The organism is Mesorhizobium sp. (genome assembly GCF_024509055.1).
Lineage (GTDB): Bacteria > Pseudomonadota > Alphaproteobacteria > Rhizobiales > Rhizobiaceae > Mesorhizobium.
In genome coordinates, this window is the sequence record NZ_JANINM010000536.1 from 1 (window position 1) to 57,067 (window position 57,067).

General features: G+C 64.4%; 52 protein-coding genes (1 of these 52 cut by a window edge). 30 read left to right on the forward strand and 22 right to left on the reverse strand.

Features of this window, described 5'->3' with window-relative positions; genetic code table 11:
- The first annotated feature begins 119 nt into the window (after positions 1–119).
- Positions 120–1,565 carry an aldehyde dehydrogenase gene (locus tag Q0L57_RS32005; RefSeq protein WP_296747093.1) on the forward strand — a complete coding sequence of 482 codons (1,446 nt, stop codon included), beginning with the start codon at positions 120–122 and terminating at the stop codon, positions 1,563–1,565.
- Positions 1,566–1,578: 13 nt separating this feature from the next.
- Here the strand turns inward: Q0L57_RS32005 and Q0L57_RS32010 are convergent, their stop codons facing one another.
- Positions 1,579–2,076: a MarR family winged helix-turn-helix transcriptional regulator gene (locus Q0L57_RS32010; RefSeq protein WP_296747094.1), complete on the reverse strand. Its 498-nt coding sequence runs from the start codon at positions 2,074–2,076 to the stop codon at positions 1,579–1,581.
- Between the two features lie 83 nt (positions 2,077–2,159).
- Here Q0L57_RS32010 and Q0L57_RS32015 point away from each other — a divergent pair, with 83 nt between their 5' ends.
- The 5 genes from Q0L57_RS32015 to Q0L57_RS32035 are packed head-to-tail and all read left to right on the forward strand — an operon-like array spanning position 2,160 to position 7,212.
- Positions 2,160–3,146 carry an ABC transporter substrate-binding protein gene (locus tag Q0L57_RS32015; RefSeq protein ID WP_296747095.1) on the forward strand — a complete coding sequence of 329 codons (987 nt, stop codon included), beginning with the start codon at positions 2,160–2,162 and terminating at the stop codon, positions 3,144–3,146.
- 40 nt (positions 3,147–3,186) lie between these two features.
- Positions 3,187–3,987 (forward strand): ABC transporter ATP-binding protein, encoded by an 801-nt coding sequence (locus Q0L57_RS32020; RefSeq protein ID WP_296747096.1) that lies wholly within the window; start codon positions 3,187–3,189, stop codon positions 3,985–3,987.
- Positions 3,984–4,778 (forward strand): ABC transporter permease, encoded by a 795-nt coding sequence (locus tag Q0L57_RS32025; protein WP_296747097.1) that lies wholly within the window; start codon positions 3,984–3,986, stop codon positions 4,776–4,778. Before Q0L57_RS32020 ends, Q0L57_RS32025 begins: the two co-directional genes overlap by 4 nt.
- On the forward strand, positions 4,775–5,548 hold the full coding sequence (locus tag Q0L57_RS32030) for an ABC transporter permease (RefSeq protein WP_296747098.1): 774 nt from the start codon (positions 4,775–4,777) through the stop codon (positions 5,546–5,548). The genes Q0L57_RS32025 and Q0L57_RS32030 overlap by 4 nt, the downstream gene beginning before the upstream one ends.
- Positions 5,549–5,550: 2 nt before the next feature.
- The gene (locus Q0L57_RS32035) at positions 5,551–7,212 is read left to right on the forward strand and encodes a sulfatase-like hydrolase/transferase (RefSeq protein ID WP_296747099.1); all 1,662 of its coding nucleotides are present in this window, start codon (positions 5,551–5,553) and stop codon (positions 7,210–7,212) included.
- An 8-nt stretch (positions 7,213–7,220) separates the two neighbouring features.
- On the opposite strand, the gene Q0L57_RS32040 is transcribed toward Q0L57_RS32035, so the two are convergent.
- The 5 genes from Q0L57_RS32040 to Q0L57_RS32060 all read right to left on the reverse strand — a co-directional run bounded on the left by Q0L57_RS32040 (position 7,221) and on the right by Q0L57_RS32060 (position 12,031).
- Positions 7,221–8,075, reverse strand: a complete 855-nt coding sequence (locus tag Q0L57_RS32040) for a sugar phosphate isomerase/epimerase (RefSeq protein ID WP_296747100.1) — start codon at positions 8,073–8,075, stop codon at positions 7,221–7,223.
- A 1-nt stretch (position 8,076) separates the two neighbouring features.
- Entirely contained in the window at positions 8,077–8,853 is a 777-nt protein-coding gene (locus tag Q0L57_RS32045; protein ID WP_296747101.1) for an ATP-binding cassette domain-containing protein, read from the reverse strand.
- Positions 8,850–9,842, reverse strand: a complete 993-nt coding sequence (locus tag Q0L57_RS32050) for an ABC transporter permease (RefSeq protein WP_296747102.1) — start codon at positions 9,840–9,842, stop codon at positions 8,850–8,852. The genes Q0L57_RS32045 and Q0L57_RS32050 overlap by 4 nt, the downstream gene beginning before the upstream one ends.
- Positions 9,843–9,907: 65 nt before the next feature.
- Complete coding sequence (locus Q0L57_RS32055) at positions 9,908–10,897, reverse strand: substrate-binding domain-containing protein (RefSeq protein WP_296747103.1); 990 nt, start codon at positions 10,895–10,897, stop codon at positions 9,908–9,910.
- 72 nt (positions 10,898–10,969) lie between these two features.
- Positions 10,970–12,031 (reverse strand): LacI family DNA-binding transcriptional regulator, encoded by a 1,062-nt coding sequence (locus Q0L57_RS32060; RefSeq protein ID WP_296747104.1) that lies wholly within the window; start codon positions 12,029–12,031, stop codon positions 10,970–10,972.
- Positions 12,032–12,173: 142 nt separating this feature from the next.
- Between Q0L57_RS32060 and Q0L57_RS32065 the strand changes: the two genes are divergently transcribed.
- The 8 genes from Q0L57_RS32065 (at position 12,174) to Q0L57_RS32100 (ending at position 21,057) form a co-directional block, all read left to right on the forward strand.
- Positions 12,174–13,205 (forward strand): hydroxyacid dehydrogenase, encoded by a 1,032-nt coding sequence (locus Q0L57_RS32065; protein ID WP_296747105.1) that lies wholly within the window; start codon positions 12,174–12,176, stop codon positions 13,203–13,205.
- A gap of 196 nt (positions 13,206–13,401) precedes the next feature.
- Positions 13,402–14,616, forward strand: coding sequence for an ROK family transcriptional regulator (locus tag Q0L57_RS32070; protein ID WP_296747106.1), 1,215 nt, complete (start codon positions 13,402–13,404; stop codon positions 14,614–14,616).
- A complete protein-coding gene (locus tag Q0L57_RS32075) occupies positions 14,613–15,866 on the forward strand; it encodes a M20/M25/M40 family metallo-hydrolase (protein ID WP_296747107.1) in 1,254 nt (417 codons plus the stop codon). Before Q0L57_RS32070 ends, Q0L57_RS32075 begins: the two co-directional genes overlap by 4 nt.
- A gap of 32 nt (positions 15,867–15,898) precedes the next feature.
- Complete coding sequence (locus Q0L57_RS32080; RefSeq protein ID WP_296747108.1) at positions 15,899–16,960, forward strand: substrate-binding domain-containing protein; 1,062 nt, start codon at positions 15,899–15,901, stop codon at positions 16,958–16,960.
- Positions 16,961–17,026: 66 nt separating this feature from the next.
- Entirely contained in the window at positions 17,027–18,088 is a 1,062-nt protein-coding gene (locus Q0L57_RS32085; protein WP_296747109.1) for a substrate-binding domain-containing protein, read from the forward strand.
- A gap of 39 nt (positions 18,089–18,127) precedes the next feature.
- Positions 18,128–19,099, forward strand: a complete 972-nt coding sequence (locus tag Q0L57_RS32090; RefSeq protein WP_296747110.1) for an ABC transporter permease — start codon at positions 18,128–18,130, stop codon at positions 19,097–19,099.
- An 11-nt stretch (positions 19,100–19,110) separates the two neighbouring features.
- Positions 19,111–20,310, forward strand: a complete 1,200-nt coding sequence (locus tag Q0L57_RS32095) for an alanine racemase (RefSeq protein WP_296747111.1) — start codon at positions 19,111–19,113, stop codon at positions 20,308–20,310.
- A 9-nt stretch (positions 20,311–20,319) separates the two neighbouring features.
- Positions 20,320–21,057, forward strand: coding sequence for an ATP-binding cassette domain-containing protein (locus Q0L57_RS32100; protein ID WP_296747112.1), 738 nt, complete (start codon positions 20,320–20,322; stop codon positions 21,055–21,057).
- A 24-nt stretch (positions 21,058–21,081) separates the two neighbouring features.
- On the opposite strand, the gene otsB is transcribed toward Q0L57_RS32100, so the two are convergent.
- The 4 genes from otsB to Q0L57_RS32120 all read right to left on the reverse strand — a co-directional run bounded on the left by otsB (position 21,082) and on the right by Q0L57_RS32120 (position 27,104).
- On the reverse strand, positions 21,082–21,858 hold the full coding sequence (gene otsB / locus Q0L57_RS32105; protein ID WP_296747113.1) for a trehalose-phosphatase: 777 nt from the start codon (positions 21,856–21,858) through the stop codon (positions 21,082–21,084).
- Positions 21,855–23,639, reverse strand: a complete 1,785-nt coding sequence (locus Q0L57_RS32110; RefSeq protein ID WP_296747114.1) for a trehalose-6-phosphate synthase — start codon at positions 23,637–23,639, stop codon at positions 21,855–21,857. Before Q0L57_RS32110 ends, otsB begins: the two co-directional genes overlap by 4 nt.
- A 207-nt stretch (positions 23,640–23,846) precedes the next feature.
- Positions 23,847–26,009: an amylo-alpha-1,6-glucosidase gene (locus Q0L57_RS32115; RefSeq protein WP_296747115.1), complete on the reverse strand. Its 2,163-nt coding sequence runs from the start codon at positions 26,007–26,009 to the stop codon at positions 23,847–23,849.
- Between the two features lie 36 nt (positions 26,010–26,045).
- Positions 26,046–27,104, reverse strand: a complete 1,059-nt coding sequence (locus Q0L57_RS32120) for a glycosyltransferase family 4 protein (RefSeq protein ID WP_296747116.1) — start codon at positions 27,102–27,104, stop codon at positions 26,046–26,048.
- A 179-nt stretch (positions 27,105–27,283) separates the two neighbouring features.
- On the opposite strand from Q0L57_RS32120, the gene Q0L57_RS32125 reads away from it, so the two are divergent.
- Positions 27,284–28,489 carry an ROK family transcriptional regulator gene (locus tag Q0L57_RS32125; protein WP_296747117.1) on the forward strand — a complete coding sequence of 402 codons (1,206 nt, stop codon included), beginning with the start codon at positions 27,284–27,286 and terminating at the stop codon, positions 28,487–28,489.
- Between the two features lie 97 nt (positions 28,490–28,586).
- Here the strand turns inward: Q0L57_RS32125 and Q0L57_RS32130 are convergent, their stop codons facing one another.
- The 10 genes from Q0L57_RS32130 to Q0L57_RS32175 form a co-directional block, all read right to left on the reverse strand.
- Entirely contained in the window at positions 28,587–29,384 is a 798-nt protein-coding gene (locus Q0L57_RS32130) for an ABC transporter permease subunit (RefSeq protein ID WP_296747118.1), read from the reverse strand.
- 2 nt (positions 29,385–29,386) lie between these two features.
- On the reverse strand, positions 29,387–30,244 hold the full coding sequence (locus Q0L57_RS32135) for a 2-aminoethylphosphonate ABC transporter permease subunit (protein WP_296747119.1): 858 nt from the start codon (positions 30,242–30,244) through the stop codon (positions 29,387–29,389).
- Positions 30,237–31,382 carry an ATP-binding cassette domain-containing protein gene (locus Q0L57_RS32140; RefSeq protein WP_296747120.1) on the reverse strand — a complete coding sequence of 382 codons (1,146 nt, stop codon included), beginning with the start codon at positions 31,380–31,382 and terminating at the stop codon, positions 30,237–30,239. The genes Q0L57_RS32135 and Q0L57_RS32140 overlap by 8 nt, the downstream gene beginning before the upstream one ends.
- A gap of 31 nt (positions 31,383–31,413) precedes the next feature.
- Positions 31,414–32,445, reverse strand: coding sequence for a 2-aminoethylphosphonate ABC transporter substrate-binding protein (locus Q0L57_RS32145; RefSeq protein WP_296747121.1), 1,032 nt, complete (start codon positions 32,443–32,445; stop codon positions 31,414–31,416).
- Between the two features lie 259 nt (positions 32,446–32,704).
- Positions 32,705–33,715: a 2-hydroxyacid dehydrogenase gene (locus Q0L57_RS32150; RefSeq protein WP_296747122.1), complete on the reverse strand. Its 1,011-nt coding sequence runs from the start codon at positions 33,713–33,715 to the stop codon at positions 32,705–32,707.
- A 1-nt stretch (position 33,716) separates the two neighbouring features.
- On the reverse strand, positions 33,717–35,063 hold the full coding sequence (locus Q0L57_RS32155; protein ID WP_296747123.1) for an aspartate aminotransferase family protein: 1,347 nt from the start codon (positions 35,061–35,063) through the stop codon (positions 33,717–33,719).
- Between the two features lie 7 nt (positions 35,064–35,070).
- Positions 35,071–36,189 (reverse strand): TIGR03364 family FAD-dependent oxidoreductase, encoded by a 1,119-nt coding sequence (locus Q0L57_RS32160; RefSeq protein ID WP_296747124.1) that lies wholly within the window; start codon positions 36,187–36,189, stop codon positions 35,071–35,073.
- A gap of 7 nt (positions 36,190–36,196) precedes the next feature.
- Positions 36,197–37,651 carry a phosphonoacetaldehyde dehydrogenase gene (gene phnY / locus Q0L57_RS32165; RefSeq protein ID WP_296747125.1) on the reverse strand — a complete coding sequence of 485 codons (1,455 nt, stop codon included), beginning with the start codon at positions 37,649–37,651 and terminating at the stop codon, positions 36,197–36,199.
- Positions 37,652–37,871: 220 nt separating this feature from the next.
- On the reverse strand, positions 37,872–39,134 hold the full coding sequence (phnA, locus tag Q0L57_RS32170) for a phosphonoacetate hydrolase (RefSeq protein ID WP_296747126.1): 1,263 nt from the start codon (positions 39,132–39,134) through the stop codon (positions 37,872–37,874).
- Positions 39,135–39,166: 32 nt separating this feature from the next.
- Positions 39,167–40,369, reverse strand: a complete 1,203-nt coding sequence (locus Q0L57_RS32175) for a 2-aminoethylphosphonate--pyruvate transaminase (RefSeq protein ID WP_296747127.1) — start codon at positions 40,367–40,369, stop codon at positions 39,167–39,169.
- Positions 40,370–40,798: 429 nt separating this feature from the next.
- On the opposite strand from Q0L57_RS32175, the gene Q0L57_RS32180 reads away from it, so the two are divergent.
- Positions 40,799–41,668 (forward strand): LysR substrate-binding domain-containing protein, encoded by an 870-nt coding sequence (locus tag Q0L57_RS32180; RefSeq protein ID WP_296747128.1) that lies wholly within the window; start codon positions 40,799–40,801, stop codon positions 41,666–41,668.
- Between the two features lie 21 nt (positions 41,669–41,689).
- Here the strand turns inward: Q0L57_RS32180 and Q0L57_RS32185 are convergent, their stop codons facing one another.
- Entirely contained in the window at positions 41,690–42,907 is a 1,218-nt protein-coding gene (locus Q0L57_RS32185) for an FAD-dependent oxidoreductase (RefSeq protein WP_296747129.1), read from the reverse strand.
- A gap of 15 nt (positions 42,908–42,922) precedes the next feature.
- The gene (locus Q0L57_RS32190) at positions 42,923–43,687 is read right to left on the reverse strand and encodes an aldolase/citrate lyase family protein (protein WP_296747130.1); all 765 of its coding nucleotides are present in this window, start codon (positions 43,685–43,687) and stop codon (positions 42,923–42,925) included.
- 108 nt (positions 43,688–43,795) lie between these two features.
- On the opposite strand from Q0L57_RS32190, the gene Q0L57_RS32195 reads away from it, so the two are divergent.
- The 14 genes from Q0L57_RS32195 to Q0L57_RS32260 form a co-directional block, all read left to right on the forward strand.
- Positions 43,796–44,686 carry a 2-hydroxy-3-oxopropionate reductase gene (locus Q0L57_RS32195; protein ID WP_296747131.1) on the forward strand — a complete coding sequence of 297 codons (891 nt, stop codon included), beginning with the start codon at positions 43,796–43,798 and terminating at the stop codon, positions 44,684–44,686.
- Positions 44,687–44,690: 4 nt separating this feature from the next.
- Entirely contained in the window at positions 44,691–45,503 is an 813-nt protein-coding gene (locus tag Q0L57_RS32200; RefSeq protein WP_296747132.1) for a shikimate dehydrogenase, read from the forward strand.
- On the forward strand, positions 45,496–46,302 hold the full coding sequence (locus Q0L57_RS32205; RefSeq protein WP_296747133.1) for an SDR family oxidoreductase: 807 nt from the start codon (positions 45,496–45,498) through the stop codon (positions 46,300–46,302). Before Q0L57_RS32200 ends, Q0L57_RS32205 begins: the two co-directional genes overlap by 8 nt.
- Positions 46,303–46,312: 10 nt before the next feature.
- Positions 46,313–46,660 carry a RidA family protein gene (locus tag Q0L57_RS32210; RefSeq protein WP_296747134.1) on the forward strand — a complete coding sequence of 116 codons (348 nt, stop codon included), beginning with the start codon at positions 46,313–46,315 and terminating at the stop codon, positions 46,658–46,660.
- A gap of 56 nt (positions 46,661–46,716) precedes the next feature.
- Entirely contained in the window at positions 46,717–47,502 is a 786-nt protein-coding gene (locus Q0L57_RS32215) for a FadR/GntR family transcriptional regulator (RefSeq protein WP_296747135.1), read from the forward strand.
- 282 nt (positions 47,503–47,784) lie between these two features.
- Positions 47,785–48,495 (forward strand): SDR family oxidoreductase, encoded by a 711-nt coding sequence (locus Q0L57_RS32220; protein WP_296747136.1) that lies wholly within the window; start codon positions 47,785–47,787, stop codon positions 48,493–48,495.
- An 11-nt stretch (positions 48,496–48,506) separates the two neighbouring features.
- The gene (locus tag Q0L57_RS32225; RefSeq protein ID WP_296747137.1) at positions 48,507–49,256 is read left to right on the forward strand and encodes an SDR family oxidoreductase; all 750 of its coding nucleotides are present in this window, start codon (positions 48,507–48,509) and stop codon (positions 49,254–49,256) included.
- 84 nt (positions 49,257–49,340) lie between these two features.
- Positions 49,341–50,288 carry a LysR substrate-binding domain-containing protein gene (locus Q0L57_RS32230; RefSeq protein ID WP_296747138.1) on the forward strand — a complete coding sequence of 316 codons (948 nt, stop codon included), beginning with the start codon at positions 49,341–49,343 and terminating at the stop codon, positions 50,286–50,288.
- Between the two features lie 88 nt (positions 50,289–50,376).
- Entirely contained in the window at positions 50,377–51,411 is a 1,035-nt protein-coding gene (locus Q0L57_RS32235) for an amino acid ABC transporter substrate-binding protein (protein WP_296747139.1), read from the forward strand.
- Between the two features lie 78 nt (positions 51,412–51,489).
- Positions 51,490–52,653 (forward strand): ABC transporter permease subunit, encoded by a 1,164-nt coding sequence (locus Q0L57_RS32240; protein ID WP_296747140.1) that lies wholly within the window; start codon positions 51,490–51,492, stop codon positions 52,651–52,653.
- A 4-nt stretch (positions 52,654–52,657) separates the two neighbouring features.
- A complete protein-coding gene (locus tag Q0L57_RS32245) occupies positions 52,658–53,737 on the forward strand; it encodes an amino acid ABC transporter permease (RefSeq protein ID WP_296747141.1) in 1,080 nt (359 codons plus the stop codon).
- Positions 53,738–53,748: 11 nt separating this feature from the next.
- Positions 53,749–54,504: an amino acid ABC transporter ATP-binding protein gene (locus Q0L57_RS32250; RefSeq protein WP_296747142.1), complete on the forward strand. Its 756-nt coding sequence runs from the start codon at positions 53,749–53,751 to the stop codon at positions 54,502–54,504.
- 36 nt (positions 54,505–54,540) lie between these two features.
- The gene (locus Q0L57_RS32255; protein ID WP_296747143.1) at positions 54,541–55,947 is read left to right on the forward strand and encodes an FAD-binding oxidoreductase; all 1,407 of its coding nucleotides are present in this window, start codon (positions 54,541–54,543) and stop codon (positions 55,945–55,947) included.
- A 117-nt stretch (positions 55,948–56,064) separates the two neighbouring features.
- Positions 56,065–57,067: the 5' portion of a thiamine pyrophosphate-binding protein gene (locus tag Q0L57_RS32260; protein ID WP_296747144.1), read on the forward strand. Its footprint extends 668 nt past the window's final position; the window shows 1,003 of its 1,671 coding nt (coding positions 1–1,003); it begins with the start codon at positions 56,065–56,067; its stop codon lies off the right edge, out of view.

Here is a 57,067-nt window from a genome sequence, read left to right on the forward strand (position 1 = left end):
CGCTGGATCAATGGCGCCAACGTGCCTGTCGACGGCGGCCTCGAAGCATCTATAAACGCCGAAGTGCTCGGCTTCTGAACTCAATCTGCGACGCTCCATCGGGAGCGAGGGAGAGACCAATGGACATCGGACTTCTGATCGACGGCGACGAACGTGCTGCCACCGGTTCCGCGTCTTTTGACCGGATCGACCCGTTCACCGGCAAACTGGCGACGCGCGCCGCGGCGGCCAGCATCGCCGATGCAAGCGCCGCCGCTGACGCCGCGGCTGCCGCTTTCCCCGCCTGGTCGAAGACCGGCCCCGGCGAGCGCCGCGCGCTGCTGTCCAAGGCAGCCGACGTGATGGCCTCCAAGGCCGGCGACTTCACCAGGTTGATGATGGAAGAGACCGGCGCCACCGGCCCCTGGGCCGGCTTCAACGTCATGCTGGCGGCCAACATGCTGCGTGAAGCGGCGGCGATGACCACCCACATCTCCGGCGAGGTCATCCCTTCCGACAAGCCGGGCACACTCGCCATGGCGATCCGCCAGCCGGCCGGCGTCTGCCTCGGCATCGCGCCGTGGAATGCGCCGGTTATCCTCGGCACACGCGCGCTGGCCATGCCGCTCGCCTGCGGCAACACGGTGGTGCTCAAGGCCTCCGAAATGTGCCCCGGAACGCATCGCCTGATCGGCCAGGTTCTGGTCGAGGCGGGCCTGCCCAAGGGCGTCGTCAATGTCGTCACCAACGATCCCAAGGACGCGGGGGCAATCGTCGAAGCGCTGATCGCGCATCCGGCGGTGAAGCGCGTCAATTTCACCGGCTCGACCAAGGTGGGTCGCATCATCGCCGAGCTCTCTGGACGGCACCTCAAGCCGGCCCTGCTCGAGCTCGGCGGCAAGGCGCCGCTCGTCGTGCTTGACGATGCCGATATCGACGCCGCGGTGAATGCCGCCATCTTCGGCGCCTTCATGCATCAGGGCCAGATCTGCATGTCGACCGAGCGCCTGATCGTCGATGAAAAGATCGCCGACGAGTTCGTCGCGAAGCTCTCGGCGCGCGCTTCTCAACTTCCGGCCGGCGACCCGCGCGGCCATGTCGTGCTCGGCTCGCTGATCAGCAGCCAGGCCGCCGACAAGATGGAGGAGTTGATCTCCGATGCGACCGCGAAGGGCGCGAAGCTGGCGGCTGGCGGCAAGCGGACGGGCACTGTGGTGCAAGCAACATTGCTCGATCACGTCACGCCGGCAATGCGCGTCTATGCGGAAGAATCCTTCGGGCCGGTCAAACCGGTGATCCGCGTCAAGGGCGAGGACGAGGCGGTGCGCGTCGCCAACGACACCGAATACGGCCTGTCCTCCGCCGTGTTCAGCCGCGACATCCGGCGTGCAATGGCGGTCGCCGCGCGCATCCAGTCCGGCATCTGCCACATCAACGGCCCGACCGTCGGCGACGAGGCGCAGATGCCGTTCGGCGGCGTCAAAGGCTCCGGCTATGGCCGCTTCGGCGGCAAGGCCGCGATCGCCGAATTCACCGACCTGCGCTGGCTGACGATCGAGGATCCGGGCCAGCACTACCCGTTCTGAGCGGTCTGCCGCGCTAGGCGGTCGTCAGCGCGCGGAACAGCTTGTCGAGCAGCGTCACCAGCTGCTGCTGCTCGTCACGCGACAGGTCGACGAACATTTCCTTGTTGAGGTTCCAGGCGAACTCCATGACCTCGGCGTAGAGCCTGTCGCCTTCCACCGTCAGCGCCAGATCGTTCACGCGACGATCCTCGCTGCTCACCGACTTCTCCAGCAACCCTCGCTCGATCAACCCGCTGACATAGCGGCTGAGCTGCCCCTCGTCCTGCTGCGTGGCGCGGGCCACGGCGCGCACCGATGGCCGGCCGAGATATTTCACCACGGCCAGCGTCCGCCACTCGCCGAGCGTGATCCCGTAGGTGCTTACCAGCACGTTCTGCGCCTGCCGGTCATTCACCCGCGTCAGCAGGGCCAGGCGGTAGGAGAACATGTCTCTGATATCGTTCGGCCTCTCCCACGGCGGCGGGGTCGGATTGAGGTCGTCATTGTAGGGCGTAGGTTTATTGATTGACATTGTCAGGCAATTCCATGATAGTGTCAGACAATTGGGTGCCACGAAACGAGCACCACGGCAAGCGCCCACATGGAGGAGAACAAATGTCGAAAGCCTTGAAATATCGGTTCGGTCGCGGTCTCGCCGCGGCCTTGGTCACGGGATTGGCCGCGTTCGCCTGCGCCACCGGCGCGATGGCTGACAACGCGAAACTGCGCTTTGCCTATCTGCTCGCCGACTCCGACCTGCCGATCTTCGTCGCCCAGAAGAAGGGCGCTTTCCAGGCCGCCGGCCTCGACGTCGAGCTCACCGAAGTGCAAGGCGGTCCGGCGGTCGTCGCCGCGATCGCTTCGGGTTCGGCCGATGTCGGCTACGCAGCGCCCGTGCCGCCGATCAATGCCCGCCTCAACGGCGTGATGGTCAAGATGGTCATGGCGCTGGGCCATGAGGTCGACCCCGACAAGAAGTTCCTCTGGCTGGTGGCCTCGAAGGCGTCGGGCGCCAAGGACCTTGCGGGTCTCAAAGGCAAGAAGATCGCCTTCAACGCCAACGGCTCGCTGTGCGAGCTGGCGTGGCGCGACCATCTCGCCAAGGCCGGCATGAGCATGGACGATGTCCAGGTCGTCATCCTCCCCTTCCCGCAGCAGGAGGCCGCGCTTGAGCAAGGCGCCATCGACGCCACCTGCACCGTCAATCCTTTCTATGCCTCGATGTCGAAGAATGCGGCCGTCGGCGCTGTGGTCGTGGCGGCAGGTGTGCTCGCCGATGAGAGCAAGCCCATCTTGAACGACGTGATATTCGCCAGCGACGATTACGTCGCCGCCAACGCTCAGAACCTGCAGACCTTCGCCAAGGTCATCTTCGCTTCCCGCAAGGAACTGCTCGCCAACCGCGCGGAGCTCGAGGCCGCCGCCGTCGAGTTCCTCGGACTGACGCCGGAAGCCGCCAAGGAGTTCAACCTTCCGATCGTGAGGCCCGAGGTGAACATCGGCGAAGCGGACGTCCAGCCCCTGCTCGACGCCATGAAGCGCGCCGGCATGCTGACGCAGGACATAACCGCCGCCGATATGGTCGCCAACATGGCGCCGTGACATCATCGGCGGGGCTTCATCAGCCTGTCGGGAGGAAGCGATGGACATCGTGTTGAGGGTCGACGGGCTGACCAAGTCCTACGGTCGCGGCGCCGACGCCGTGAAGGTCCTGGGTGGCATCTCCTTCGAGGTCGGCCAAGGCGAGTTCGTCTCGGTGGTCGGCCCGTCAGGCTGCGGCAAGACCACGCTTCTGTTTGCCATCGCCGGCCTGCATTCACTGACCTCCGGATCGGTGCGCCTGAAGGGACAACTCGTTACCGCTCCGCCGAAGGGCGTGGCGGTCGTCTTCCAGGATTATTCGCGCTCGCTGTTTCCCTGGAAGAACAACCGCGACAACGTCGCTTTCGGCATGGCCCGTATCGGCGGCCGCTCGACGAGCGAGAAGCGCGCCAGAGCCGAGGCGATGCTCGAGGCCGTTGGCCTCGGCGGCTTCGGCGACAAATATCCCTGGCAGCTCTCGGGCGGCATGCAGCAGCGCGTCGCCATTGCGCGGGCTCTCGCGTCGGAAAGCGAGTTGCTGCTGCTCGACGAGCCTCTGGCCGCGGTCGATGCGCAGACACGCTCCGACATGCAGGACCTCCTGCTCGACATCGCGATCCGCTTCCGCCAGACCTGCCTGCTCGTCACCCACGATGTCGACGAGGCCGTCTACATGGCCGACCGCGTCGTCGTGCTGACGAGGCGGCCGACGACGGTCGACCATGAGATCAAGATCGGCCTCGGCAAGAAGCGCGACCAGATCGCGACGCGTGAGAACCCTGTCTTCCTCAAGGCCCGCCACGACGTGATGACCAGCATCCGCAATTTCCGCGCGGCCGCGCCGGTGGACGCCCTGGCATGAGCGCTGGGTCGTTGACCTCTTTCTCGGCGTTGCATCGGCTGAACGCGGTCGTGTCCTTTCTGGTGATCGCAGCCGTCTGGCAACTCGTAGCGATCACGGGCTTGGTTCCCGCCAAGTACTTCCCGGACATTCCCGCGATCGCTTCCGCCTTCTGGTCGATGCTTGCCTCGGGCGAATTGCCTGGCGCGGAGTTGCGGACGCTGACACGTGCGCTGACTGGGTTGGCCGGTGCCTCGATCCTCGGAATCGGACTTGCAGTCCTGAGCGACCTGTCGCCGGTCTTCCGCCGCGGCTTCGCGCCCGTCGCCACGCTTGTCCAGCCGATCCCGCCGGCCGCCCTGGTGCCGATGGCCGTATTCATGCTCGGCCTCGGCCCCCGCCTCTATGCCTTCATCATCATCCTGGTCACGGTCTGGCCGCCCTATATCAACGGCGTCGCCGCGCTTGCCGGCGTGCCGGGCGAACAGATCCGCAGCGGCCAGATGATGGCGCTTGGACGATGGCAGATGCTTTGGCAGATCAAGCTGCCCGCGGCCTTGCCGGAGATCTTTGCCGGCATTCGCTACGCCTCGACCATCAGCCTGATTGCCGTCGTCGTCGCTGAAATGCTCGCCGGCCATGACGGACTCGGCTTCCTCCTGATCCGCAAGGCTTTCGCCATCCGCATTCCCGAAGTCTACGCGTTGATGTTCGTCTGCGCGCTGAACGGCATCCTGATGAACGGGATTATCGGCCTATTGCGCTGGCAGCTTACCGGCTGGCACATGCGCATGACGGAGCAGCCCGCATGAGGGCCGTGCTCGGCAAGGACCTGGCTTCAGGGCTGATCGTCCCGGTTGCGATCCTTCTCGCCTGGCAGGCGCTTGCCTGGCGCGCCGGAACGCCGCTCTTTCCAGGCCCGTGGCAGGTGTCGCTTTCCATCTGGAAGCTCTGGCCGGCGATCACCGGCCAGATCGGCTACACGTTGATGCGGGCATTCGCGGGCTTCGTGGTGGCGGCCGTTTTGATGATCCCGCTCGGCATCCTGCTCGGTCGGCTGAAGACCGTGGGCCGGATCGTCGAGCCGATGATGGACATGCTCGCCACCTTGCCGCCGCCCGCGGTGGTGCCGATCGTCATGCTCTTTGCCGGCACCGGCGACATCGCCAAGATCGTCATCATCGCTTACGCCGCGGCCGTACCGCTGATCATGAACACCTACGAGGCCTCGAAGAGCCTGCATCTGATGGCGAACCAGGTGGCGCGGTCGCTGCGCCTCACTCGCCTCGAAACCATGCTGCACATCGACCTGCCGGCCTCGCTGCCGATGATCGCCACCGGGCTGAGGCTGGCGATAGCCTCGGCGCTGCTGGTCAGCGTCACCTCCGAAATGCTGCTCGCCACCAACGGCATCGGCGTCTTCATCCAGCGCCAGCAGGAAAACTTCCAGATCGCCGGCGGCCTCGCCGCCATCGCCTTCATCTCGGTCATCGGGCTGATCATCAACAACCTCGTCTTCCAGTTGGAAAGGCGCTGGTTGTTCTGGCATTACCGCTCCTCCGAAAGCCACTCCGACGGATAGCAATGACTTCAAAGCGCAACGTCCTTTTCATCATGTGCGACCAGCTGCGGTTCGACTATCTGAGCTGCGCCGGCCACAAGAGCCTTGAGACGCCGAACATCGACCGGCTCGCCAGCCGCGGCGTGCGCTTCACCAACGCCTACGTGCAGTCGACGGTGTGCGGCCCCTCGCGCATGAGCGCCTATACCGGCCGCTACGTCCGCTCGCATGGATCGACGCATAACGGCGTGCCGCTGAGGGTCGGCGAGCCCACGCTGGGCGACCATTTGCGCGAAGTCGGCGTGCGCTCGGCGCTGATCGGCAAGACGCACATGACCGCCGATGAGGAAGGCTTGGAGCGTCTCGGCATCGCCAGGGATTCGATCATCGGCGTGCGCGTTGCCGAATGCGGTTTCGAGCCCTTCGAGCGCGACGACGGCCTGCACCCCTCGACCAGCTACGATCCGGACCCTGCCTATGACAGCTACCTGCGCGAGCAGGGTTTCGACGCCGAGAACCCATGGGAGCATTGGGCGAATTCCGGCGAAGGCGAGAATGGCGAGAACTTCAACGGCTGGCTGCTCGTCCACGCAGACAAGGCGGCACGCATTCCGGAGGAGCATTCCGAGACGCCCTATATGACACGCCGCGCCATGCGCTTCATCGAGGAGGCCGAAGCCAAGGGCGAGGCCTGGTGCGCGCATCTTTCCTACATCAAGCCGCACTGGCCCTACATCGTGCCGGCCCCTTACCACGACATGTATGGCAACGCGGATATCCAGCCGCCGGTCCGCAGCGAGGCCGAGCGCGTCTCTCCCAACCCGATTTTCGAGGCCTTCCAGCAGGAGCGCTATTCGAGGAACTTCTCGCGCGACGATGTCCGCGAGACGGTCATCCCCTGCTATATGGGCCTGATCAGGCAGATCGACGACCAGCTCGGCCATCTGTTCGACTTCATGGAAAAGCGTGGCCTGTTCGAGAACACGTTGATCGTATTCACCTCAGATCACGGCGACTATCTCGGCGACCATTGGCTGGGCGAAAAATACCTGTTCCACGATGTCGCAGTGAAGGTGCCGATGATCGTCTACGATCCACGTCCGGACGCGGATGGCACGCGCGGGACGACTTCGGACGCGCTGGTCGAGATAATCGATCTTGCGCCGACATTCCTCGACTATCTCGGCGGCAAGGCCAAGCCGCACATCCTCGAAGGCCGCTCGCTGCTGCCGCTCACTTCTGGACAACGGCAAAGCCTGCGCAATTATGCGATCAGCGAATACGACTATAGCGGCGACGCCGCGCGGCTGAAGCTCGCCATGCCGGTGTCGGACTGCAAGCTTTACATGATCACCGATGGACGCTTCAAACTCATCCATGGCGAGGGCGTGCCGCCGATGTTTTTCGATCTGGAGAACGATCCCGATGAATTGCGCGATCTCGGCCGCGAACCGTCAGCATCGGCCGACATCGAGCGCATGCGCAAAGTCCTGATGCATTGGATGGCGCTGCCCAACAACCGCATCACCGTGCCCGACGAATGGCTGACCGAGATCGACGACAAGGTCGACCATTTCGATCCGATCGTCGGCTCTGGCGTCTTGATCGGTTACTGGGACGAGGCCGAGCTTGCCGAACAGCAGGAAGCACGCCGCCATTGGCTGGCGCGCCAGGGTGGCAAGTAGGTCCTTCGCTATCCCAAAGTGATCCCCGCCTTCTTCGCTTCCTCGCGCAGGAACGGCAGGCCGACCTCGATGACGTCACGCGGGTCTTGCGCCACCGGGCGCCAGACCGCGAGCCCGCCCGCGATGTCGACGTCGACATGGTTCATGCTTTCGAGCGTGATTGGGCCCTGATAGCCGATGTCGGCGATCGCTTTCATGCAGGCCGCCCAGTTGAGCATGCCACGCCCCGGGACGCCGCGATTGGCCTCCGACACATGCACATAGCCGAGGAAAGGCGCCGCCGCCTCGAAGCCCGAGGCAAAGCTCTCTTCCTCGATATGCATATGATAGGTATCGAGATGGATGAAGATGTTGTCGGCGCCGATGCGCTCGATGATCCGCGCTGCGTCGATGCCGCGGTTGATGAGATGCGTCTCGTAGCGATTGCAGGGCTCGATGCCGAGTTTTAACCCGCGCGACTTCGCCGACTTCGCGGCACGTTCGAGGAAGCGGCACATGCCGTCGATCTCCTTGCGTGTGGGCGCGCGCCCAGTGGTCTTGCCGATCGTGCCATAGGTGACGCCGCCGAGCGCCTCGGCGCCCACCTCGTTGCAGACCTTGAAGGCCGGCTGCAGGAAGTCGAGCGCCTCTTCCGGCCGCTCGACCACGTCGAGCGCGCGCGGCAGGCCGAGCGACGGGATGAGCTCAACGCCATAGTGGCTGGCGAAGCCGCGCGTGCGCTTGGTGTCGATCTCCTCAGGCCTGAGCAGCGGGATTTCCATCAGGCCGATTCCGAGTTCCTTCAGCCGATCCATCTGCGGCTCGATGCGGGCGATATCCCAGACCGGGGCGATGGCGAAAGTGTGCAGTCCGAAGGTATTCATGTCAGCCTCGTTGTTCGTGCGCCGCCGCGGCGGCCGTGTCGCCGCCGCCGACGATGCGGCTGACGACTTCATTCATGTTGGTTTTTGCCGTGACGAGATCGGCGTCCGCCCTGCCGTGGCGCAGCACCACGATGCGGTCAGTGACCGAGAGCACGTCGTTCAGCCGATGCGAGATCAGGATGACGGCGATGCCTTCCGACCTCAACCGCCGGATCAGATCGAGCACGCTCTGCACCTCTCGCACCGCAAGGGCCGCCGTCGGCTCGTCCATGATGACAAGCTTCGGGTTGAAGGTGAGCGCACGCGCTATCGCCACCGTCTGCTGCTGGCCGCCGGAAAACGAGCCGACGGAGCGGTTGATCGACGGCAGATGCGCACCGAGCCGTTCGATCATCCTGGAGGCCTGGCGATCCATCTCGGCCTTGTCGACGAAGCCGGGGAAAAGACCGAACAGCCTTTTCGTCGGTTCGCGTCCGAGGAAGATGTTGGAGGCGACATCCTGCTGCTTGGCCAGGGACAGGTCCTGATAGATCATCTCGATGCCGAGACGGCGCCGCTGGCCGGGATCGAGCGCGAGGATGTCCCTGCCGTCGAACTCGATCGAGCCCGTGTCGGCGCGGTAGATGCCGGTGATGGTCTTCATCAGCGTCGACTTGCCGGCGCCGTTGTCGCCGACCAGTCCGACCACCTCGCCGGCCGCGATCGACAGGTCGACGCCATGCAGAACATCGACCGCGCCGAAGCTCTTGCGGATGCCACGAAGCGAAAGCAGGGTCATACGCGCGACTCCTTTCGCACCTGGTACTGGTCGATGAAGACGGCGAGGATCAGCACCGCCCCGATTGCCATCTGCTGGTAATAGGACTGCACCGCAAGCAGCGTCAGGCCGTTCTGCAGCACGCCCATGATCAGCGCGCCGATCATCGTGCCGAGGATCGAGGCGCGGCCGCCGAAGAGGTTGGTGCCGCCGATGATTGCGGCGGTGATCGCGGTAAGCTCGTAATTGATGCCGGCGGTCGGATCGCCGGCATTGACGCGGGCGGTGAAGAGCAGGCCCGCGAGCCCGGCCAGCGCGCCGGAGAGCGTGTAGATGATACGGCGGTGATGCTCTACGCGGATGCCGGCGGCGCGCGCAGCACCCTCGCTGTCGCCCAGCGCCAGCGTGTGGCGGCCGAAGCGCGTGTAGGCGAGCACCGCATGCGCGACGATCGCGGTCAGCACGAGGATGATCACCGGCATCGGGATGCCGAGCGGCCTCCCCTGCCCGATATAGACGATCTCGGGCGACAGCCCGTAGATCGCCCTGCCCTGCGAGATGACGAGCGCCAGCCCGCGCGCCAGGCCCAGCATGCCAAGCGTGACGATGAACGCCGGCACAAAGGCCCGGGTGACCAGTTGCCCATTGATGTAGCCTGCAATCGCGCCCGCAAGAATGCAGGCGATCACCGCGAGCACCGACGGCCAGCCGAGATTGACGGCCACGAAGGCGCCGGCCACGCCGGCCAGGCCCATGACCGAACCGAGCGACAGATCGAGCCCGCCCGAGCCGATCACGAAAGTCGCGGCGATCGCCAGCACGCCGATCGTCGAGGTCGCGAGCAGGATGTTGAGGAAATTGCTGAGCGACAGGAAGTAAGGCGACAGCAGCGCCATCGCCGCGCTCAACGCCAGAAGCACCACCAGCGACTCCAGCCTGATGTGGAGCCTTTCAACGGATGCGCGCTGCACCCGAGCCCAGAAGCCGGGCTGCGTCGTTTGGGAAGCCATCTTGCCTCGCTGTTGCAAAAAGTCGGCTGGCGCAGGCTAGACCCGCGCCAGCCAGTCCGGGAGGACTATTTCACATATTGCAGCATCGGCTCCTTGCCGGCGTCGATCACGTCCTTGGTCAGCACCAGCGTGGGCACGGCGATGCTCTCCTCGACCTTGTCGCCGGCCAGCGCCTTCTTGACGTTCTCGACCGCCTGCTTGCCGACGAGATAGGGCAGCTGCGCCACCGAGGCATTGAGGCGGCCTTCCTTGATCGACTTCACAGCGTCCGAATTGCCGTCGACGCCGATGATCGTCACTTGCGGACCCTTGCCGGCCGCGTAGACCGACTCCACCGCGCCGAGCGCCATGCCGTCATTGGCGCAGAAGATGGCGACGAGGTCCGGATGCGCGGTCAGCGTGTCGGTGGCGATCGAGGCGGCCTTGCCGCGGTCCCAGTCACCCGGCAGCGAAGCGACGATCTGCAGCCCCGGCGCCAGTTCCTTCAGCTTGTCTGCAAAGCCCTTGGCGCGTTTCTCACCTGTGATGTTGCCGGACAGGCCCTCGATCACCAGCACCGGTCCCTTGGCGTCCTTGCCCAGCTTGGAGACGAGATATTCGGCGCCCTGCGCGCCGGCCGCTATGTTGTCGGAGCCGATATGGAAGGTTACCTTGACGCCTTCCTTGTCCAACACCGCCTGGTCGAGATTGTTGTCGAGATCGACGATCTTTATGCCGGCATCCTGTGCCGATTTCAGGCAAGGCAGAAGGTTGGTCGAGTTGATGGCGGCGGTGATCATCGCCGCCGGCTTGCGCTCCAGCATGGTGTTGCACAGGTTTAGCTGCGGCTCGGCCGCCTGGTCGCTTTCGGCCGCCTGCTGGAAGTATTTCACGCCGGCTTCCTTGGCGCCGTCCGCAACGCCCTCGGCCATCGCGCCCCAGAACGGGTTGGCCAGCGTCTTCATCAGCACGCCGTATTCACCATCCTCAGCCTTCGCCACGCTGATGGCGGAGAACGCAATTGCCATGCCCAAAGCAACGGTAAATCGATTTATCTTCAGAACAGACGATGTCATTCCTTCCTCCGTTGATCGCGCCGGATGCCTAGGCCAGGGCCGGCGCCCTTCTTCCGTTTTCGACAATGGGGGCTATTGTCGGTCTCCTCCCCCGGAATGCGGGCCGCCGCCTGGCGAGCCGACGGACTCCCGCATCAACACCTGGCAGGGTTCGAGCCGCGCCGTGGGTGGCCCCTCGCCGCCTTCGACCCTGCGAAACAAGAGGTTCATCGCCTCGCTGGCGATCTGGCGCACCGGCTGCACCACCGCGGCGATCGCCGGCCATGTCACCTGCATCCATTCGGCATCGTCGAAGCCGACCAGTGAGATGTCGTTCGGACAATGCCAGCCGCGCCGGCGGAACTCCGACAGCGCCACCAGCGTGCCCTTCAATAGCAGCGAGTAAACGGCGGTCGGCCGTTCGCCTCGCCCGAAATAGTCGCGCAGCGACGACCTGAGCGGCTCGACGCTGACTTCCGACGTGATGACGTCGATGCGCAACGACGGGTCGAGCGCCAGCGCCTGGACACGAAAGCCCTCAAGACGGGCGCGCACCGTCGCCGCCTGCTCGGCAAGGCCGATGATCAGGATGTGTTTGTGGCCCTTGCCGACCAGCATGTTCGCCACCTCGGCGCTGGCGGCCGCGCTGTCGGCCGATACCGTGTCGAAGGCGTCGTCGGAGAGCACGCGGTCGATCAGCACCCCAGTCATGCCGTTGGCCTTCATGAAGTCGGCGGCCGGCCCGTGCTCGTTGCGCACCGGCGCAAGCACGACGCCGGCGACCCGCCAGTCATGCATGCGGGCCAGGATTTCCTTCTCGCGCGTTTCGGATTCGCGGCTCGACGCCGCCACCAGCGTGTAACCGCGCTGCTCGGCAAGACCTTCGAGTTCGGTGACCATCTGGCCGAAGAACTCGCTCTCGAACTCGGGCATGATGGCGCCGATGATACGGCGCTTGGCGCGTCGCATGTCGGAGGCGAGCGGATCGACGCGGTAGCCGAGAAGTTCGACGGCGTCGAGGACGCGCTGCGCATTTTCCGGCTTCACGGTGGTGACGCCGGCCAGCACCTTGGAGACGGTGGCCGCGGACACGCCGGCATGGCCCGCCACGTCGTGGATCGACGGACGCCGCTGCTGGGCTTCCTGTTGCGCCATTGACCTCCTCCCGAGGGCAGGCAACCGCGTGCTGCCTCGCTAATGCAATCGATAAATCGATTTTTCGCTGTTGTAAATCGTTTCATCGGGAGTAAGACTGAGATGTGATTGACGCGATCCAATCGCACCGGGAGGAAAAATCATGTCGGACAAGGCCTTGCCGCTGGTGATCAGCGCGCCCGAACCGCGCACGCTCGACCTGATCTTCACGCCACCGCAGTTGGCGCGACTGCGAAGGAACTACCGGATCGTCGAGACAGCACCGGAAGGCGTTGCCACCCTGCCCGCCGAAACGCTGGCCGAGGCACGCTACATCGTTGGCCAGCCGCCCATCGCGCCGGAAACTCTGGAGAAGTTGAAGGCGCTACGCTGCATCTTCAATGTCGAGACCAACCTGATCAACAACATGCCCTACGAGACGCTGTTCGCCCGCGGCATCCATGTCGTCACCACGGGCCTCGTCTTTGCCGAGCCGGTCGCGGAGCTTGGTCTCGCCATGGCGCTGAACCTCGCGCGCGACATCGTCGACGCCGACCTCTCCTTCCGGCAAGGCAAGGAATTATGGGGCGGCGATGGAAATGCGAAAGCCCGGCTGCTCTCCGGCGCCGACGTGGGCATCATCGGCTTCGGCGATCTCGGCCGCGCGCTCAACCGACTGCTGACTGGCTTCCTCACCCGCACCAAGGTCTTCGATCCCTGGCTGCCGCCGTCGATCCTCGTTGACAACGGTGTCGAACCGGCTTCGCTGGACGAGGTGCTGTCGCAAAGCGATTTCGTCTTCGTCGTCGCTTCGGTGACCAGCGAGAACCAAGGTTTCCTCGGAGCGGACTCGTTTGCCAGGATGCGCAAGGGCGCGGCTTTCATCCTGCTCAGCCGCGCCGGCGTTGTCGATTTTGCAGCACTTATGGCTGCCGTGAAGAGCGGCCACATCGTTGCCGCCAGCGACGTTTTTCCCGAGGAGCCGCTGGCGAAGGACCATGCGGTGCGCACCCTCCCCGGCTTCCTCCGCTCGGCCCACCGCGCCGGCGCGCTCGACATCGCCTTCAAGCGCATGGGCGACATGGTGTTGGAGGACATGAACCTGATCGACCGCGGCCTGCCGCCGCTGCGTTCCAAGCGCGCCGAACGCGAGACGGTGTCGCGCATGCGCTCGAAGCCGTCCGACAGGAACTAGGCGCACTTTCGGATATCCGCTCCAGACGTTCTGCTGCCGTCGTTGGTGGCGACAGCGCAGCCTACTCGGCATTTTCTCGACCTCGTCTGCACCCGCTGGCCCGGCGGCCGCGTCTTCACGTCATTGCTAAAAGCCGTTGACAGCTCTCATCTCGATCAATAAGTTCGGTGACAGAACGAATTAATAGAGGTTCGACGTGAGCGACCTGCCGCGCATCTCCCGTCAGTTCTCGCAACGCTCCGTCATGGAGGCGATCGTCCAGGGCGGACCGATCTCGCGGGCCTCGATTTCAAAACTCACCGGCCTTTCCAAGCAGACGATCTCTGAAATCGTTCGCGGCCTTGAGCAGGAAGGCTGGGTGCAGGAAACCGGCCGCACCAGCGGCCATGTCGGGCGCACCGCCGTCACCTATGAGCTGGTCCACGACGCCGCCTACATCATCGCCGTCGACCTTGGCGGCACCAAGGTGCGCGTGGCGCTGACCGACCTCGCCTGCCAGATTTTCGCCGAGGCCGCGACGCCGACGGATGCGCGCGGCGGCCAGTTCGTCGTCGACCAGATCGCGACGCTCGCCTTCCAGGCCGCGGCCCGGCAGCGCGTTCCGCGCAAGAAGATACGCCTCGCCGTCATCGGCGCGCCGGGCGCGCCCGATCCGGCGACCGGCCGCATCCTGCTCGCACCGAACATCGCCGGCTTCGACACCATGAACGTTCTGGAGGCCTTCGAGAAGGCTCTGGGCGTGGCCGTGATGATCGAGAACGACGTCAACCTGGCGGTGCTCGGCGAGAACTGGCTGGGCCAGGGCCAGGGCATCGACAACCTCGCCTATATAGCGCTCGGCACCGGCGTCGGCAGCGGCCTGATGCTGGGCGGGCATCTGGTGCGCGGCGCCACCCATGCCGCCGGCGAGATCGGCTTCATGCCGATCGGCGCCGATCCCTTCGCGGCGGAATCGCTGCGCACCGGCGCCTTCGAGCGGGTGGTGGCGACCCATGCCATGACCGAGCGTTACAAGTCCCTGACCGGCGACCACATCGCCGTGCCGGCGATCTTCGAGAATGCCGGTCGGGGCGACAAGAACGCGCTCGCCGTGCTCGACGAGACCGCGCGCCATCTGGCGCAGGGCATCGCCGCGATCGCCGCCGTCGCCAACCCTGAAAAGGTCATCCTGGGCGGCTCGATCGGCCTGCGGCCGGAAATCCTGTCGCGCGTAAAAACCTTGATACCGCTCTGCTTCCCCTACCCCGTCATGGTCGAGGCGAGCGAGTTGGGCGCGAGGGCTGCGCTCATCGGCGCCGCCGCGATCGGGCTCGGCCAGTTGCACAACACGCTTTTCGGCGTCGATGCGCCCGACGGCCGGATTTCGCTCCCGCCCGCGCAGGCTGCTGCGTTGAAGGAGGCCGTGCTGTGACCGGCGATATCACCGCCCGCCTGCGGGCAGCACTCGATGCCGACCAGGCTCTGGCGCTTTACCGCGGCGCCATCGGCCGCGAGAGCATCACCGGCAATGAGGCGAACTTCGTCGATTTCCTCGAAGGGAAGATGCGGGACCTGCAACTGAGCAGCCTGAGCCGCGCGGATTTTCTCCCCGGCCGCCCCAACATCTGGGGCGAGCGCAAGGGCGCCGGCGACGGCAAGCGCCTGCTCTTCATCGGCCATACCGACACCGTCCACGTGGACGGCTGGCGCGAGCACTGGGCCGGCACCGAGCGCGAGGATCCGTTCGCAGCTCCTATCGTTGACGGCGCGGTCTGGGGCCGCGGCTCCGGCGACCTCAAGGCCGGTATCGCCGCCTCGCTGGCGGCCCTCTCGCTGCTCGACAGGGCCGGCATCCGCCTCAAGGGCGACGTCGCCTTCGCCTTTGTCGGCGACGAGGAAAGCGGCCAACCCGGCACCGGAGTCTCGGCCGGCATCAAGCACTTCGTCGGCCGCATCGAGGCCGGCGAGGTCGCCCGCCCCGACTTCACCGTCTATGTCGAGCCGACGCGGCTTGCCGTCTATGCCGCTCAGATCGGCTTCTTCATCACCGACATAACGATCACCGGCAAATCCGCCTATTTCGGCGTGCCGGAGCTCGGCAAGGACGCACTTCGGGCGAGCCACGCCGCTATGACTGCGTTGTGGAAGCATTCGGACGAGGTGGCGGCGCGCGCCGAGCACAAGCTGGTCGGGCGCGGCTTCCTGCTGATCACCGGCCTTGCCGGTGGTGGTTACATCGCGGTACCCGAGCGCTGCACCCTGTCGCTGATCCGCAAACTGCTGCCTGGGGAATCCCTCGACACGGCCGCCGCCGAGATAGAGGCAGCGGTGCGCGGCGCGATCAGCGACCCGGAAATTAGCGTCGAGTTCGCCTATCCGGCCGGCCGCGACCACCGCCTCGGCGGCACCGCGGCCGAGATCGATGAGGCACGCACCGAAGTTGCGATGCTGTCCAAAGCCATGGCCGGCGCAATGAGCGGGCGCGGCGTGATCGAAGGCGCGCCCTTCTGGTCGGAGCAGCCGTTCTTCGTCAACGAACTCGGCATTCCAGCCGTCTATTGCGCACCGGGCGACATCCGCAACTGCCATACTTTCGAGGAGCATGTCGACGTCGAGGAATACCTCGCCGGCATCGTCGGATTCGCCACCTTCATGGCCAGCTATTGTGGCGTGGCCGACTGAACGACCAACGACGCAGAATGGGAGACTGCAAAATGCTGATGAAGAAAATGCTTGCCGCCGCATTCGCCGGCGGATTGATGCTCGCCGCTGGCATGGCCCACGCGCAGACGGTCGGCCCGCAAGGCGAAACCGCGACCCCGAGTTCGAGCGTGACGCTGAGCGATGCCGACATCGCGGCGCTGAAGGACAAGGGCTACAAGGCGGCGCTGCTCTGGCACACCTCGTCCGACTTCACCAATGCGGTGACGGCGGGCGCTACTGACGAATTCGCGCGCGCCGGCATCACCATCGCGGTCAAGACCGACGCGCAGTTCGACGCCGCCCGCCAGCGCAGCGACATCGAGACGGCGCTTGCCGCCAAGCCCAACGTCATCCTGTCGCTGCCACTCGACCCGGTCACCTCGGCCGAAGCCTTCCGCCAGGCGGTCAAGGACGGCGCCAAGCTAGTGTTCCTGTCGAACCTGCCCAAGGACTACAAGCAAGGCGCAGACTATGCCTCGATCGTCACCGACGATCTCTACCAGATGGGCAAGCAGGCGGCGGACGCCATGGCCAAGGCCATCGGCGGCAAGGGCAAGGTCGGTTACATCTTCCACGACGCCACCTACTACGTGACCAACCAGCGCGACCAGTCCTTCAAGAAGACCATCGAGAAGGACTATCCCGATATCAAGATCGTCGCCGAACAGGGCATTTCCGACCCGGCCCGTGCCGAGGAACTGGCCAACGCCATGCTGCTCCAGCATCCTGACCTCGACGGCATCTACGTGACCTGGGCCGAGCCGGCCGACGGCGTGCTCTCGGCGCTGCGCGGCGCCGGCAACAAGCACACCAAGATCGTCACGCTCGACCTCGCCGAGCCGGTCGCGCTCGACATGGTCAAGGGCGGCAATGTCGCCGCCTTGGTCGCCGACAAGGCCTACGAGCTCGGCCGCGCCATGGCCGCCGCCGGCATGAAGTCATTGCTCGGCCAGCAGACACCGGCCTTCGTCGTCGCGCCGGCACTGACCGTGACCAAGGAGAATGTCTCGCAGGGCTGGAAGGACTCGCTCAACCGCGATGCGCCGCAGTCGGTGCTCGACGCTGCGAAATGATCCAATCCTCCGGCACGGTCCGCCGCGCCGGAGCTTCTTTCGAACCACAACATCAGGGGAACTGACATGCGCAAGACTTTGGGCATCATGACTGCATTGGCGACGCTCGTGAGCGTCCACGCCTTCGCCGCCGAAGGCGTCACCACCGGACCGAACGGCGAAAAGCCGGTGCCTGCCTCCTCGCTGACACTGACAGCGGCGCAGGAGCAGCAGATCAAGGACGGCAAGTTCACCGCCGCGCTGGTCTGGCACGAGATGAGCGAATACACCAACGCCGTCAACGCCGGCGCACGCGACGAGTTCAAGCGCCTCGGCATCGAGGTGGTGGCGCAGACCGATGCCGGCTTCGATGCCGCGCGCCAGAAGGCCGACGTCGAGACAGTGATGGCCAAGAAGCCGTCGATTATCCTGTCGTTGCCAGTCGACCCGGCGACCGCCGCCTCTCTCTACGATCCGGCCCGCAAGGCCGGCGTGAAGCTCGGCTTCGTCGACAACTGCCCGGCCGGCTACAAGCAGGGCACGGACTATGTCACCATCGTTTCCGACGACCTCTTCCAGATGGGGAGCAAGGCCGGCATCGCCATGGCCGAGGCGCTCGGCAAGAAGGGCAAGGTCGGCTACATCTTCCACGATGCGGACTTCTACGTCACCAACCAGCGCGACGGCGCCTTCAAGAAGACCATCGAGCAGGACTACCCGGACATGAAGATCGCGGCCGAGTCGGGCATGGCCGACCCGGCGCGCAGCGAGGACATCGCGCAGGCGATGATCACGCAGCATCCCGACCTCGACGGCATCTACGTCACCTGGGCCGAGCCGGCGCTGAGCGTGCTTTCTGCACTTCGCGCGGCCGGCAACAAGCACACCAAGATCGTCACGCTGGACCTCAACGAACCGGCCGCGCTCGACATGGTCAAAGGTGGTAACATCGCGGCCCTCGTCGCCGACGAAGCCTACAGCATCGGTGTGACGCTTGCCCGCGCCTCCGCAGGCTCGCTGGTCGGCCTGAAGGCCGAGCCCTTCTATGCGGTCGATTCCATCGCCGTCACCAAGGAGACGGTGAAGGACGGCTGGAAGAAGTCGCTCAACAGAGACGTGCCCGCGACCATCGCGGACGCCATGAAGTAAATACCGAAGCAGGCGAAGCGCTCACATCGGAGGATGACCATGTCCAGTGCCAACACCAGTACCGAGGTGGGCAGCTTCGCCAGCCGCTTCAATCTGCAGCAATATGTCGTCTATCTCGGCTTCCTGGCGATCTTCCTGTTCTTCGCCATCATGCTGAAAGACAGCGGCTTCCTCACGGTCCGCAATCTCTCCAACATCGTGCTGCAGACCACGCCGGTCACGATCATGGCGATCGGTCTCGTCTTCGTCATGTCGGCCGGCGAGATCGACCTTTCCATCGGCTCGATCGTCGCGGTGGCCGCGCTTGCCGCCGCTGTCACCATCGCTTCCTACGGCATGGCGGCCGGCATCGTTGTCGGCCTCGGATCGGGCATCCTGATCGGTCTCATCAACGGCGCCCTGGTCGCCTATGTCCGGCTGCCGTCCTTCCTGGTCACATTGGCGACAATGGGCCTGTTCGCCGGCGTCTCACGCTCCATGACCGACCTGCGCTCTATCTCGGTCACCAACGAGGCCTTCACCGGCTTCTTCGGCTCCGGCTCGCTGCTCGGCGTGCCCTCGCTGATCTGGTGGACCCTGATCGCCATCGCCATCGGCCATCTTGTCTATCGCGAGACCCGTTTCGGCGCGCATGTGCTGGCAACCGGCGACAATGCCCGCGCGGCAAGCGTCTCCGGCATCAGCGTGCCGAGGATCAGGCTTGCCGTGCTCACCATCAGCGGCGGGCTCGCCGGGCTCGCCGGGCTGCTCTACGCCGGTCGCCTGCAGGCGGCGAAATACACGCTTGGCGAAACCGACCTGATGACGGTGATCGCCGCCGTCATCGTCGGCGGCACGCTGCTCAACGGTGGCAAGGGCTCGATCGTCGGCGCGCTGGTCGGCTCGCTGATGATGGGCATGCTGAACAACGGGCTTATCCTGATGGGCCTCTCGGTTTCCGACCAGATGATCGTACGCGGCCTGATCATCCTCACCGCCGTTGCCGTGTCGCTACGCGACAAATCCCGCTGAAGGAAATTTCCATGTTTCTCGACGTTCTGCGCCGCCGCAACCCCGCCTTCATCGAAGCGGCGATCAGCCTGCATCAGCAAGGCAAGCTTCCAGCCAATGCCTACGTGCTGGACCTCGACACGGTCGAGCACAATGCGAGGCTTCTCAAGGACGAGGCCAGCCGCCAAGGCTTGAAGATCCTCGCCATGACCAAGCAGGTCGGGCGCTCGAGTTCCTTCTGCAAGGCGGTGATGCGCGGCGGCATCGATCGCGCGGTTGCCGTCGACATGGCTTGCGCGCGCGCCACCCACAAGGCCGGCATGAAGCTCGGCCATCTCGGTCATTTGCAGCAGATCGCGAAGTTCGAGGCGGATGCGGCGGCCAGGACGTTCAAGCCAGACTACTGGACCGTCTTCAACGACACCAAGGCCGAGGAGGCAGGCAATGGCGCCAAGGCGGCCGGCTATACGCAGGACCTCCTCGCCCGCGTCGCGGCGGAAGGCGATATCTTCTACCGAGGCCATGAAGGCGGCTTCGACGCCGGCGAGATCGTTGCGGTCGCCGACCGGCTCGATGCCGTCCCGGGCGGCCGCTTCGCGGGCATCACCACCTTCCCTGCCCTGCTCTTCGACCATGCTTCGCGAAAAGTCCGGCCGACGCCCAATCTGGCCACCTTGACCAAGGCCGCCGAGGCGCTCGCCAAGGCAGGCCGCACGGGGATCGAGATCAATGCGCCGGGCACCACGTCGAGCGTCATGCTCGCAGCCTTGGCGGAGGCCGGTGCAACGCAGTGCGAACCGGGCAACGGCCTGCACGGCACCACGGCGCTGCATGTCATGGAAGACCTGCCGGAACAGCCCGCCGTGCTCTACCTCACGGAGGTCTCGCATCTTTCGGGTGGCAAAGCCTATTGCCTCGGCGGTGGCTTCTACATCGACCCCATCTTCCCGGACTATGACGTCAAGGCGATCGTCTCGGCCGACCCGACCACGGCCGCCGCGGCGCTGAGAAGCGTCGAGGTGCCGCCGCCTTCGGCGATCGACTACTACGCCATGATCGATGCGTCCGGCGCCGGCGCGCCGAAGCCCGGCGACAGCGCGGTCTTCGGCTTCCGCGGCCAGGCCTTCGTCACCCGCGCCTATGTCGTCGGGGTCTCTGGGATATCGACGGGCAATCCGAAGGTCGAAACGATCGAGAACGGGTTCGGCGAACCCTACGCCTGGCCGGTTTAGGAGTAAGAGATGAGCGCCCCCATCCTTCAGCTTCATGACATCCGCAAGAATTTCGGCGGCATCACTGCGATTGAGAACTTCTCGCTCGAGGTCTTTCCGGGCGAGATTGTGGCGCTCGTCGGCGACAACGGCGCCGGCAAGTCGACATTGGTCAAGATCGTTTCCGGCGTGCACACGCCCTCTTCCGGCACCATCTCCATCGAGGGTAAGCCGGTGACGATGTCGAACGCCACCATGGGACGCGCGCATGGCATCGAGGTCGTCTACCAGGACCTGGCTTTGGCCGACCAGCAGACGGTCTACATGAACATGTTCCTCGGCCGCGAGCCGCTGAACCGCTTAGGCCTGCTCGACCGCCGCCGCATGATCAACGAGACGGATAAGCTGGTGAAGGAACTGGACGTCCGCATCCCGTCCGCCCATGCCACCATACGCGACCTCTCCGGCGGCCAGCGTCAGGGCGTCGCCATTGCGCGCGCCACGCACTGGGCGAGCAAGCTTATCCTGCTCGACGAGCCGACAGCCGCCCTCGGCGTCGCCGAGACGGCCAAGGTCGAGGCGATCGTCCAGTCGCTGAAACAGCGCAATGTCGGCATCCTGATCATCAGCCACAGCCTCGATCAGGTCTTCAAGCTCTCCGACCGCATCTGCGTGCTGAGGCGCGGCAAACAGATCGGCGTCCGCGAGACGAAGAAGACCGACAAGAACGAGATCATCGCCATGATCACAGGCCTGCAGCAGCAATAGCCTCAAGCCGCTCGCCCGCAGGATCTATGCAACCAGATTGTTGCGGTGCCTGGCGGGATCGCCGAAATTGGTCCCAAGCCAGGCAATCGCGCCGGCTACGTCGGCAATTGCAAATCGCGCCGCGGTTTCGCCCCGCGGCTTCACGCGGATCGAGATCCCGCCCAGGGCATTGACGGTCTCGAAGCCATTCTCGTCAGACGTGTCGTCGCCAAGGAACACCGGCCGCCTGCCTCTGAAGGGATAGAGCTGCATGAAGCGCCGGATCGCGGCACCCTTGGCGGCTTCCAGCGGCATCAGCTCGACGCCGGCATTGCCTGCTATTACGCGGTAGCCTTTCGGCAGTCGGGTGAGCGCCGCCTCGACCAGTTCCGTCGCGCGGGCGAGCAGATGCGGCGCGGCCCGCGTGTGGATGGCGAGCACCGGCCCCTTGCGCTCGACATAGACGGCCTTGCTCGCCAGCTCGAGTTCTATCTCGTCGGCGAGCGCGGCCATATCAGCCGGCTCGTCCGCCGCCTCGATCCGGCCGTCCGGCGTCAGCCTGTGCTCCAGCCCATAGAGGCCGGCAATCCGCAATTTTAGGGGTTCGAACAGATTGTCGACGGCGGCGATCGAGCGGCCGGTGATGAAGGCGAGCGCGCCATCGAGCCTGCGTTCGATCGTTTCCAGCAACAGGCAAAGCTCCCTGCTCACCGACACGCTGTCGGGATGAGCAGCATGCTCCAGCAAAGTGCCGTCGATGTCGAGGAACAAGGCGCATCGGCCCGTGGCAAGAGGCGGCGTTGATTCTGTCTGGATATTCATCGGTGCCCGGCAACCTTTCTGCGTTCGAACATGGAGACGACATTGTCGCCATTTGCGCTCGACTGCCGGTCGGATAAGGCGGTCACCCGATCGAGTTCGTCGCGCTTCCTGAGCCGCGCCGCGTCGAGCAGCATGCTGCCGGCCCAGCGATAGACGTTGTTGTCGCGCACGATTTCGCGCATGCGCCGCATCCGTTCGCGCTGCTCGTCAGGGCCCATTGTCAGCGCCTGCAGCATGGCCTCGCTCATCATCGCCGCGTCATAGGGATTGACGATCAGCGCCTCCAGCAACTCGCGCGATGCGCCGGCGAAGGTGCTGAGCAAGAGCACGCCCTGCTCGTCGTCGCGTGAGGCCACGAATTCCTTGGCGACAAGGTTCATCCCGTCATGCAGGCTGGTGACGAGGCAGATATCGGCGGCACGATAAAGCTCGTACACCGCAGCCTGCGGGTGATGCTCGGCTACCAGCAAGACAGGGCGGTAGTCCTCCGTGCCGTAGCGCTGATTGAGTTCGTCGGCATAACGCAGGCATTCGTCATGCAACTGCTTGTATGCCGGCAATGTGCCCCGGCTAGGCGCGGCGATCTGCAGAAACACCACCTTGCCGACCATGTCCGGGTAGCGGATGAACAGCTCCTCCAGCGCATGGAAGCGATCGAGAATACCCTTGGTATAGTCGAGGCGCTCGACACCGACGCACAACCGGACATCCGCCGGAATGCCAAACCGCTCGCGCACATGCGCGCGGCAATCCTCGACGCTGGGCAAAGCATTCAGCAACTCGACCGGCCACTCGATCGAGATTGGATAGGCATGCACCAGGGTCACCTGCCCGCCATAGGACACGGCGGCATCCGCCCGTTCGATCCGGCTTTCCATGAAGCGGTCGACGCTTTCGGTGAAGTTGTTGGCGTGAAACTGCGTATGGAAGCCTATGATCGAGCTGCCGAGCAGGCCGTCGAGGATGCGCTCGCGCCAGGGACAGATGCTGAACACTTCCGAGTTCGGCCACGGTATGTGCCAGAAGGTTATGACGATCGCCTCGGGCAGGCGTTCGCGGATCATGCGCGGCAGGAGCGCGAAGTGATAGTCCTGGACCAGCACGATGGGCCGCTCGTTGCGCGCCTCGGCGACCACCGTGTCGGCAAACTTGCGGTTGACGGCTTCATAGGCTTCCCAGTCGGAAGCGCGAAAGATCGGTCGGGTGAAAGCGATGTGGCAAAGTGGCCAGAGGCCCTCATTGGCGAAGCCGAGGTAGTAGCCCTGATATTCCTCGTCCGTCAGCCACACCCTGCGCAGCGTGTAGGACGGATTGCCGGGCGGCACCTGCACGCGGTCGTTCCTGTCGACCACCACCTGGTCGGCACTGCCGCCGCCATAGGCGATCCATGTGCCGGCGCAGGCCCGCGTGATCGGCTCCAGCGCCGAAACCAAACCGCTTGCCGGCACGACGAGCTCGACACCGCCATCCTTGGTCTCGTTGTGAATGTAAGGCTCACGGTTCGAGACGACGATTACCTGCGCGTCAGGTAGGTCCTCGGCCAAGATCTTGCGCAGCGTCTCCGGCGACCATCTGACCAGGGCGGCATCCACCGACTGCCCGTTTTTCTCGAACTCCCGCAGCACCTTTCGCGCTGCTTCCGACGCGACATCGTCGCCCGGCTGGGCCGCAGCCCGCACGTGCTGACGACGGTGCCTGAATGCCGAGAAGATCGCGAGGACGGAAAGTCCGAGACTTGCGAGGATAAGGACCCATAGAAGGTCGACGCCGTATTCAGTCATGGAAAAGCCAGGTTGCCTCCGGCTGTCCGCCATTTTGTTTTCATTCTTGCCGGCTGCGGACCGGTAGACCGGTTCAAAGTGTGCAACGCACAAACCCGTCGTCGGTTCCGACATTTCCCAATTGTTGAACGCGGGGTTACACAGCTCTGCTCAAGCGCGGGTTGCAGCAAAATCCGGGATGGTTTTCCATCCGGAATTGCAAAAAACCTAGCTCCGCACGATCAGCGGCACCATGCCCTCGTGCCGGTCGGACAGGAAGGCGACGACGCGGTCGCCGACACGCTGGAACGAGAGGTCGACAGATTTGTCCCCGACGGAGAGATGCCGGAGCGTGAGGGTGTCGATGCCGATCGGCAATCGCGGACGCGTGACGCGCAATTCGCCTTGCCAGCCATCGATTTCCAGGCCGACACAGGCCTGCATCAGCATGAAGGCGGAGCCGGCCGACCAGGCCTGCGGCAGGCAGGCGACCGGATAGGCGATCGGCGCCTCGCCCGGCGCCCGGGTGAAGCCGCAGAACAGCTCCGGCAGCCGCATGTTGAAATGAACGGCCGATTCGAAAGTGCCGCTCATCAGCCGCACCACGCTCTCGCGCTCGCCATAGCGCGCAAGGCCGACGCCGCAGAGCGCGGTGTCATGCGGCCAGATCGAGCCGTTGTGGTACGACATCGGATTGAAGAATATCTCGTCGTCGGCAAGCGTCCTCAGCCCCCAGCCCGAATGGAAGGAGGCCGACAGCAACTGGTCTGCGACGATCTTGGCGCGCTCCGGATGCGGCAGCCCGACATAGAGGAGATGCCCGGCGTTCGACGCCCGCACCTTGCAGGGCTGGCCCTCACCGTCGATGGCCAGGGCATAGAAGTTGAGATCGTCCATCCAGAAGTCGCGCTCGACCGCGACCCGCATTTCCTCGGCGCGATTTTCCCAGCGCTCGGCCTCGGCGAATTCGCCGCGGCGGCGCGCCAGCGCGGCAAGGCCCCGATAGGCGGCGAAAACGTAGCCTTGCACCTCGACCAGAGCGATCGGCCCCTTCGGCATGCGTCCGTCGGCGTGGAAGACCGAGTCGATGCTGTCCTTCCAGCCCTGGTTGGAGAGACCGGACTCTGCAGCACGCTGATAGGTGACGAAACCCGTCGCCTGGCTTGCCTCCTCCATCCACGCGGCGGCCGCCTTGAGCGATGGCCAGAGCGTGTCCATGAAGGCCATATCGCCGGTGCGGTCGGCATAGGCGCAAGCAAGGTGAATGTAGAGTGGGGTCGTGTCGACACCGCCATAGTAGCGACCGAAGGGAAGCTCACGCAGCGCCGCCATCTCGCCCTTGCGCGTTTCGTGCATGATCTTTCCCGGCTGGGAATCGCTGAAGGGTGATGTCTCGGTCGCCTGGTGCTCGGCCAGAAACGCCAGCACGCCGCGCGCCAGGCCTGGATTGAGCCAGAGCATCTGCAAGGCAGAGATCACGCCGTCGCGGCCGAAGGCTGTCGAGAACCAAGGGATGCCGGCATAGGGATAAGGCCCGGTCGGGAGGTCGGTGGTGAGCAGCGCGACGTCGGCGCGTGCTCGCTCGACCCAGTCGTTGAAGACGCGGCCAGAACTGTGCAGCGTCGCGCCGTGCCGGCGCTTGGCCCGCATGCCGAAACGTGCGCGAGCGGCCGCCGCGCGGAAGCGGTCGCGTCCGGGCGTGTCGGCGACCTCGGGACCGACTTCGACGAAGAGCACCTTGCTGCTGCGCTTGGTGACCGCAATCAGGAAATCGGCCCGGCTGTCGCTCAACTTGTCTGGACCTTGCGAGAAAGAAATCGCGGACCGGCGCGGCAATCCGTCGAGACCGTCATAGCCGAGCAGCACCGAAGCCTTCTCGGTCTTGGCGACATGGACGGTTCCCCGCTTCGTCCGTGTCGAGCCGCGCACCTCGAACATGTCGCGGAAATCGGCGGCGAAATGCAGCGAGACCATGACGGTGGAATGCTCGCGGCTGTAATTGGAAAGCCTGATGCGCTCGAACAGCCTGTCCTGCCAGATCAGCCTGACACGCTCGATGTGGATCGCGCCCTGAGGGATGTCGCGGCCCGCGGCGCTCTGGATCGGCAGGTTGGTCAGGTTGGAGGTGAACAGCACATTGTCCTGGCTGAGCGATGCGCCGAGCAGCGACATCTGCCTGCCGCCGACGGTCATGCGGAATTCGGAAAGGACGCGCGTGTCATCCCGAAAGAAGCCGTCGCCGGCGCCCCTGATGTCGCCATATGCGTCGGCAACGGCAAAGCAGTCACCCTGCTTGAGAGCAAACAGCCGATGCGGTTCCCGCGGCCCCATTTCGTCGAGCGAAGCAAGGGCTACGGCGGGATCGAGCTTGCGCTCGTCGAGCTCCATCATTCGTCACCTCTTCGTTTGCCCGCCCGAAGATGAGCTTCAAGAGGCTTTCGCCTCCTGGGTGTCGATCAGGCCCATATAGGCGGCCAGGTAATCGCGTGCCATTCTCTGGACCGAAAAGCGCTTTTCGAAGACCGCTCTCACCTGGCGCCGGTCAAGCTCGAGAAGGGACGGTATCGCCGCAACCGCGCTGTCGATCGTATCCACGACGAAGCCTGTAATGCCTGGGTCTATGATCTCCGGCAGTGCGCCACAATTCCAGGCGATCACAGGCGTCCCGCAAGCCATGGCCTCGACCGGGGCAAGGCCGAAGGGTTCCGGCCAGTCGATGGGGAACAGCAGGCCCGCCGCGCTGCCGAGAAACTCGGCCTTCTCGTTTTCCTCGATCTCGCCGACATAGTCGATGCGGTCGCCATCGATCAGCGCTTCGATCTCGTCATGGAAATAGGCGCGGTCGTCATCGCCGATCTTGGCCGCCAATTTCAGCTTCAGCCCTGAGCGGCGGGCGATCTCGATGGCGCGGTCCGGCCGCTTGTCGCGCGACAGGCGTCCGAGGAAAGCCAAATACGGCTCTTCCGCCGACGCGTCATAGGTCGGCTCATAGGCATCAAGCGGGAGGCCGTGGTGGATCGTCGCGATCCAGTTGGCGTCCGCCAACCCCTGCCTCTGGCTGTGCGAGATCGAGATCATCGGAAAACGCGGAAAGCGCCTGTAGGCCGGCGCCAGGTCGACATAGTCGAGCCGGCCGTGCGGCGTCGTCACCGTTCGACCCGCCATGCGCTCGAAAAAAGGAAAATGCACGAAATGGCTGAGATGGAAGTGGATGACATCGAATTCACCGGCCCGCTCGCGCACATCGGCAAGCATCGCCAGATGTGCCGCGATCTCCGATTTCTTCGGCCGCGGGTCGAGACGCATCGCCTGATCGCGCCCCGGCACCAGCCGGGCCGATGTCTGGCTGTCGCCGCTCGCGAACAACGTCACATCATGCCCCAGTTCCACGAGCGCTTCGGTGAGATAGGACACGATGCGCTCGGTGCCGCCATAAAACTTCGGGGGGACGGATTCATAGAGCGGCGCGACATGGGCAATGCGCATTGTTTCCCTCAGACGTTGACGGGAAGCAAATGCGTCAGCCGCGAGATCGTTCCTGGCCGATTGCTCACGGGCGCCGACGATCATGGGTCGCGACGTCGCCACGACTCATGTCCATGTAATCAAATCAACTTGATTTTCTAAAGCGATATCATACGCTCGCCTCGGCTGGTAAGTACCTCATGACGCTCAAGAAAGCCATCTCCGGCACCAATCTCGAACAGGCGAAATCCCACAACAGACGCGTGGTGATCGAGGCGATCCGCACCAATGGCACGCTTTCGCGGGCGGCGATCGCAAGGTTGACGGCGCTGTCGTCACAGACCATCTCCAACATCGTCGAGGAGCTTGAGAAAGCGGAGCTGCTGCGGCCGGAAGCGACGTTGAAAGGCGCGCGCGGTCAGCCGGCTGTCCCCTATTCCATCAATCCCGATGGCGGCTATTCGATCGGCCTGCAACTCGACCACCAACTCGCCGTCGGCGTCGTCACGGATCTCTCGGGCACCATGCGGGCCCGGATCGAGCGACCGGTCGACCGGCCGACGCCGACCGAGGCGATGCCTTTGCTTGCCGAGATCTGCGGCGACCTGATCTCGACATCCAAACTCAGCCGGACCAGGCTGCTGGGCATCGGCATGGCGATGCCAGGGCCTTTCGGTGTCGAGGGCATGACCTCTGTCGGTCCGACAGCTCTGCCCGGCTGGCAGGACTTCCCGGTGGCGGAGGAACTGGAGCGGCTAACCGGCATCGCCGTTACCGTCGAAAACGATGCCACGGCCGCCGCCATCGGCGAGCGTCTCTATGGCGTTGCCCGTAATCTCGGCAGCTTCGTCTATCTGTTCATCGGCACCGGCCTTGGCGCCGGTCTCTTTCTCGACGGCCATCTCTACAAGGGCAGCCGCCACAATGCAGGCGAGGTCGGCCACATCATCGTCAGGCCGAATGGCCTGCCCTGCGGCTGTGGAAAGCGCGGCTGCCTGGAACGCTATGTCTCGCTGCGCGCCGCTTATGAGAAGCTCGATCTGCCGGACCCCGACCATGCCTCCCCGGATCTGCTGGAGCAGTTGCTGGCAAGTGGCGACGGCCGTCTGGAGGCCTGGCTGGCGGAAGCGGTCGAGCCGCTTCGCCAGGCGATCGACGTGCTGGAGCTGGCGCTCGATCCGGAAACCGTGGTGCTCGGCGGCTTCATGCCGCTGCCGGTTATCGAGGCATTGGCCAGCCGGCTCGAGCCGTTGCACCTCTCGGTCAGTTCGACCAGCGCCCGCGCCACGCCGCGCGTCATCGTTGGCGCCGCCGGCAAGGACACATCCGTCCTCGGCGCGGCAGCGCTACCGATCTTTTCGGAGACCAATCCGCAGTTCGACGTGCTGCAGAAGCCGCTCGGCTGATCCGCCATGGACGCCGGATTTCAGCCGGTCAGCTCATCCAGCCGGCTGGCACGGCCAACTCCATCTGTCGCTTCTTCTCGCGTACGAGGCGTCGACCCTACGAGCCGGTCGCGCGGGCAGTGATGCGCTCCAGCCCGAGCAGCAGCGCCAGCGTCGCGACGACGAGGATCATCGTCAGGGCCGCGCCCGCGAAGATGTCACCCCGGTCGGTCAGCGAGAAGATCGACACCGGCAGCGTCACCCAGCCCGGCGGATAGACCATCACGGTTGCGCCGAGCTCGCCCATGGAGAGCGCGAAACTCAGCCCGAAGGCGGCGACGAGATAGGGCGCGAGCAACGGCAGCGTGACATGCCACAGGCGGTAGCCGGGCCGCGCCCCAAGGCTGGACGCTACCTGCTCGAAGTCCGGCGACAGTCGCGCCAGGCCCGCCGAAACGTTGCCGAAGGTGAAGGCCGAGATCAGCACGAAATGCGCGATCATCACAATGGCTATCGTGCCGTTGAGCAGCAGCGGCGGCTGGCTGAACGCAACAAGCAGCCCGAGGCCCACAGACACGGAAGGCACCGCGCTCGGGATGAAGAACAGCAGGCCGAGCGGTCGTTGCAGCGCAGCGCCTTGAACACGAAGCGCAAGCGCTGCCCAGGCGCCGCTGACCAGCGCAAGGGCGCTGGCGGCAAAGCCGGTGATAAGGCTGGCCTTGACCGAGTCGCCGGCCGCGCCCTGCACGACGTCGCCATAATGCGCCAGCGTCAGGGTGCTGGGCAGCACACCGTTCCACTGACCGGCAAGGCTGGAGAGCAGGATGACGGCCAGCGGCGCCAGGAACAGCACGCCGAACAGCAGCGCGAAGACGGCCCAGATGACGATGCGACCGGATTTCGACCAGACCAGCATGGCTATGCTCCGAGCCGGCCGGCCGCGAGCCGGTAGAGGCCGAACAGCCCGAGCGACAGGGCAATGTTGACCAGCGCGATGATGCAGGCGACCTGATAGGCCGACTCCTGGATCGCCTTGCCATAGATCAGCAGCGGCAAGGTGATCACGCCCTTGGCCCCGATAAACAGCACGATGCCGAACTCGTTCACGGTCAAAAGCAGGCAGAGGCTGCCGCCGGCGATCAGCGCCGGAACGGCCGCCGGCAGGATCACCTGGCGCACGATGCGGAACGGACGCGCGCCGAGCACGCTGGCCGCTTCGATCTGGCCGCGATCTACCAGCGAGAAAGCAGCCAACAGCGGGCGCAGGATGAAGGGCGTGTAGACGGTGACCTCGGCCAGCACCACGCCCCAGGTCGAATAGAGGAAATCCACCGGCGGCGTCGGCAGCGAGAAGACTTCCATCAGCCCGCTGTTGAGCATGCCCGCGGAACCATAGAGGAACGTGAAGGCAAGCGTGACCAGGAATGTCGGCAAGGCGATGAAAGTGTCGATCAGGCGAGCGACGAAGCTGCTGCCCGGAAAGGGCACAAAGGCCAGTATAAGTCCAAGCACAAGGCCGACGATGAGGCACCCGGCGGTTGCCGCGACCGAGATCGTAACCGTATTCAGAAGCGCGTTGAGAAAGAAACGCGCATGCAGCACGCGAAAGAATTCGGCGGCATTGGCCATACCGCTGTCGTCGAGGAACGCTTGCCGGGCAATCAGCGCCAGTGGGTAGAAGAACAACAGCGCCAGCAGCGCCGTCGGCGGCACGATCCAGACCCCGCCGGGCAGTTTTCTGACCACCGGCCTCGGAAGAACGGCAGCCTCAGACACGGGCGTCTTCCGGAACGAGCGAGGTATCGCCAGGCGTGAAGAAGAGCGGCATTGCAGTGCCACGTTCGGGCAAGGATACCGGCAGCCTGGTCGCAGAGACGCGCACCGGGGTGCCGTCGACATCAAGCACGAGATGGGTCAGTTCGCCCTGCCAGTGAACTTCCTTCAGCGTGCCGACGATCTTGTTCGAATGCTCCTCGTCACCCGTGAGGCTGAGATGCTGCGGCCTGATGCAGAGCAGGGTCTTGTCACCAGGCTTCTCGCCGCGCGCCGCGCCGGCCAGAACGGCATCGCCGAGCCTTGCCGTGGCAAGACCCTTGGGCCCCGCGGCCTCCGCGACGGTCACCGGTAGAAGGTTGGCGCGGCCAAGGAACTCCGCCGTGAAGCGGTTCGGCGGCCTGCGGTAGAGCTCGCCAGTCGGCCCGTGCGAGGACACCCGACCGTCGCGCATGATCGCGATCTTGTCGGCGAGCGTCAGCGCTTCGGTCTGGTCGTGCGTGACGTAAAGGATCGTCAGCCCCGGCAGGTCGCGGTGCAGCTTGGCGATCTCCTCGACCATGTTGCGCCGGATCTGGGCGTCGAGCGCGGACAGGGGCTCGTCCAGGAGCAGCACGCGCGGTCTGACGGCAAGCGCCCGGGCGATGGCCACGCGCTGCTGCTGGCCGCCCGAAAGCTCGCGCGGATAGCGGCGGGAGAAGCCCGACATGCCGACGGTGGCGAGCGCATCCTTGACGCGCTCGGCGATCAGCGACTTGTCGGCGCCCTGTGCCTTCAGGCCGAAGGCGACGTTGTCCTCGACCCGCATGTGCGGAAACAGCGCGTAGTTCTGCACCACCATGCCGAGCCCGCGCTCATAGGGCGGAAGATCGGTGACATCGGTGGCACCGATACGGATGCGGCCGCTGGCCGGCCGCACGAAGCCGGCTACAGCTCGGAGCGCCGTGGTCTTGCCGGAACCGGAAGGACCGATCATCGCCAGGATCTCACCTGGAGCAATGTCGAGCGTCAGCGGATGCAGAACGACATGCGCGCCATAGGCGACGCTGACCTTGTCGAAGTGGACGTTGGAGCCGGCGCCGCGAATTTTCGCGGCGTCGACGTCCACAACATTGCTTCCCGTGAAAGCGGGCACCGACATGGCTGGTCCTCCGGATCTGGTCACCAGGAGATCAACTTCCGGTCGCTTCGTTCCACTTCTTGACATAGTCGGGCAACTTCTTCAGCGCCTCGTCCCAGTTCGGCGACCAGACCGTCACGCCCTTCATGGTCTCCTCCAGCTTGGAGAAGTTGGCGTCGGTCGGCTTCACGTCGCTACGCGCAGGCATGCCGAGCGCGACCGAGCTTACCGTCGACTGGGCCTCCTTGGACAGCAGGAAGTCAATCAACTTCTTGCCATTGTCGGCATTGGGCGCGCCCGTCACCAGGCCGATTTCATAGGGCAGCGCGAAGGTCGAGCGCGTGCCGTCCGGACCAGCCGGCCAGAACACCTTGATGTTGGGATTGTCGGCCATCTGCGACATGTTCATCTGCAGGTCGCCATTGGCAACATGCAGTTCGCCCTTGTTGACCAGCGCGGTCAGCTTGCCGGTGGAGGCAGAAGGACCGACATTGTTGTCCTGCAGCTTCTTCATGAAGCCGAAGCCTGCATCCTCGCCGCCAAAGGCGTGGATGATCTGCAGCATCACGGCCGTGCCGTCGCCGGCCTGGCCGGGGGTCGAATACTGGATCTTGTGCTTGAACTTGGGGTCGAGCAGATCGTCATAGGTCTTGGGCGCTTCGGACAGCGCGGCGCTGTTGTAGATGAAGTTCATGTAGTTGTTGACCAGCGGCCGGTACTTGTCGGTTCCGCCATCGATCTGGGCGGCTGCCTCGGGCTTGTAATCCTGCAGCAGGCCGTCGGCCGCGGCGCGCTGGATGAACGGAGGCAGCGTGACCAGCACGTCGGCCTGCGGATTCGACTTCTCCTTGGCGACGCGCTCGACGACACCGCCGGAGCCTGCCTCGATATACTGCACCTTGATACCAGTCGCCTTGGTGAAGGCCGCGAACTCGGTTTCGTACCAGCTGCCATTGCCGTCATGCAGGCCGTCGGCCGAGTAAATGGTGACGACACCGTCAGCCATCGCCGGCCCGACGAGCGCGGCCGAACCGGAAAGCAGCGCGGCAAAGGCCGCGATGAGGGTTAAGTTACGTGATTTCATGGTCAGTTTCCCCTTTGGTGGAAGGCACATTCTGCGATGCACTCAAACCAGCCGCCCTCGGTTGCAAACCTGGCGAAGCCGGCTGGGCATTTCCTCTTTCTCGGACTTTGGGGATTGGCTATCGATAAGTAAAATCTATTTATTTTATAAAGCTCAAGATTTTTCTGATATTTGTCATCAAGCTGTCGCAGCAGCATCGCGAACGCATTCCGTCGGCGACCGGAGCGTCGCGCGACAGGCCTGGATTGGATGGCAGGCGTCAGCCGAAAACGACGCCTGTCGTCTGGGCGCGCAGCCTGGAGTCCAGCGAGCGGATCGTCACCGGCTTTCCTTCCAGGATTTCGAAGCAGCGGGCGAGCGTGTCTTCCTCAAGCCGGCGCATTGCTTCGACTGTGAAGAAGGTAAGGTGCGGAAATAAAATGACATTATCGCGTCCGAACAGCGCGCTCATCGGATGGCCGAACGTCGACAGCGGCTCCCGCGAATAGACATCGAGGCCTACCCCGCCGATACGATTACCGACGACAGCCTCGACCAGCGCCGCTTCGTCGATCAGCGCCCCGCGCGAAACGTTGATCAGGATTGCGGATGACTTCAAACACGCAAGCTCGGCCCTGCCGATGAGGCCGCGCGTGTCGTCATTCAGCACGCAATGAATCGAGACGAAATCGCAGGCGCGAAGCATGCCGCGCAGATCGTCGATCTTCTCGATGCCGGCGGCATGCATCGTCGCGGCGTCGACATTGGGATCGAAGCCGAGAACGCGTGCGCGAAACCCCTGCCCGGCCATGCGCGCCATGCTGCGCCCGATCCTGCCGCAGCCGACGAGGCCGAGCGTGGCGCCGGAAATGTCGCGCCCGAGCCAGCCCTGCTCCGGCCAGATCCAGCCATCCCGCGAAACCGCGGCCGTGATCGCCGGCAGCCGCTTGGCCAGCGCGATCATCAGTGCGAAAGCGCCTTCGGCGACAGTCTCTTCGGCATATTCGGGCACGTTGACGACGGGAATGCCGCGCCGCATCGCGGCAGGGATGTCGATGGCATCGATGCCGACGCCGTATTTGACGATGCCCTTGAGCTTGGGCGCTGCCTCGATGACGCGCGCGGTGATTGGCGTGTAGCACATCAACACCAGATCGGCGTCGGCTACAGCCGCCATAAGATCGGTTTCCGGAATTCCGTCCGGCAGCGTCACGAGATCGACCCCGGCGGCGCGCAGGCCGGCGTCAATGCCTGGGCATTCAAGTTCCCTGTCGGTGCGGACGGCCTTCATGTTAGCCGGCAAGCACAGCGGCCTCGACAATGCCGAGCGCCTTGTCGAGCTCGGCTCGGCCGATGATCAGCGGCGGCGACAGGGTGAGCACATTGCCGGCGCTGATCTTGAAGCTCAGGCCTTCCTCAAGGCTGCGATAGTAGACGCGCTCGGCGAGTTCGCGGGCAGGCTTGTAGGCTCCACGTTCCTCGACCAGCTCGACGCCCATCATCAGGCCGCGCCCGCGCACCTCGCCGACATGCGGGCTTTGGTCCATCAGGCCGCGCAGGCGATCCATCGCGTAGGTGCCGAGCTCGGCGGCGCGCTCCGCCAGTCCTTCCTCGCGAATGATGGCTATGGTGGTCAGCGCGGCGCGCGTCGTCACCGGGTTCTTCTCATGCGTGTAATGGCCGATGGCGAAATCGCCGGCGACGTCGAGGTCGCGGCGCGCGATAACCGAGGCGATCGGCAGGATGCCGCCACCCAGCGCCTTGCCGAGCACCAGGATGTCCGGTGTGACGCCGTCATGCTCGTGCGAGAAAAACCTGCCCGTCTTGCCGAGGCCGGTCGGGATTTCGTCGAAGATCAGCAGCGTGCCATGGCGGTCGCAGGCTTCGCGCACCGCCTTCCAGAATCCGGGTGCGGGAACCAGGGGCGTCGCCCGCATCGGCTCCGCCACCACGGCGGCGAAATCGCCTTCGCGGCCAAGCACATAGGAGATCATGTTCGCGCAGGCGCGCGCCGAATCCTCGAGGCTGTCGTGGCCGTAGGCGCAGTTACGGCTTGCCCATGGCGCGACATGCTCGGCCCCGGTCATCAGCGGCCCGGCGATCTGCGAGCGGAACGTCGCTTCGCCTCCGACGCTCGCGGCCCCGAAGCCGGCGCCATGAAACGCATCCCAGAAGGACAGCGTCTTGAAGCGCCCGGTCGCCGCGCGCGCGACTTTCAGAGCCACCTCGATGGCGTCCGATCCGCCGGTGGTGAAGAGCACCTTCGACAGATCGCCGGGCGCAAGCGCGCCCAATGTCTCGGCCAGTTCCACCGCCGGCTCGCAGGCGAAGCGGCGCGGCGCGAAGGAGAGATCGTCGAGCTGTTTCTTGATCGCCGCGACGAGTCGCGGATGGGCGTAGCCGATATGGTGGACGCTGTTGCCGTGGAAATCCATGTAGCGGCGCCCGGCAAGGTCCTCGATCCAGATGCCTTCAGCCTTGGCTATGGTGGATACACAGGGGCTCGACAGGCTCTGATGCAGGAACGCGTCGGCGTCGCGTCGCAGCAGCTCACGCGAGGCCGGATCGTTCTGCCGTGCATTCCACTCCTGTCGGGCCTGCGCCGTGTTGGATTCGCCCTCGGTGTGGATGACGTTCATTTTTTCCTCAAGCGCCGAACAGGTCCGCGACCGTCTCCTCGCCGATGGCAAAGCCGGTGCTTGCGCCGGTGCCGCTGGTCACCATGACAAGCCTGACGTCCTCATGCGGCGCGTCGCGAAAACTCTCATGATTGGAAGCCGATGCATAGGTCCCGGTCCAACGCGCCTGGACGGCGGGCGTAGCGCCGCCGAAGAGCTTGGCGAATTCAGCGAGGATCATGGCATCGACCGCCTCGGAGGCGAACGGATCCGGCGTCGGTCCATAGTGATGGGAATCGCCGATGACCAGCGATCCGTCCGCGCTCTGGACGACAATCAGGTGGACGCCGTTCTCCAGCGCCGGCGCCACCTCGCCCTGCAGCCGGCGGCGCAACGAGGCGGCTTCCGGCATGGCCGCATAGCCGGCGTAGCGCAGCAGGCTGAGATCGGAGACCAGCGCTGAGGACAGCTTGAAGCCCGGGTTGGCCAACCTCAGCATCTGCAGCTTGCAGCGCCGCACGCCGTAACTGCTGACCTGCTCCGGATAGAGCGTCGCCAGGTCATCGCCCGGGCAGACGACGACCTTCTTTGCCCGCAGAGTTCCATGGCTGGTTTCGACCGAAGGGGGCGCTATCGCGGTGACGGCGACACCAAAACGGAATTCGACGCCATGGCGCTCGGCGAGGAATGAAGCCAGCTTCGGCAGCACTTCCCGCGACTCGACGCGCAGTTCGAACGGGCTGTAGAACCCACCGACGATCTTGGAGGCATCGAGGCCAGGCTGGTGCGCAACCACCTCGCTCGCGGTGAGCATCTTGCAATCGCCAGCGTCAGCCTCCGCGCTGAACGCTTCCAGGACCGCCAGGGCTTCAGGCCGTTGTGCCGCAACCAGCTTGCCGCGATGCAGGATTTCTATGCCGGCCTTTTCGGCAAGGTCGAGCCAAGCCGCGCGCGTGCGTTCGGCGCGCCGGCGCGATAGCCCAGGCTCCTGGCCGCTGACCACGACAAGGCCGAAATTCCGGATCGAGGCTCCGTTCGCCTGGGCGTCGCGGTCTATGACAACGACCCGCAAGCCGCGTTGCGCGGCGGCGAAAGCATGCGCCAGGCCGACGATGCCGGCGCCGACAACCACAAGATCATACTGCATGCTCAATTCACCACGGCAGCGAGAAGGTCTTGACGTTGGTGTAGCTCTTCATCGCCTCGATGACGCCTTCCTTGTAGCCGTTGCCCGAGTCCTTGATGCCGCCGAACGGGCTCATTTCGATGCGGTAGCCGGGCACTTCCCAGATGTTGACCGTGCCGACTTGCAGCCCGGCTATGTATTTCTGCATGCGCCGGAAATCGTTGGTGCAGACACCCGAGGAAAGCCCGAAGGCCGTGGAGTTGGAAAGTGCGATCATCGCATCGTCGTCATCCGGGGCACGGATGATCGGCACGATTGGGCCGAAAGTCTCCTCCATGACCAGCTCCGACGCATGCGGCACGCGATCGACGACGATCGGCGGCAGCAAGGCTCCCTTGCGGCCCGGATCGTAGAGCACCTCCGCCCCCTGTTCCGCCGCCATATAGACACGCTTTTCGAACAGCGCCGCCGCCTTCTCGTGCACGACCGTGCCGAGCTCGGTAGCGCGGTCCATCGGGTCGCCGAACTTCAGCTTCCTGGCCCGCTCCAGCACCAGGGGAACGAAGCGGTCGGCGATGCTTTCCTGGACAAGGATGCGCTTGACCGCCGTGCAGCGCTGGCCCGAATTCTTGGTCGCGCCGAGCACGGCGAGTTCCGCGGCCTTTTTCAGGTCGTCATCGGACAGGTCGTTGAGCACGATCAGCGGATCGTTGCCGCCGAGTTCCAGCACCTGCCGCTTATATCCGGCCTTCGAGGCAATCAGCTTGCCCACCGGCACGCCGCCGGTGAAGGTGATCAGGTCGATGTTCGGGTTAGTGATCATCTCGTCGCCGATGTCCTGCGGCCAGCCGGTCACCACAGACAGCATCTCGGGCGGCAGTCCGGCCTCGTAGAGGATGTCCGCCAGCACCAGGGCCGTCATCGGCGTCAACTCGGTCGGCTTCAACACCACGCAGTTGTTGGTGGCGATAGCCGGCGCGACCTTGTGCGAGACCATGTTGAGCGGATGATTGAAGGGCGTGATCGCGGAGATCGCCTTCAACGGTTCGCGCGTGGTGAAGATCTTGCGCTGTTTGCCGTGCGGGGTGAGGTCGCATGAAAAAATCTGGCCGTCGTCCTGGATGCACATCTGGCCGGAAAGCGTGAACACATCGAAGGCGCGGCCGACCTCGTAAAGCGAGTCCTGCTTGGAAATGCCGAGCTCAGAGGTGATGAGGTCGGAGAGCTCTTCCTTCCGACTATCGAGCAGTTCCGCAGTCTTCAGGAGGATTCTCTGGCGCTCATAGCGCGTCAGTTTCGGCTTGAACGCTGCCGCGATCTCGAACGCCTTTCGGGCATGCTCAGTACGGCCCGCCGGCACCGTGCCGACCACCGCGTCGTTCCACGGATAGCGCACTTCGACGACACCGTCAGCGTCGACCTTCTTGCCGGCGATGCGCATCGGCTCGTGGCGGACCTTGATGGAAGAATCGAGTTGGGTCATGGGGGTCGTTCCATTATTGATATGTCGCGGGGTCGACCCCCACTCCGGCCCTTCGGGCCACCTCTCCCCCGATCGACGGGGGAGAGGAAGTCAGGTCGGGGTAGGCGCTTGATCCCTCACAGTCCAAAAACGCCGCGAAAGTCGGCTTGGCGCCCTTCCTCTCTCCCGTCGATCGGGGGAGAGGTGGCCCTAAGGGCCGGAGTGGGGGTCGACATCGGGCTCAGCCCGCCGGCAGGGTCGCGGCCGTCGTCGCGTAGTGGAACGCATCGAAATTGCGCAGCACCGGCTCGTTGGGCAGGTCCGGCAGCACGCGGTTGACGATGAACGGCACAGCCTGTTCCGTCAGGCCGCCATGCGAACGAAGCGGTTCGTCGAGCGCCGCCAGGTTGTGGCGATGCGCGCTGGTGCCGATCGTCATGTTCTCGCCCGAGATCATGATGATGTCACCCATGCGGTCCTCGGGAAGCTCGAAGCGGGCGCAGCCCTCTTCCCGGCCGACGACCAGGATGATGTCCTTGACCTCACGGAGCTTCGCCATGATCGCCTCGCGGTCGGCTCCCTTTGGCAGATACGCCGTTGCGAAGGAGCCGAGCGCGCCGTGATGCACCACATAGGGGTCGGTGATCGGCAGGATGACGCGGGCCGTGTCCTTGCCCAGCCATTCGTCCAGCAGATCCTGCACATAGACGACAGCAGGCGAGCCGTCGGCGAGATGCTTCGGCTTCATGCCGTGGTCGGCGGTGACGACGATGGCAGCACCCAGGGCATCGAGTTCGGCAAGGTATTTGTCGAACATCTCGTAGAAGGCGTTCGCCTGCGGCACGCCCGGCGCGTATTTGTGCTGCACATAGTCGGTGGTCGTCAGATACATCACGTCGGGGCGGAATTCCTTCAGCAGCTTGACGCCTGCGGCAAAGACGAATTCCGACAGCTCTGCCGAATAGACTTCCGGCACCGGACGGCCGAGCCACTGCGAGGCGTTGTCGATGCCGTTGGCGGCCTTGGTCGTGGTGTCCGACTTTTCCGACGAGAAGCACACGGCGCGGCCTTCGTCGTGGCCCAGGCCGTGTCCAAGCAAAGCCCTGAGCTTGTCCTTGGCGGTGACGACCGCGACCTTCGCGCCGGCGTCGTAGAACGCCTTGAAGATGGTCGGCGCGCGCAGGAACTTCGGATCGTTCATCATCACCTCCTCCCCGGTTTCCGGGTTGTAGAGGTAGTTGCCGCAAATGCCGTGCACGGCGGGCGGACGCCCGGTGGCGATCGAGAGGTTGTTGGGGTTGGTGAAGCTCGGGATCACGCTGTGGGCGGTGCGCACGGTGCCCTTTTCCTTGATCCGGACCAACGCCGGCATCAGGCCGGCGCGGATGGCTTCGTCGAGATAGGCCGGCTCACAGCCGTCGAGGCAGATCGCGATCGCCGGCACGCGCGGCCAGGGATAGTTTCGTCCATTCGCGGACACGGAAACGGGGGACATCTGGTTCATCGGGGGCCTTCCAGGCGTTCGTAGTTGTTTCTTCAGGCGGCAAGCTTGGCGCGTTCCTCGAGCGCGGCACGCGGTGGCGCAGCGCTCGCCACGCCCATTTCGGCAAGCGACTGGCGAGCAGCCTCGACGACACGGCGCATGACGTGCTCGTCCATGCGGCCGATGCAGCCGACGCGGAACGATTCCACCACCGTCAGCTTACCGGGATAGATGATGAAGCTCTTGGACTTCATCAGTTCGTAGAAGCGGTCGAACACGAACTTCTCGTCCGCGGGGCAGAAGAAGGTGACGATGATCGGCGACAGCCAGCGATCGGAAAGCAGGGTTTCGAAGCCGAGCTCACGCATGCCCGCCACCATGACGTCGCGGTTTTTCGTGTAGCGGGCGCCACGACCGGCAACGCCGCCCTCGGCCTCATGCATCTTGAGCGCCTCGATGAAGGCGGCCACGACATGCGTCGGCGGTGTGAACCGCCACTGCCCAGTCTTTTCCATCGCCGCCCATTGCGCATGGACGTCGAGCGACAGCGAGTGGCTGCGGCCCTTCGCGGCTACAAGCTCGGTCTTCCTGGCGATGACGAAGCCGAAGCCGGGCACGCCCTCGATGCACTTGTTGGCCGAGGACACCATCGCCTCGTAACGGATCTCGTTGACGTCGAGCGCGATGGCGCCGAACGCGCTCATCGAATCGACCAGGAGCTTGCGGCCCCTAGCCTGCACAGCCTGCGCAATCTCGGCCAGCGGATTGAGGATGCCTGAGCTGGTCTCGCAATGGATGGCGATGACATGCGTGATCGACGGGTCGGCGTCGAGCGCCGCGGCAACCTCCTCGCCACGCGGCGGCAGGTAGTCGCCCTTGTCGATCAGCGTATGGGCACGGCCGAGATATTGCATGGTCTGGGCGGCGCGCAGGCCGTATGCGCCATTCGCCAGGACCAGCACCTTGCCATCCTTCGGCACGAAGGAACCGAGCATGGCCTCGACGCAGAAGGAACCGGAGCCCTGCATCGGCACGCAATCGAACTCGTTATTCCTGTCGCCGGTCAGCGCCAGCAGCCGGCGTCGGAGATCGGCGGTCATGGCGCGGAAATCGCCATCCCATGATCCCCAGTCGCGCAGCATAGCCTGCTTGACCGCGTAAGCAGTGGTCAGGGGTCCGGGCGTGAGCAGGTAGGGTTCTCCGAGCGCGGGGGCCTCGAAACCCTCGACCGGGGTCAATGTGGTTTCGGCTCGCATCGGTCGTTCCTCCAAATGGGCATTTGTCATGCGCGAATTATCGCCAGACTCGATCTATTTGAAAAATCGTTATTTTGTATTCGAATATAAATTCAACTGATACATCGCGAGGTGCGTGCCATATGGCCTGGCAACGCCCGACCGCGTGAGTGGCGGATAGTGGTTCTTGTCGTGGTTTTCGCACTCCATGTCCCGGACATGCCCCTTCTCCGCGACGAGTCTCCCTTGCCGCGCCGCGGTCGTCCGAGATCAGCACATTCTACACAGGCTGCACATTCTCCATGACGCGCGCATGAAGGCCCGTGAGTCCGTGCCGGACTCTGGCCGAAATCAGGGATCCCTCTCTGCCTGATCCGCCGCCAACTTTCGCTTTACATAAGCCAATTCGTTGGTTTCAATGGTTACATCGGTTTGGCTTATGGAATTCGCATGCGCTACGTTCAGCTGAGGGCTTTCCACCACGTCGCCATATGTGGCGGCTTCTCCCGCGCGGCGGAGGCGCTCTTCCTGACGCAGCCCGCCATCTCCGATCAGGTACGCAAGCTCGAGGAAGAGTATGACGTCCTGCTTTTCAACCGCCACAAGAAGCAGGTCACCCTGACCCGGCAGGGCGAACGGCTGCTCGAGATCACCAGGCGCATGTTCGACACCGAGCAGCAGGCGCTGGACCTTCTGTCGGAATCGCGCGCCCTTCGCTCGGGAACGCTGCGCATCGTGGCGGATGCCGCCCACCATCTGCTGCGCATACTGGCGACTTTCCGGGCAAAATATCCGGGCGTCCAGGTCAGCGTGCGCGCTGGCAATACCGAGACCGTGATCACCAGCCTGTTCGCCTACGAGGCCGATCTCGGCGTACTGGGCGAGATCCCGGAGGGGCGCGAGTTCGAAATCCTTCGGCTCAACTCTTCGCCGATCGTCGCCTTCGTCGCGCACGACCATCCTCTGGCCAGCGTACGAAAGCTCTCGCTGGCCGATCTCGTCCAGCAGCCGCTGGTCATGCGCGAGCGTGGCTCGAAGACGAGGCACAAGCTCGAAACGCTTGCCTCGTCGATGGGCATCGAGTTGAAGCCGACTATAGAAGCTGAGGGCCGCGAGGCGGTTCGCGAGATTGTCGCGTCCGGGGCCGGCGTCGGTTTCGTCACCCGGGCCGAATTCGGTCTCGACGGCAGGCTGAGGCCGATCCTGATCGACGCGCCGGAGATCCTGATGGACGAAGCGCTGATCTGCCTGCGCGAGCGATCCAGCGGCAAGCTGGTCAAGGCCTTCTGGGATATAGCCGGGCAGACCGTGGAGAACTGACCGCCCGGGCCGGAGCCACTCTCAGATCACCGCCTCCTCCAGGAAGGGCTCGTTGCGCGGTATGCGCTCGTAGCAGAACGGCGACAGGTCGAGCGTCTGGAAGGCGCCGTGGATGATCAGCTCCGACACCGCCCGGCCGACCGCCGGCGACTGCTGCAGGCCATGGCCCGAGAAGCCGTTGGCGAACATGAAGTTCTTCAACTCGGGATGGAAGCCGACGATGCCGTTGTGGTCGAGCATGTTGTACTCATAGTGGCCGGTCCAGCTGGTCTGGACTTTCAGGGCATCGAAAGCCGGGATGCGGTGCCAGAGCGCCGGCCAGATATAGTCGTCGAACTCCTCGAAATGCATTTCGAAGTCGTCATAGTCGGCCGGCCCGTCGCCCTGCGGCGTGTTGCCGGTGAGGAAAAGCTCACCCTCCGGGCGCACGAAGGTGCCGGAGAGGTCGATGACATTGGGCATCCGGCCGGGGATCGGATTGGCGCTGGCGAAGACGAAGCTGTAGCGCTTGTAGGGCGCCACCGGGATCGACAGTCCGGCCATGCCGGCGACCTGCTGCGCGCGCGGGCCCGCCGCATTGACCAATGTGCCGCAGGCGACGGTCTCGCCGGTCGCGAGGCGCGCCGAGACCACCCGCCCATCGACGATGTCCAATCCCGTCACGGCATTGTCGATATATTCGACGCCGCTGCCTTGGGCGGCGCGGCGAAAGCCGTTCAACAGGCCCATGGAATCGAACCAGCCTTCTTCGCGGGCGCCCCAGGAGCCGCCGCCGAGATCATCGACGTTCAGCCACGGGAAGCGTTCCTTCAGCAGGCCTGGCTCGAGGAAGACGGTGTGCGCGCCGAGGCTGCGCTGCAGGTCGACCCGCTCCCTGGCCGCCTCCACGCCGTCCGGTGAGCAGCAATAGAGATATCCATGTTCCTTGAAGCCGAGATCCGGCGCCGGCTCGTTCTTGTAGAACGGAGCCATCCGCTCCTGGAAGCCGCGGATGATCTCGATGCCGAACTGGCTGATCTTCACATTGATTGGATTGGAATATTGCTGGCGGATGGCGCTGGTTGAAAGTGCCGTCGAGGAAAACTCGTAGCTCGAGTCGCGCTCGACCACGAGGATCGATACGCGGTCGCCCAGCGCCTGGCTCAACCAGTAGGCCGTAGACGAACCGACGACCGCGCCGCCGACGATGACGATGTCATAGGCATTGCGCGAAGGCGCCTTGTAGGGGGGGATCGCCATGGATCGTCTCCAGGTCTACGGGTTGAACGAAGCTATCAGGGCGTCGGAGCCCCGCGCCAGCAGCCCGAGGTCGGACCCTACGGCCACCATGGTGAAGCCGTCGGCGATATAACGGTCCGCGTCTGCCTTCGCCGGAGCCAGAATGCCGCTCGCCTTGCCGGCCGCGGCCGCAGCCTTGCGCACGGACGCGATCGCCTCCTGCACATGCGCGGCACCCGGATTGCCCATCGCGCCCATGTTGGTTGAAAGATCGCCAGGCCCGACAAAGAGAACGTCGACACCGTCAACGGCTGCGATCGCGGCGGCATTGGCGACACCGGATTCGTCCTCGATCTGCACGGCCAGCAACTGCTGCTCGCGAGCCTTGCCGTGATAGCCGGCGATGCGGCCGAACGCATTGGCGCGGTGGCCGACCGAGAAGCCGCGGAACCCGCCTGGGGCATAAGTCATTGCGCCGACGATAGCGCGCGCCTGATCAGCCGTGCGCACGTTGGGGATCATCAGGCTGCGTGCGCCGATATCCAGGGCTTGCTTGATCAGGTTGGGATCGTCCGACGGCAGGCGCACCACAGCCTCGCAGGGAAATGCCGCCGCGACCTGCAACTGCGCCATGATGCTGCGCAGGTCGTTTGGACTATGCTCTCCGTCGATCAGCAGCCACCCTGCTCCCGAACCGGCGACGACCTCGGTGGTAAGCGCCGAGGCCAGTGAGCACCATATGCCGATATGGGCTCGGTCCGCCCTCACGGCGGCCTTTAGCGGATTCGCACGCTCCTGCATTTGCGATCGGTCTCCATCGAAAGAAGATGCATTGAAATTTGTATGATGTCCTATATCATACGCCTCCAGTGAGCTGCAAGGCGTTCTGACGCCGCATGGGAGTTGCGCATGAAAATCGGCTTCATAGGGCTTGGTGTCATGGGAGCGCCGATGGCGCGGCATCTTGCCGATGCAGGACACGAGATCGTCACGGTCCTGAACCGCTCCCCTTTACCACAAGATTTGAAGGCAATGATCGTCGCCTCCCCCGCCGACGTGGCGCGGTCGTGCGAAATCGTCATCACAATGCTAGCCGACACGCCCGACGTGGAGCGTGTCTTGCTCGGGCAGCAAGGCGTGATCGAAGGTATTTCCACTGGCAAGCTGATTATCGACATGAGCTCGATCAGCCCGATCGCCACGGCCGAATTCGCGACAAAGATCAGGAAAGCAGGCGCCGGCTATCTCGATGCGCCGGTCTCCGGCGGCGAGGTCGGCGCCAAGTCGGCGAGTCTCACCATCATGGTCGGCGGACCGGCGGCCGAGTTCGAACGCGCTCTGCCGATTTTCCAGAAGCTCGGCAAGAACATCACCTTGATCGGCGACCAGAACGGCGCCGGCCAGACCTGCAAGATCGCCAACCAGATCATCGTCGCGCTCAACATCGAGGCCGTGGCCGAGGCGCTGGTCTTCGCGAGCAAGGCGGGATGCGACCCGGCGAAAGTGCGGGCCGCGCTGATGGGCGGCTTCGCCTCGTCGCGCGTGCTCGAAGTGCATGGCGAGCGCATGATCAACCGCACTTTCGCGCCGGGCTTCCGCATCCGGCTGCACCAGAAGGATCTCAATCTTGCGCTCGAAAGCGCCCGTGCGCTCGGCATCGCCTTGCCGGGCACCGCAACGGCGCAGCAGTTGATGAATGCCTGTTCGGCCAGGGCGAGCGGCGCGGAAGCCGATCATTCGTCGCTCGTACGGGCCCTCGAAATCCTGAGTGACCACGAACTGTCAAACGGAAAGGAATAACCCGATGCGCGGAACCGGCAAGGCCGATGTTTTCGTCATGCTGGCCCATCCAGTGGGTCACGCGAAGAGCCCCGGCATGTTCAACGAGATCTTCGAACAGAAAGGTCTCGACAGCCTGATGGTGCCTTTGAGCTGCCGCCCGGAAGATTTCGACACCTTCTGGGCTGGGATCACGGCGGCCGAGAACATCCGGGGCGTGATCATCTCGGTGCCGTACAAGGTCCCCGTCTACCACAAATGCGCGGCCGCGCACGACCGCGCCGCGCGCGTGCAGAGCGCCAACTCGGTTCGCAGGCAGGCCGACGGCAGCTGGTATGCCGACAATTTCGACGGCGTAGGCTTCATCGACGGACTGAAGGCCGGCGGACACCAGATCGCGGGCAAGCGCATCCTCCAGGTCGGCGCCGGCGGCGCGGGCGCCTCGCTGACTTATTGCCTTGCTGAGCAAGGGGCGGCGGAAATCCATTTGGCCGATATCGACAAGGAACGGGCGGCAAAACTCGCCTCGCTGGTCAACAAGACCTTCCCCAACTGCCGCATCGAGGTTGGCGAGCCGGATCCGTCCGGCATGGACATGGCAATCAACGCTACGCCTTCCGGATTGAAGGCCACGGATCCGCTGCCGATGGACGTGAGCAAGCTGACCCCTGGCATGACCGTAGTCGACATCATCATGGAGCCGGCGGAGACGGCGCTGCTCAAGGCGGCGAAGCAGATCGGCTGCCGCATCCAGCCTGGGCGCCCGATGATGGATTTCCAGGTCGAAGCTATGGCCGAATTCTTCGACATCGAGCGCAAAGGCCGCCGCAATGGCTGACGCGTTCGCCGCCGTCGTCATCGGTGGCACGTCCGGCATCGGACGCGCCATCGCGCTGCGCTTCGCCGAGGACGGCTATCAGGTGGTGGTCGCCGGCCGCGATGCTGTAAGAGGCAAGGAAGCGGCCGGCACCTGCGAGAATGCAGGCGCGCCGCGCGCGCTCTTTGTCCAGACTGATGTCGCCGATCCTGCTTCGGTCGAGGCCTTGGCGAAAGTCGTCGCGGAAATGTTCGGTGCACCCCACGCCGTGGTCAACTGCGCCGGGATCCTGCAGAGCGGCAAGCATGTGCTCGATCAGGACCTCGACGAGGACGAGCGGATGTGGCGCATCAATTATCGCGGCACGCTACTCGGCTGCCAGGTGTTCGGCCGGCTGATGTCGGCGGCCGGACGGGGCGCGATCCTCAATGTCGGCTCGCTTGCCTCATTCGCGCCGCTCTCGCTGCCGGCCTACACGCCCGGAAAGCACGCGGTCCTGGCGCTGACACAGATGCTGGCCGCCGAGCTCGGCCCGCATGGCGTTCGCGTCAATGCCGTGGCGCCGGGCTACACGCTTTCCGACGGACTGAAGGCGAAGATCGCCAAGGGCGAGCGCAACCCGGAAGCCATCCAGGCAACCACGGCGCTGCGCCGCTTCGTCGAACCGCGCGACGTCGCCGAGGCGGCCCTGTTCCTCTGTTCCGGCCGCGCCGCGTCGATCACCGGCGTCACGCTTCCGGTCGACGCCGGCTGGCTCGTCCAGGCGCCCTACGCGCAATATTTGCAAGGCAATCCCATCCGGCAAACGCCGGCAATCTGAGAGGCATTCCGTGAGCGATATCCACCGCTTCGATTTCGACACCCGTATCCATCACGGCGTCATCCACAACGGCACGCTCTACCTCACCGGCCAGGTCGCCCGGCCGGGACAGTCCGCGGCCGACCAGATGCGCGAGGTGCTCGGCAAGATAGATGCGCTGCTCGCCAAGGCGGGCACCGACAAGACCCGCATCCTACACGTCCAGATGTGGCTGGACGACGTGCGCGATTTCGACGAGGTCAACACGGTGTGGGACGCCTGGATGCCAAAGGAACATGCACCGGCGCGCTCCTCCGGCGAAGGTCGGATGGCCAAGCCGGGCATGCTGGTCGAGTTGATCGTCACCGCGGCGGTTTGAATGGTCTTGCCGGTTCGGACATCATCCCGAATCTGAACTTGAACGGAAGGACCTAAATGACGAAGCGCAAGCCACTTTCCACCGTCGTGGCGGAGAGCCTGGCCGAAAAGATCCGCTCCGGACAGTTGCAGCCCGGCGAGCAATTGCCGACCGAAGCGGAGCTTTGCGCCGAGTATGATGTCAGCCGCACCGTCGTGCGAGAGGCGGTGGCGCGGCTGCGCTCGGACGGCATGGTGGTGCCGCAGCAAGGGCGCGGCATGTTCGTCAGCGAAACGCCGTCTCCGCGCAATTTCTCCATCCCGGACGAAGCGCTGCGGACCCTACCGGAGACCATCGCCTTGCTCGAACTCAGGTTGAGCGTCGAAGTGGAATCGGCCGGGCTTTGCGCCGAGCGTCGCACCGACAAGGAAGCGGGCGACATCAGGGCCATGATGGATGAGATCGACTCCCAGCAGGCGGATCCCGCAGCCATCCAGATCCACTATGACTATGATTTCCACCTGGCCATCGCCAAGGCCGCGCGCAACGAGTTCATCCACGGCTTCCTTGCCTATCTCAGGCCGATGATCGTGCCGCGTTTCCAGCTTGGCTACGTCGTCGAGCCCGCTCTCAAGGACAGCTACTACGCGCGCATCCACGGCGAGCACGAAGCCATTGTCGATGCCATCGAAAAAAAGGACGGGAGCAAGGCCCGACAGGCCATGCGCAAACACCTGCAGAACAGCCTCGGACGCGTGCGCGCGCTGGCGAAAGCCTCCGGCGTCGAGGCGACCGACGCCGAACAGAAGGCGGCTGCGGCCTCGCTGTTCACCGAGATGAAAAGGCCGGTTACGACCGGCTGACAAGGCCGGCGGCTTACAATTCCGCGCGCCTTAAGCGGAGAAGAGCGCCGGGTGTTTTGCGAAAGCCATGTTTTTGCCAAACCGGACGGCCGGAAGCGCACCCCTTGTGCCGAAGACCTTGTTTTCCTTTGGTTTGCAGCGTTTGCGATCAGACCGCAAGCGTAGAACATTTCGAGCGCGGCGAGGGTTTTCGAAAGTTTATCTTTCCTTTTTGCTGGTTTTCTTGGTTTCGCGGTGTCGGCAGAGGCCGCAAACTGACGCCAGGCAATCGGGAAAGCCCACGTGACAACAGCCTTCATCACCGGAGCGACAAGCGGCATAGGCCGCGCCATGGCGATAGCATTGAGCGATGCCGGCTACGACGTCTATGCGGTCGGCCGCAGCCAGGCCGCGCTCAAGGAACTGCAGGCCGAGCGGCCAGGCATCGTGCCGATCGCCGTGGACGTCACCGACCGCGAGGCGCTGGAATCGGTGCTGGCGGATCTCACCATCGACGTCCTGATCAACAACGCCGGCATCATGCCGCCGCTTGGCAATTTCGCCGACATGAAGATCGCCGACATCGACACCACGCTCGAGGTGAACCTCAGCGCGGCGATTCTGCTCACCCGCCTCGTCGTGCCGCAGATGCGCGAGCGGCAGTCGGGGCATATCCTGTTCACAGGCTCGGTCGCGGGCCATGCGGCGTTTTCCAATATCGCCGTCTATTCGGCCACCAAGGCGGCAATCTCCGGCTTTGCCGGCGCGTTGCGCGCCGACCTCTCGCAATACGGGATCCGAGTGACCGAAATCGTCGCCGGCCGTGTCGAGACACAGCTCTACAAGGACATCCTCGGCGTCGAGGCCCGCACGGCGATGTACGCCAGCAAAGTCGTGCAGCCGGATGACGTCGCCAGGATGGTGGTCGGCGTGCTTGCGCTCCCCGCATGGGCCGACGTCACCCGTTTCGACATCATGCCGACCTGGCCCACTTCGCCGAGCGGCACCAAGTAAGGAAAACAGGCATGAAAGACCTTTCGGTTCTGATCGTTGGTGGCGGCGCCGGCCTCGGCGCGCTTCTGGTACGCATGGCGGTCGAAGCCGGCGCCGCAAAAATCGGCATCATCGACATCAACCTGGAGGCAGCCGAGAGCGCGCTCGCTCCTGCAAAGGCCAAGGGCCTGCCGACCGCGGCCGCGACCTGCGACATCCAGGTCGGCCCGCAGAGCCACGCCGCCTTCGACGCGATCGCGGCGAAGCTCGGCCGGGTCGACACGCTGATCAATTGCGCCGCCATCTATCCTCGCCGGCCGATCCTCGAAATCAACGACGCCGAGTGGGATGCCTCCAACGGCATCAACATCAAGGGTACCTATCACATGATGGTGGCCGCCGTGCGCCACATGCAGGCGCAGGAGCCGAAGGCCAACGTGCGCGGGCGGATCGTCAACCTGACGTCGGTCGACGCGTTCAAGGCGCATCCGCAGAACGCGCACTATGCCGCGACGAAGGCGGCCGTGGTCAGCCTTACGCGCTCCTTTGCCCATCACGTCGCAAAGGACGGGATCCTGGTGAATTCCGTGGCGCCGGCCGGCATGGCCACCGAGAAGGCCAAGGCGCTCGGCTTCCTGGAGGAACTCGCCAAGGCAAGCCCGCTCGGCCGCGGCGCCGAACCCACCGAGATCGCCGAATGGGTGCTGATGACCGGCGGACCGAAGAACACCTACATGACCGGCGAAAATGTAATCGTCTCAGGCGGTTACATCTACGCATGAACCAGTCTTCAGAAGCCGGCGGCATCTGAAAATACGGCAGTGCATGACCAACGGAGTCGCGAACGAAAGGAGGCGGACTTCACGATGACCGGCAAGCTTCGCCTTCCTTCGCTCAACGCGCTCCGCGTCTTCCACGCCGTCGCCCAACACAAGAGCTTCCGGCAGGCAGCCGACGAACTCCTGGTGACGCCGCAGGCGGTCGGACAGCAGATCAAGCTGCTTGAAGACACGCTCCAGGTGACGCTCTTCGAACGCAAGGGCCGGTCGATCGAATTGACGGAGTCGGCGATCCTGCTTTCGCACTACGTCAAGGCCGGCTTCGACGAGTTTTCCGAAGGCGTTCGCCGCGTCACCAAGTCGAACTACCGCGACCGCATCAACCTCAATGCCAGCCCCTACTTCGCCACCCATTATCTGCTGCCGAGGCTCTCGCTGTTCCGCGAGATGTTGCCGGGTGCCGATCTGCGCCTGACCACCATGGTCGACCTGCCCGACTTCGGGCGCGACGACATCGATATGACGGTGCAATGGGGCTACGGCAATTGGCCGGATTACGAGACCACGCTCCTTGTGCCGGACCCGAAGATCATCTGCTGTACGCCCGCGATCGGCGAAAAGATCAAGTCGGCGCGTGACCTGACGAAGTTCACGCTGCTCGACACCGTCAAGTCGAAGCGGCTGTGGCCGGACATATTGCGGCACCTTGGCGTCGAGCTGACGGATGGCGACCGCAGCATCAGCTTCGACGACGCCGCGACCATGCGCAGGGCGACCCTGCAAGGCATCGGCGTCGGCCTGGTTTCCGTCATCGATGCCGAGGAGGACTTCCGCTCCGGCGCGCTGGTGGCGCCGATCGGCCGGGATGCCATCGCCGATATGCGGCCGGAGGAGGTCCCCGGCTTCTATCTGGTCGTCCCGCGCGGGCATCTGCGCGTGAAGGCGGTGGCCGCGCTGCATCGATGGCTGTCCCAAGAGGACTGGCGGAGCGACCTGAAGCTCTCCTTGCCGAAACCGACCCCGCTTTCCGACTGAGAAGCGGCTCAGAGACAGGGTCCCGAAGGCATCTTGCGGGGCTCCAACAACAAGAAACGGAACAACCTCAACAGTGGAGACAACAACCATGAACATGATCAAATGGGGGGCCGTAGCCATGGCCCTGGGCCTCGTTCACCTGGCGGCGCCCGCGCAAGCAGCCGGCGGCAAGACGCTGGACACCGTCAAGGCGCGCGGCATGCTCAACTGCACCGGCCATGACGGTTCCTATCTCGGCTTTGCCGAGGTGGACGACAAGGGCAACTGGAAGGGCATGGACATCGACCTCTGCCGGGCGGTGGCCACCGCCGTGTTCGGCGACCCGGCGAAGCTGAAGATCGTGCCGATCAGCTGGGCGCAGCGTTGGCCGTCGCTGCAGTCGGGCGATGTCGACATCATCATCAAGGCGTCCGGTGGCACACTCAGCCGAAACACGGAACTCGGCCTGCAATTCTCGTCGTCCTATTATCTCGGGACGACCAAGGTGATGGCGCACAAGGAGCTGAACCTGAAGTCGCTCAAGGACGCCAATGGCGGCACCATCTGCATTCCCGCCGGCACCTCGCAGGAGCAGCAGGTGGCGGCTTACGCGCAGAAGATCGGCATCAAGCTCGAGCCGGTGGTCATCGAAAAGACCGAAGAACTCGAACAGGCCTATTTCTCGGGACGCTGCGACCTCTATGCGCAGTGGGGACCGGTGCTCGCCATCGCGCGCGCCGCGAAAGGCAAGGTCGAAGATCATGTCATCCTGCCCGACGTGCTCGCCGTCGAGCCTGAAGTCATGATCGTGCGCCAGGGCGACGACAACTGGTTGAACATCGCCAACTGGACGCTCACCGCGCTGACCTTTGCCGAACAGGAAGGCATCAACTCCAAGAACGTCGACGAGATCAAGGCAAAGCCGACCTCGCCGCAGGTCGCCAAGTTCCTCGGCGTCACGCCCGGCATGGGCAAGGGCCTCGGCCTTCCCGACGACTGGGCCTACAATGTGATCAAGAAGGTCGGCAACTACGGCGAGATCTTCGATCGCGACCTTGGCAAGGAGTCGCCCTACAAGATGGACCGTGAGTTGACCAACCTCTGGAACAAGGGCGGCGTCCTGTTCCCGCTGGTGATCGACTGATCCCTCTCTGACGCACCTCGCTGCAAGCCCCGCCCGGTTCCCGCCGGGCGGGGCGGCGACAATTCGGGAAAGATCCTGATGATCCGCCTGCTGAGAAATCAGAAGGTCCGCAACGCGCTGTTGCAGGTCCTCTACGTCGGTACGCTTGCCGGGCTGGTCCTGGCTTGCGCCTTGATCGCGCGGCGGAACCTCGCCGAGCAAGGCATCACGTCCGGTTTCGACTTTCTGTTCAAGTCCACGGGTTGGGATGTCACCTTCTCGCTGCTGCCGGTCACCGCGAACGATCCCTACTGGTGGTACTTCCTCATCGGAATCATCAACACGCTTTTCCTGGGAAGTGTCGGGCTGATCCTGGCGACCATCGTCGGGACGATCGTCGGACTGGCGCGGACCTCGTCCAACGAACTCGCGCAATTGCTCGGCCGCACCTATGTCGACATTTTCCGCAACATCCCGCTGATCCTCCAGGTCTTTTTCTGGTACGCGGTCATCACACACCTGCCGACGCCGCGCGCCGCGCATGAAGCCTGGGGTTTTCTGCTCACCAGCCGCGGCCTCTACATGCCGGTTCCCAACGTCAGCGGCACTGCACTGTCGGGCGCCATATTGGCTCTGATCGCCGCCGCCGCAATTCCGGTCTGGCTGGGAAGCACGGCGCGTCTCAGCCGACCGGTCGGCGAGCGGTTCGGCGTCCAGTTTGCGGGCGCGGCGGCAGCACTGGCTTGCGCGGCCGTCATCCTGGCCCTCGGCCGCCAGCCGGACGCGCCGCTGCTCGACTTCCCGGCGCTGCAAGGTCTCAACCTGAGGGGCGGCCTGCGCATCCCGCCGGAGTTTTCCGCTCTAGCCATCGCCATTGCCATCTATGGCGGATCCTACATCGCGGAGATCGTGCGCGGCGGCTTCAAGGCCGTCGGCAAAGGACAGACGGAGGCGGCGCTCTCGCTGGGGCTCAGCCCCTGGCGCGTCTTCACCCTGGTGCGGCTGCCTCTGGCGCTTCGCGCCATGCTGCCAATCCTTGCCAACCAGTATGTCTGGCTGATGAAGGCGACCACGATGGGCATCGCCGTCGGCTTTGCCGATTTCTTCATGATCGTGGCGCTGACGATCAACCATTCCGGCCAGACCATCGAGGCGATCGGCATCCTGATGGCGGGCTTCCTGACCATCAATCTCAGCCTCGCCGCCATCTTCAACCGTATCAACAAGGCCATTGCCCTCAAGGGCAATCAACTGAGGGGGTGAAAGCATGGAGATGGTCATTGTCGCTCCCCCTGCCCCAGGCAAACTCGAGGACCTGAAGCGCCGCTTCTTCGCGACGCCGTTGCAGGCGATCCTGTCGCTGATCTCGCTGACGATCATGGTTTACCTGGCTTGGAAACTGCTCAACTGGGCGGTCTTTTCGGCCGTCTTCACCACCACCGGCGGACCGGAAGCCTGCCAGGCAGCCGCCGGCGCCTGCTGGTCGGTCATCGCGGCGAGATGGCGGATCATCCTCTTCGGTCTCTATCCCTATGAGGAGCAGTGGCGCTCCGCACTGGCCTGCGTGAGCGTGGTGGTCATGACGGTGCTGAGCTGCATTCCGGCCTTCTGGACCGGACGCCGCATCACGCTCGTGTGGGGGATCGGAACCGCGCTCTTTTATGTGCTGATGAAGGGTGGCGTGCTCGGCCTGCCCTATGTCGGCGAGGAGACCTGGGGCGGGTTGGCGCTGACGCTGTTCATCTTCGTCACGACTTGCCTGATCGGCTTCCCGCTGGCGATCTGCCTGGCGCTGCTGCGTCGCTCCGAGCTGCCCTGGATTTCGCGAACCACCGGATTGATCATCGACGCGGTCCGTTCGCTGCCGCTGATCTCGATCCTGTTCACCTTTGCCATCGTGCTGCCTTTCGCCATGCCGCAATGGCTGGTGGGCGACAAGCTCTATAGGGTCATCGTCGGTTCGGCCTTGTTCTTCTCGGCCTATCAGGCCGAGATCGTGCGAGGCGGCATGCAGGGCGTTCCGACGGGACAGGAGGAAGCCGCCATGGCGCTCGGCATGAGCTACTGGCAGCGCATCAGCCGCATCCTCCTGCCCCAGGCCATGCGCAACGCGCTTCCGGCGACGATCAACCAGTTCGTCATCTCGTTCAAGGAAACCTCGCTGGTGGTCATCGTCGGCTTCTTCGAGATCCTGGCGTCCGGCAATGCCGCCTACGGGACTGGCGAATGGCGCTTCGCCTATGTCGAGGTCTACGCCTTCATCGCCTTCATCTATTTCGTCTTCGTCTTCAGCCTCTCCCGCTACGGCGCCTTCCTTGAGCGCCGCATGTCGGTCGGCGAAAGGTAAGGGCCGCGCCAATGATTTCGACGCAACCTACAGGCCCTGCGGTCCGGATCGAGAATCTCGACAAATATTATGGCTCGTTCCACGCGCTGCGGAACGTGAACCTTTCGGTCGAGCGGGGCGAAAAGATCGTCATTTGCGGTCCCTCGGGCTCTGGCAAATCCACCATGATCCGCTGCATCAACCGGCTCGAGCAGCACAATGGCGGCCGCATCACCGTGCTCGGCACCGAACTCGACGACGACGTCGGCAACATCGACGGTATCAGGCGCGAAGTCGGCATGGTGTTCCAGCACTTCAACCTGTTCCCGCACATGACCGTGCTGGAGAACTGCATGATCGCGCCGATGATCGTACGCAAGCAGCCGCGCGCGGAGGTTGAGGCAACGGCCCAGCGTTATCTGGAGAAGGTGCGCATCCCGGAGCAGGCGATGAAGTTCCCCGGCCAGCTCTCCGGCGGGCAGCAGCAGCGTGTGGCGATCGCACGCGCGCTTTGCATGCAGCCGCAGATCATGCTGTTCGACGAGCCGACCTCGGCGCTCGACCCGGAAATGATTTCGGAAGTGCTGGACGTCATGGTGACGCTTGCTTCGGAGGGCATGACGATGATCTGTGTCACCCATGAGATGGGTTTCGCGCGCCGTGTCGCCGACCGGGTGATCTTCATGGATGCCGGCGAGATCGTCGAAGAGGCGCCGCCGGAAGAGTTCTTCACCGCTTCGCGGAGTGAGCGCACGCGGCAATTCCTATCGCAAGTGCTGGGCCATTGAGCCATAAGATCCAGCCGCAGTTCACACAGGTAAGCCATGGCCGATCCGACAGTCGCATTGCAGGAGATTCTCGGCCCGAAAGGCTGGCTTACCGGCGTCGACGCCCTGCCCTACCAGCGCGACTGGCTCGACCGTTACGGCGTCGCGCCCCTGGGCGTTGCCAGGCCGGCCAGCACGGCCGAAGTCGCGGCAGTCGTCACGGCATGCAGCGAGGCGGGCCTTGCCGTGGTCCCGCAAGGCGGCAACACCGGGCTGTGCGGCGGCGCCGTTGCCGGGCAGCCGAATGCGGTGATCGTCTCGCTTTCCCGAATGACTGCGATCGGCAAGCCGGACGCCGACAGCGGATCGATCCTGGTCGAGGCAGGCGTGGTGCTCGCCGCGCTGCACGAGGCGCTGGAGCCGCACGGCCTTATGTTCCCGATGCATCTCGGCGCGGAAGGCAGTGCCCGCATCGGCGGCCTGATCGGCACCAATGCCGGCGGCAGCCAGGCATTCCGTTATGGGATGATGCAGGATCTTGTTCTCGGCCTGGAAGTCGTGACGCCGGACGGCGCGGTGTGGGACGGCCTGCGCGCCGTGCAGAAGGACAATGCCGGCTATCAGTTGCGCAAGCTGTTTTGCGGCGCTGAAGGCACGCTCGGCATCGTCACGCGTGCGGTGCTTCGGCTCTACCCAACACCAAGGCAGCAGGCGAGCGCCCTTCTGGTGATGGCTGATTTTGCCGCCGCCGTTTCGTTCGGCGCCTTTCTGCGCGCCGAAGCCGGAGAGTTCCTTTCAGGCCTCGAATTCTTCTCCGATATCGGCCTGACACTGGCGCTCAAGCATCTGCCCGATCTTGCCTATCAATTGGACACCAGGGGTGATGTCTATCTGCTCGTCGAACTGGCCTCCGGCTCGACGCGTATTCCCCTGGATGAAATCCTCAGTTCGGCGTTGGAATGGGGTATGGAGCAAGGTCACGTCATCGATGGGGCGGTTGCCACGTCGGGCGCACAGCGGGCGCAATTCTGGCGGCTGCGCGAGGAACAGCCCGAGGGGCAGCGGCTGGAGGGCGCGCAACTCAAGCACGACATCTCGGTGCCGCCGGGCGCCATCGCCAGCTTCATCGAAGCCGGCGCGGGGCTCTGCGGCGATATTCTACCCGGCGTGCGGATCAACCCGTTCGGACATCTCGGCGACGGCAACATTCACTACAATCTATCGCCGCCGGAAGGCCGCACCGATTTCGAAGGCAAGGCGGCGGAGTTCGCAGCAGCGCTGGCGGCGCTCGCCACGAAGATAGGGGGCAGCTTCGCGGCCGAGCATGGGCTCGGGCGCGCCAAGATCGCGATGGCCGAGCAGAACCGGAGCTTCGTGGAGCGTGACCTCATGGCGCGGCTGAAGCAGGCGCTCGATCCGCTGCGCACGATGAACCCCGGTGTTTTGGTGCAAACAGCACAGTAAAGAAAAACTTTCGAATAGTCCGCATTTCTTGATTTCGCCTCGACCGGCCACAGTGCAGGTATAGTTGCGAAGGGCAGGCTCGGTCCGCCTGTCGCCAGTTTGAGAGGATGTCGAAGCATGGTCCGCAACGGCGGTCACCTTCTTGTCGAATGCCTGATCGCCTTGGGCGCGACCAAGAGCTTCGGCGTTCCCGGCGAATCCTATCTGGCCGTCCTCGACGCGCTGCACGATACCCAAGGCAAGCTGGACTATGTGCTGTGCCGCAACGAAGGCGGCGCGGCCTTCATGGCCTCCGCTTACGGCAAGCTGACCGGTTCGCCGGGCATCTGCTTCGTCACGCGCGGCCCCGGCGTGACCAATGCCGGTATCGGCGTGCATACAGCCATGCAGGACAGCTCGCCGATGATCCTCTTCGTCGGCCAGGTCGGCACCGATATGAAAGGGCGCGAGGCCTTCCAGGAAATCGACTACCGGGCAGTGTTCGGAACCGTGGCGAAATGGGCGGTCGAGATCGACGACGTTGCACGCCTGCCCGAAATCGTCGCCCGCGCCTGGACCACCGCGCTCACCGGACGGCCGGGCCCGGTCGTCGTCGCGCTGCCGGAAGACATGCTCACGACGGCGACAGACGCCCGGCCGCTCAGCGGACCGGCGTCGATTTTTGAAGCTGCGCCCAGTCAGGATGCGGTCGCATCGGCGCTCGGGTTGCTGTCCTCCGCGCAGAAGCCGGTCCTGCTGATGGGCGGCGCCAATTGGTCGGCCGAAGGTCGCGCCGCGCTCCAGGCTTTCGCCGAAGCCTCCGGCATCCCCGTCGTGGCAGCCTTTCGCTATCAGGACCAGTTCGACAACAATTCGCCGGTCTTCGTCGGCGAAGCCGGCGTCGGCATGGTGCCCCATGTCAAGAACCTGATCCGCGACGCCGATGTGATCCTTGCCGTCAATGTGCGCTTCGGCGAGATGACGACCGACGGCTACACGCTGCTGGAAGTCCCGGAACCGCGCCAGAAGCTGATCCATGTGCATGGTTCCGACCGCGAGATCGGCAAGATCTATGTACCGACGATCGGCATCCACGCCGGCCCGAACGCGTTCGCAAAGGCTCTCACCCCGATTGAAGGAA

Bases quoted from the DNA above. Each gene is read 5' to 3' on its own strand.
- Q0L57_RS32005 (WP_296747093.1), top strand. From the start codon at position 120: ATGGACATCGGACTTCTGATCGACGGCGACGAACGTGCTGCCACCGGT.
- Q0L57_RS32010 (WP_296747094.1), bottom strand. From the start codon at position 2,076: ATGTCAATCAATAAACCTACGCCCTACAATGACGACCTCAATCCGACC.
- Q0L57_RS32015 (WP_296747095.1), top strand. From the start codon at position 2,160: ATGTCGAAAGCCTTGAAATATCGGTTCGGTCGCGGTCTCGCCGCGGCC.
- Q0L57_RS32020 (WP_296747096.1), top strand. From the start codon at position 3,187: ATGGACATCGTGTTGAGGGTCGACGGGCTGACCAAGTCCTACGGTCGC.
- Q0L57_RS32025 (WP_296747097.1), top strand. From the start codon at position 3,984: ATGAGCGCTGGGTCGTTGACCTCTTTCTCGGCGTTGCATCGGCTGAAC.
- Q0L57_RS32030 (WP_296747098.1), top strand. From the start codon at position 4,775: ATGAGGGCCGTGCTCGGCAAGGACCTGGCTTCAGGGCTGATCGTCCCG.
- Q0L57_RS32035 (WP_296747099.1), top strand. From the start codon at position 5,551: ATGACTTCAAAGCGCAACGTCCTTTTCATCATGTGCGACCAGCTGCGG.
- Q0L57_RS32040 (WP_296747100.1), bottom strand. From the start codon at position 8,075: ATGAATACCTTCGGACTGCACACTTTCGCCATCGCCCCGGTCTGGGAT.
- Q0L57_RS32045 (WP_296747101.1), bottom strand. From the start codon at position 8,853: ATGACCCTGCTTTCGCTTCGTGGCATCCGCAAGAGCTTCGGCGCGGTC.
- Q0L57_RS32050 (WP_296747102.1), bottom strand. From the start codon at position 9,842: ATGGCTTCCCAAACGACGCAGCCCGGCTTCTGGGCTCGGGTGCAGCGC.
- Q0L57_RS32055 (WP_296747103.1), bottom strand. From the start codon at position 10,897: ATGACATCGTCTGTTCTGAAGATAAATCGATTTACCGTTGCTTTGGGC.
- Q0L57_RS32060 (WP_296747104.1), bottom strand. From the start codon at position 12,031: ATGGCGCAACAGGAAGCCCAGCAGCGGCGTCCGTCGATCCACGACGTG.
- Q0L57_RS32065 (WP_296747105.1), top strand. From the start codon at position 12,174: ATGTCGGACAAGGCCTTGCCGCTGGTGATCAGCGCGCCCGAACCGCGC.
- Q0L57_RS32080 (WP_296747108.1), top strand. From the start codon at position 15,899: ATGCTGATGAAGAAAATGCTTGCCGCCGCATTCGCCGGCGGATTGATG.
- Q0L57_RS32085 (WP_296747109.1), top strand. From the start codon at position 17,027: ATGCGCAAGACTTTGGGCATCATGACTGCATTGGCGACGCTCGTGAGC.
- Q0L57_RS32090 (WP_296747110.1), top strand. From the start codon at position 18,128: ATGTCCAGTGCCAACACCAGTACCGAGGTGGGCAGCTTCGCCAGCCGC.
- Q0L57_RS32095 (WP_296747111.1), top strand. From the start codon at position 19,111: ATGTTTCTCGACGTTCTGCGCCGCCGCAACCCCGCCTTCATCGAAGCG.
- Q0L57_RS32100 (WP_296747112.1), top strand. From the start codon at position 20,320: ATGAGCGCCCCCATCCTTCAGCTTCATGACATCCGCAAGAATTTCGGC.
- otsB (WP_296747113.1), bottom strand. From the start codon at position 21,858: ATGAATATCCAGACAGAATCAACGCCGCCTCTTGCCACGGGCCGATGC.
- Q0L57_RS32110 (WP_296747114.1), bottom strand. From the start codon at position 23,639: ATGACTGAATACGGCGTCGACCTTCTATGGGTCCTTATCCTCGCAAGT.
- Q0L57_RS32115 (WP_296747115.1), bottom strand. From the start codon at position 26,009: ATGATGGAGCTCGACGAGCGCAAGCTCGATCCCGCCGTAGCCCTTGCT.
- Q0L57_RS32120 (WP_296747116.1), bottom strand. From the start codon at position 27,104: ATGCGCATTGCCCATGTCGCGCCGCTCTATGAATCCGTCCCCCCGAAG.
- Q0L57_RS32125 (WP_296747117.1), top strand. From the start codon at position 27,284: ATGACGCTCAAGAAAGCCATCTCCGGCACCAATCTCGAACAGGCGAAA.
- Q0L57_RS32130 (WP_296747118.1), bottom strand. From the start codon at position 29,384: ATGCTGGTCTGGTCGAAATCCGGTCGCATCGTCATCTGGGCCGTCTTC.
- Q0L57_RS32140 (WP_296747120.1), bottom strand. From the start codon at position 31,382: ATGTCGGTGCCCGCTTTCACGGGAAGCAATGTTGTGGACGTCGACGCC.
- Q0L57_RS32145 (WP_296747121.1), bottom strand. From the start codon at position 32,445: ATGAAATCACGTAACTTAACCCTCATCGCGGCCTTTGCCGCGCTGCTT.
- Q0L57_RS32150 (WP_296747122.1), bottom strand. From the start codon at position 33,715: ATGAAGGCCGTCCGCACCGACAGGGAACTTGAATGCCCAGGCATTGAC.
- Q0L57_RS32155 (WP_296747123.1), bottom strand. From the start codon at position 35,063: ATGAACGTCATCCACACCGAGGGCGAATCCAACACGGCGCAGGCCCGA.
- Q0L57_RS32160 (WP_296747124.1), bottom strand. From the start codon at position 36,189: ATGCAGTATGATCTTGTGGTTGTCGGCGCCGGCATCGTCGGCCTGGCG.
- phnY (WP_296747125.1), bottom strand. From the start codon at position 37,651: ATGACCCAACTCGATTCTTCCATCAAGGTCCGCCACGAGCCGATGCGC.
- phnA (WP_296747126.1), bottom strand. From the start codon at position 39,134: ATGAACCAGATGTCCCCCGTTTCCGTGTCCGCGAATGGACGAAACTAT.
- Q0L57_RS32175 (WP_296747127.1), bottom strand. From the start codon at position 40,369: ATGCGAGCCGAAACCACATTGACCCCGGTCGAGGGTTTCGAGGCCCCC.
- Q0L57_RS32180 (WP_296747128.1), top strand. From the start codon at position 40,799: ATGCGCTACGTTCAGCTGAGGGCTTTCCACCACGTCGCCATATGTGGC.
- Q0L57_RS32185 (WP_296747129.1), bottom strand. From the start codon at position 42,907: ATGGCGATCCCCCCCTACAAGGCGCCTTCGCGCAATGCCTATGACATC.
- Q0L57_RS32190 (WP_296747130.1), bottom strand. From the start codon at position 43,687: ATGCAGGAGCGTGCGAATCCGCTAAAGGCCGCCGTGAGGGCGGACCGA.
- Q0L57_RS32195 (WP_296747131.1), top strand. From the start codon at position 43,796: ATGAAAATCGGCTTCATAGGGCTTGGTGTCATGGGAGCGCCGATGGCG.
- Q0L57_RS32200 (WP_296747132.1), top strand. From the start codon at position 44,691: ATGCGCGGAACCGGCAAGGCCGATGTTTTCGTCATGCTGGCCCATCCA.
- Q0L57_RS32205 (WP_296747133.1), top strand. From the start codon at position 45,496: ATGGCTGACGCGTTCGCCGCCGTCGTCATCGGTGGCACGTCCGGCATC.
- Q0L57_RS32215 (WP_296747135.1), top strand. From the start codon at position 46,717: ATGACGAAGCGCAAGCCACTTTCCACCGTCGTGGCGGAGAGCCTGGCC.
- Q0L57_RS32225 (WP_296747137.1), top strand. From the start codon at position 48,507: ATGAAAGACCTTTCGGTTCTGATCGTTGGTGGCGGCGCCGGCCTCGGC.
- Q0L57_RS32230 (WP_296747138.1), top strand. From the start codon at position 49,341: ATGACCGGCAAGCTTCGCCTTCCTTCGCTCAACGCGCTCCGCGTCTTC.
- Q0L57_RS32235 (WP_296747139.1), top strand. From the start codon at position 50,377: ATGAACATGATCAAATGGGGGGCCGTAGCCATGGCCCTGGGCCTCGTT.
- Q0L57_RS32240 (WP_296747140.1), top strand. From the start codon at position 51,490: ATGATCCGCCTGCTGAGAAATCAGAAGGTCCGCAACGCGCTGTTGCAG.
- Q0L57_RS32245 (WP_296747141.1), top strand. From the start codon at position 52,658: ATGGAGATGGTCATTGTCGCTCCCCCTGCCCCAGGCAAACTCGAGGAC.
- Q0L57_RS32250 (WP_296747142.1), top strand. From the start codon at position 53,749: ATGATTTCGACGCAACCTACAGGCCCTGCGGTCCGGATCGAGAATCTC.
- Q0L57_RS32255 (WP_296747143.1), top strand. From the start codon at position 54,541: ATGGCCGATCCGACAGTCGCATTGCAGGAGATTCTCGGCCCGAAAGGC.